This is a genomic window from Comamonas sp. JNW, assembly GCF_003105075.1.
GTDB lineage: Bacteria > Pseudomonadota > Gammaproteobacteria > Burkholderiales > Burkholderiaceae_C > Comamonas > Comamonas squillarum.
In genome coordinates this window covers 1-56,303 of the sequence record NZ_QETI01000013.1, presented here as the reverse complement: position 1 = coordinate 56,303, position 56,303 = coordinate 1, and the positions used below count along the sequence as shown (strand labels likewise).

General features: G+C 64.8%; 50 protein-coding genes and 3 tRNA genes (1 of these 53 running past the window's edge). 22 read left to right on the top strand and 31 right to left on the bottom strand.

Annotated elements, in window-relative coordinates; genetic code table 11:
* From DCO45_RS17615 to DCO45_RS17595, 5 genes are all read right to left on the bottom strand, one after another.
* A protein-coding gene (locus DCO45_RS17615; RefSeq protein WP_116927046.1) for an ABC transporter substrate-binding protein crosses the window boundary here: on the bottom strand, positions 1-821 show its 5' portion. It extends 670 nt beyond the left edge of the window; 821 of the gene's 1,491 nt are visible here — the first part of the coding sequence; it begins with the start codon at positions 819-821; its stop codon lies beyond the left edge, outside the window.
* Positions 822-916: 95 nt separating this feature from the next.
* Positions 917-1,768, bottom strand: a complete 852-nt coding sequence (locus DCO45_RS17610; protein WP_116927045.1) for an ATP-binding cassette domain-containing protein — start codon at positions 1,766-1,768, stop codon at positions 917-919.
* Positions 1,765-2,790 carry an ABC transporter ATP-binding protein gene (locus DCO45_RS17605; RefSeq protein ID WP_116927044.1) on the bottom strand — a complete coding sequence of 342 codons (1,026 nt, stop codon included), beginning with the start codon at positions 2,788-2,790 and terminating at the stop codon, positions 1,765-1,767. The genes DCO45_RS17610 and DCO45_RS17605 overlap by 4 nt, the downstream gene beginning before the upstream one ends.
* Positions 2,791-2,799: 9 nt before the next feature.
* Complete coding sequence (locus DCO45_RS17600; RefSeq protein WP_116927043.1) at positions 2,800-3,711, bottom strand: ABC transporter permease; 912 nt, start codon at positions 3,709-3,711, stop codon at positions 2,800-2,802.
* A 7-nt stretch (positions 3,712-3,718) separates the two neighbouring features.
* Entirely contained in the window at positions 3,719-4,681 is a 963-nt protein-coding gene (locus tag DCO45_RS17595; RefSeq protein ID WP_116927042.1) for an ABC transporter permease, read from the bottom strand.
* Positions 4,682-4,881: 200 nt separating this feature from the next.
* Between DCO45_RS17595 and DCO45_RS17590 the strand changes: the two genes are divergently transcribed.
* Positions 4,882-5,139, top strand: a complete 258-nt coding sequence (locus tag DCO45_RS17590; RefSeq protein WP_021025013.1) for a YfhL family 4Fe-4S dicluster ferredoxin — start codon at positions 4,882-4,884, stop codon at positions 5,137-5,139.
* Between the two features lie 41 nt (positions 5,140-5,180).
* On the opposite strand, the gene pth is transcribed toward DCO45_RS17590, so the two are convergent.
* The 7 genes from pth to DCO45_RS17555 form a co-directional block, all read right to left on the bottom strand.
* Entirely contained in the window at positions 5,181-5,789 is a 609-nt protein-coding gene (pth, locus tag DCO45_RS17585) for an aminoacyl-tRNA hydrolase (protein WP_116927041.1), read from the bottom strand.
* Positions 5,790-5,893: 104 nt separating this feature from the next.
* Complete coding sequence (locus DCO45_RS17580; RefSeq protein WP_116927040.1) at positions 5,894-6,484, bottom strand: 50S ribosomal protein L25/general stress protein Ctc; 591 nt, start codon at positions 6,482-6,484, stop codon at positions 5,894-5,896.
* Between the two features lie 129 nt (positions 6,485-6,613).
* Positions 6,614-7,579 carry a ribose-phosphate pyrophosphokinase gene (locus DCO45_RS17575; protein ID WP_021025016.1) on the bottom strand — a complete coding sequence of 322 codons (966 nt, stop codon included), beginning with the start codon at positions 7,577-7,579 and terminating at the stop codon, positions 6,614-6,616.
* 56 nt (positions 7,580-7,635) lie between these two features.
* Positions 7,636-7,712: transfer RNA gene (locus tag DCO45_RS17570), tRNA-Gln, on the bottom strand.
* Positions 7,713-7,752: 40 nt separating this feature from the next.
* Positions 7,753-8,610 carry a 4-(cytidine 5'-diphospho)-2-C-methyl-D-erythritol kinase gene (ispE, locus tag DCO45_RS17565; RefSeq protein WP_116927039.1) on the bottom strand — a complete coding sequence of 286 codons (858 nt, stop codon included), beginning with the start codon at positions 8,608-8,610 and terminating at the stop codon, positions 7,753-7,755.
* 19 nt (positions 8,611-8,629) lie between these two features.
* Entirely contained in the window at positions 8,630-9,139 is a 510-nt protein-coding gene (locus DCO45_RS17560) for an outer membrane lipoprotein LolB (protein WP_116927038.1), read from the bottom strand.
* Positions 9,136-10,911 (bottom strand): tetratricopeptide repeat protein, encoded by a 1,776-nt coding sequence (locus DCO45_RS17555; RefSeq protein ID WP_116927037.1) that lies wholly within the window; start codon positions 10,909-10,911, stop codon positions 9,136-9,138. The genes DCO45_RS17560 and DCO45_RS17555 overlap by 4 nt, the downstream gene beginning before the upstream one ends.
* Before the next feature lie 45 nt (positions 10,912-10,956).
* On the opposite strand from DCO45_RS17555, the gene mutM reads away from it, so the two are divergent.
* The 3 genes from mutM to DCO45_RS17540 all read left to right on the top strand — a co-directional run bounded on the left by mutM (position 10,957) and on the right by DCO45_RS17540 (position 13,221).
* Positions 10,957-11,769 carry a bifunctional DNA-formamidopyrimidine glycosylase/DNA-(apurinic or apyrimidinic site) lyase gene (gene mutM, locus DCO45_RS17550; protein ID WP_116927036.1) on the top strand — a complete coding sequence of 271 codons (813 nt, stop codon included), beginning with the start codon at positions 10,957-10,959 and terminating at the stop codon, positions 11,767-11,769.
* Between the two features lie 67 nt (positions 11,770-11,836).
* Positions 11,837-12,877 carry an A/G-specific adenine glycosylase gene (gene mutY, locus DCO45_RS17545; protein ID WP_116927035.1) on the top strand — a complete coding sequence of 347 codons (1,041 nt, stop codon included), beginning with the start codon at positions 11,837-11,839 and terminating at the stop codon, positions 12,875-12,877.
* Positions 12,878-12,984: 107 nt separating this feature from the next.
* Positions 12,985-13,221: a DUF2789 domain-containing protein gene (locus DCO45_RS17540; protein WP_116927034.1), complete on the top strand. Its 237-nt coding sequence runs from the start codon at positions 12,985-12,987 to the stop codon at positions 13,219-13,221.
* Positions 13,222-13,233: 12 nt separating this feature from the next.
* On the opposite strand, the gene rapZ is transcribed toward DCO45_RS17540, so the two are convergent.
* The 3 genes from rapZ to DCO45_RS17525 are packed head-to-tail and all read right to left on the bottom strand — an operon-like array spanning position 13,234 to position 16,674.
* Positions 13,234-14,127, bottom strand: a complete 894-nt coding sequence (rapZ, locus tag DCO45_RS17535) for an RNase adapter RapZ (RefSeq protein ID WP_116927033.1) — start codon at positions 14,125-14,127, stop codon at positions 13,234-13,236.
* Complete coding sequence (gene recN / locus DCO45_RS17530; protein WP_116927032.1) at positions 14,117-15,775, bottom strand: DNA repair protein RecN; 1,659 nt, start codon at positions 15,773-15,775, stop codon at positions 14,117-14,119. Before recN ends, rapZ begins: the two co-directional genes overlap by 11 nt.
* Entirely contained in the window at positions 15,772-16,674 is a 903-nt protein-coding gene (locus tag DCO45_RS17525; RefSeq protein WP_116927031.1) for an NAD kinase, read from the bottom strand. The genes recN and DCO45_RS17525 overlap by 4 nt, the downstream gene beginning before the upstream one ends.
* A 300-nt stretch (positions 16,675-16,974) precedes the next feature.
* On the opposite strand from DCO45_RS17525, the gene hrcA reads away from it, so the two are divergent.
* The 3 genes from hrcA (at position 16,975) to DCO45_RS17510 (ending at position 18,819) form a co-directional block, all read left to right on the top strand.
* On the top strand, positions 16,975-17,976 hold the full coding sequence (gene hrcA / locus DCO45_RS17520) for a heat-inducible transcriptional repressor HrcA (protein ID WP_116927030.1): 1,002 nt from the start codon (positions 16,975-16,977) through the stop codon (positions 17,974-17,976).
* 52 nt (positions 17,977-18,028) lie between these two features.
* Positions 18,029-18,105 (top strand) — tRNA-Ile (locus DCO45_RS17515).
* A 231-nt stretch (positions 18,106-18,336) separates the two neighbouring features.
* Positions 18,337-18,819, top strand: a complete 483-nt coding sequence (locus DCO45_RS17510; protein ID WP_116927106.1) for a GreA/GreB family elongation factor — start codon at positions 18,337-18,339, stop codon at positions 18,817-18,819.
* On the opposite strand, the gene DCO45_RS17505 is transcribed toward DCO45_RS17510, so the two are convergent.
* The gene (locus DCO45_RS17505; RefSeq protein ID WP_133248194.1) at positions 18,816-19,613 is read right to left on the bottom strand and encodes a hypothetical protein; all 798 of its coding nucleotides are present in this window, start codon (positions 19,611-19,613) and stop codon (positions 18,816-18,818) included. The genes DCO45_RS17510 and DCO45_RS17505 overlap by 4 nt on opposite strands.
* A gap of 650 nt (positions 19,614-20,263) precedes the next feature.
* Between DCO45_RS17505 and DCO45_RS17500 the strand changes: the two genes are divergently transcribed.
* Complete coding sequence (locus DCO45_RS17500) at positions 20,264-21,307, top strand: NAD(P)-dependent alcohol dehydrogenase (RefSeq protein WP_116927028.1); 1,044 nt, start codon at positions 20,264-20,266, stop codon at positions 21,305-21,307.
* A gap of 138 nt (positions 21,308-21,445) precedes the next feature.
* Entirely contained in the window at positions 21,446-22,333 is an 888-nt protein-coding gene (gene ygiD, locus DCO45_RS17495; protein WP_116927027.1) for a 4,5-DOPA dioxygenase extradiol, read from the top strand.
* Here ygiD and DCO45_RS17490 read toward each other — a convergent pair whose 3' ends face one another.
* On the bottom strand, positions 22,334-23,824 hold the full coding sequence (locus DCO45_RS17490) for a PLP-dependent aminotransferase family protein (RefSeq protein WP_116927026.1): 1,491 nt from the start codon (positions 23,822-23,824) through the stop codon (positions 22,334-22,336).
* A gap of 125 nt (positions 23,825-23,949) precedes the next feature.
* Between DCO45_RS17490 and DCO45_RS17485 the strand changes: the two genes are divergently transcribed.
* A complete protein-coding gene (locus DCO45_RS17485; RefSeq protein WP_116927025.1) occupies positions 23,950-24,843 on the top strand; it encodes a dihydrodipicolinate synthase family protein in 894 nt (297 codons plus the stop codon).
* 13 nt (positions 24,844-24,856) lie between these two features.
* Here DCO45_RS17485 and DCO45_RS17480 read toward each other — a convergent pair whose 3' ends face one another.
* Complete coding sequence (locus DCO45_RS17480; RefSeq protein ID WP_243419405.1) at positions 24,857-25,825, bottom strand: LysR family transcriptional regulator; 969 nt, start codon at positions 25,823-25,825, stop codon at positions 24,857-24,859.
* A gap of 272 nt (positions 25,826-26,097) precedes the next feature.
* On the opposite strand from DCO45_RS17480, the gene DCO45_RS17475 reads away from it, so the two are divergent.
* From DCO45_RS17475 to aldA, 4 genes are read left to right on the top strand one after another with little or no spacing between them, the layout of a single operon-like run.
* Positions 26,098-27,396 carry an MFS transporter gene (locus DCO45_RS17475; RefSeq protein ID WP_116927023.1) on the top strand — a complete coding sequence of 433 codons (1,299 nt, stop codon included), beginning with the start codon at positions 26,098-26,100 and terminating at the stop codon, positions 27,394-27,396.
* A 24-nt stretch (positions 27,397-27,420) separates the two neighbouring features.
* Entirely contained in the window at positions 27,421-28,608 is a 1,188-nt protein-coding gene (rhmD, locus tag DCO45_RS17470) for an L-rhamnonate dehydratase (RefSeq protein ID WP_116927022.1), read from the top strand.
* A 59-nt stretch (positions 28,609-28,667) separates the two neighbouring features.
* Positions 28,668-29,468 carry an HpcH/HpaI aldolase/citrate lyase family protein gene (locus tag DCO45_RS17465; RefSeq protein ID WP_116927021.1) on the top strand — a complete coding sequence of 267 codons (801 nt, stop codon included), beginning with the start codon at positions 28,668-28,670 and terminating at the stop codon, positions 29,466-29,468.
* Positions 29,469-29,478: 10 nt separating this feature from the next.
* Complete coding sequence (gene aldA, locus DCO45_RS17460; RefSeq protein WP_116927020.1) at positions 29,479-30,912, top strand: aldehyde dehydrogenase; 1,434 nt, start codon at positions 29,479-29,481, stop codon at positions 30,910-30,912.
* A 111-nt stretch (positions 30,913-31,023) separates the two neighbouring features.
* Here the strand turns inward: aldA and DCO45_RS17455 are convergent, their stop codons facing one another.
* On the bottom strand, positions 31,024-31,611 hold the full coding sequence (locus DCO45_RS17455; RefSeq protein ID WP_165841222.1) for a TetR/AcrR family transcriptional regulator: 588 nt from the start codon (positions 31,609-31,611) through the stop codon (positions 31,024-31,026).
* An 88-nt stretch (positions 31,612-31,699) separates the two neighbouring features.
* On the opposite strand from DCO45_RS17455, the gene DCO45_RS17450 reads away from it, so the two are divergent.
* The gene (locus tag DCO45_RS17450; protein ID WP_116927018.1) at positions 31,700-32,983 is read left to right on the top strand and encodes an MFS transporter; all 1,284 of its coding nucleotides are present in this window, start codon (positions 31,700-31,702) and stop codon (positions 32,981-32,983) included.
* A gap of 25 nt (positions 32,984-33,008) precedes the next feature.
* On the opposite strand, the gene DCO45_RS17445 is transcribed toward DCO45_RS17450, so the two are convergent.
* From DCO45_RS17445 to DCO45_RS17435, 3 genes are read right to left on the bottom strand one after another with little or no spacing between them, the layout of a single operon-like run.
* Positions 33,009-34,022, bottom strand: coding sequence for a tripartite tricarboxylate transporter substrate binding protein (locus DCO45_RS17445; RefSeq protein WP_116927017.1), 1,014 nt, complete (start codon positions 34,020-34,022; stop codon positions 33,009-33,011).
* Positions 34,019-35,035, bottom strand: coding sequence for an NADPH:quinone oxidoreductase family protein (locus tag DCO45_RS17440; RefSeq protein ID WP_116927016.1), 1,017 nt, complete (start codon positions 35,033-35,035; stop codon positions 34,019-34,021). Before DCO45_RS17440 ends, DCO45_RS17445 begins: the two co-directional genes overlap by 4 nt.
* Positions 35,036-35,049: 14 nt before the next feature.
* Positions 35,050-36,234, bottom strand: a complete 1,185-nt coding sequence (locus DCO45_RS17435) for a CoA transferase (protein WP_116927015.1) — start codon at positions 36,232-36,234, stop codon at positions 35,050-35,052.
* A 150-nt stretch (positions 36,235-36,384) separates the two neighbouring features.
* Here DCO45_RS17435 and DCO45_RS17430 point away from each other — a divergent pair, with 150 nt between their 5' ends.
* Positions 36,385-37,308: a LysR family transcriptional regulator gene (locus DCO45_RS17430; protein WP_116927014.1), complete on the top strand. Its 924-nt coding sequence runs from the start codon at positions 36,385-36,387 to the stop codon at positions 37,306-37,308.
* 34 nt (positions 37,309-37,342) lie between these two features.
* Here the strand turns inward: DCO45_RS17430 and DCO45_RS17425 are convergent, their stop codons facing one another.
* Both DCO45_RS17425 and DCO45_RS17420 read right to left on the bottom strand, forming a co-directional pair.
* A complete protein-coding gene (locus DCO45_RS17425) occupies positions 37,343-37,648 on the bottom strand; it encodes a hypothetical protein (protein ID WP_133248193.1) in 306 nt (101 codons plus the stop codon).
* Positions 37,649-37,807: 159 nt separating this feature from the next.
* Positions 37,808-40,264: an IPTL-CTERM sorting domain-containing protein gene (locus DCO45_RS17420; protein ID WP_165841221.1), complete on the bottom strand. Its 2,457-nt coding sequence runs from the start codon at positions 40,262-40,264 to the stop codon at positions 37,808-37,810.
* A 373-nt stretch (positions 40,265-40,637) separates the two neighbouring features.
* Here DCO45_RS17420 and DCO45_RS17415 point away from each other — a divergent pair, with 373 nt between their 5' ends.
* The 3 genes from DCO45_RS17415 (at position 40,638) to DCO45_RS17405 (ending at position 44,808) form a co-directional block, all read left to right on the top strand.
* The gene (locus DCO45_RS17415; RefSeq protein WP_116927011.1) at positions 40,638-41,153 is read left to right on the top strand and encodes a sigma-70 family RNA polymerase sigma factor; all 516 of its coding nucleotides are present in this window, start codon (positions 40,638-40,640) and stop codon (positions 41,151-41,153) included.
* Complete coding sequence (locus DCO45_RS17410) at positions 41,150-42,124, top strand: FecR domain-containing protein (RefSeq protein ID WP_116927010.1); 975 nt, start codon at positions 41,150-41,152, stop codon at positions 42,122-42,124. Before DCO45_RS17415 ends, DCO45_RS17410 begins: the two co-directional genes overlap by 4 nt.
* Positions 42,125-42,240: 116 nt before the next feature.
* Positions 42,241-44,808, top strand: a complete 2,568-nt coding sequence (locus DCO45_RS17405) for a TonB-dependent receptor (protein ID WP_243419404.1) — start codon at positions 42,241-42,243, stop codon at positions 44,806-44,808.
* Between the two features lie 62 nt (positions 44,809-44,870).
* On the opposite strand, the gene DCO45_RS17400 is transcribed toward DCO45_RS17405, so the two are convergent.
* From DCO45_RS17400 to DCO45_RS17380, 5 genes are all read right to left on the bottom strand, one after another.
* Positions 44,871-44,958: transfer RNA gene (locus DCO45_RS17400), tRNA-Ser, on the bottom strand.
* Positions 44,959-45,026: 68 nt separating this feature from the next.
* The gene (locus DCO45_RS17395) at positions 45,027-46,685 is read right to left on the bottom strand and encodes a Na/Pi cotransporter family protein (protein ID WP_116927008.1); all 1,659 of its coding nucleotides are present in this window, start codon (positions 46,683-46,685) and stop codon (positions 45,027-45,029) included.
* A gap of 203 nt (positions 46,686-46,888) precedes the next feature.
* Complete coding sequence (lspA, locus tag DCO45_RS17390) at positions 46,889-47,407, bottom strand: signal peptidase II (RefSeq protein ID WP_116927007.1); 519 nt, start codon at positions 47,405-47,407, stop codon at positions 46,889-46,891.
* Positions 47,407-50,262, bottom strand: a complete 2,856-nt coding sequence (gene ileS / locus DCO45_RS17385) for an isoleucine--tRNA ligase (RefSeq protein ID WP_116927006.1) — start codon at positions 50,260-50,262, stop codon at positions 47,407-47,409. The genes lspA and ileS overlap by 1 nt, the downstream gene beginning before the upstream one ends.
* Positions 50,263-50,411: 149 nt before the next feature.
* Positions 50,412-51,452 carry a bifunctional riboflavin kinase/FAD synthetase gene (locus DCO45_RS17380; RefSeq protein WP_116927005.1) on the bottom strand — a complete coding sequence of 347 codons (1,041 nt, stop codon included), beginning with the start codon at positions 51,450-51,452 and terminating at the stop codon, positions 50,412-50,414.
* Positions 51,453-51,654: 202 nt separating this feature from the next.
* On the opposite strand from DCO45_RS17380, the gene DCO45_RS17375 reads away from it, so the two are divergent.
* On the top strand, positions 51,655-52,212 hold the full coding sequence (locus DCO45_RS17375; RefSeq protein WP_027010515.1) for an HNH endonuclease: 558 nt from the start codon (positions 51,655-51,657) through the stop codon (positions 52,210-52,212).
* An 84-nt stretch (positions 52,213-52,296) separates the two neighbouring features.
* Here the strand turns inward: DCO45_RS17375 and DCO45_RS17370 are convergent, their stop codons facing one another.
* Complete coding sequence (locus tag DCO45_RS17370) at positions 52,297-53,616, bottom strand: methyltransferase (RefSeq protein WP_116927004.1); 1,320 nt, start codon at positions 53,614-53,616, stop codon at positions 52,297-52,299.
* A gap of 120 nt (positions 53,617-53,736) precedes the next feature.
* On the opposite strand from DCO45_RS17370, the gene purN reads away from it, so the two are divergent.
* Positions 53,737-54,318, top strand: a complete 582-nt coding sequence (gene purN / locus DCO45_RS17365) for a phosphoribosylglycinamide formyltransferase (protein ID WP_116927003.1) — start codon at positions 53,737-53,739, stop codon at positions 54,316-54,318.
* 16 nt (positions 54,319-54,334) lie between these two features.
* Here purN and DCO45_RS17360 read toward each other — a convergent pair whose 3' ends face one another.
* Positions 54,335-54,580, bottom strand: coding sequence for a DUF1653 domain-containing protein (locus tag DCO45_RS17360; RefSeq protein WP_116927002.1), 246 nt, complete (start codon positions 54,578-54,580; stop codon positions 54,335-54,337).
* Between the two features lie 125 nt (positions 54,581-54,705).
* Here DCO45_RS17360 and DCO45_RS17355 point away from each other — a divergent pair.
* Positions 54,706-56,303 (top strand): M48 family metallopeptidase (locus DCO45_RS17355; protein ID WP_116927001.1); only part of this gene is annotated, 1,598 nt, incomplete at its 3' end.

Sequence of the window (56,303 nt, the reverse complement as noted above, 5' to 3'; positions counted from 1 at the left end):
TCATTGATGGCGACGATGGTCTTGGCGCGTGAGCCGGAGATGACCACCTGGTAGCGCGGGTTGGTCTTGAACTGGTCGATGCCACGGGCCGAGACGCGCGGGAAGATGTCCACATCACCAGCCAGCAGCGCAGCGACTTGCGCAGCCGCATCCGAGATGAAGCGGAAGGTGGCGCGGCGGATGCGGATGCTGCCGGGGTTGCGGTACTGCGGCCAGGCCTCCAGGGTGATGGAGGCGCCCTTGCTCCAGTTGCCCAGCTTGTAGGGGCCGGTGCCGATGGGCTTGGTGGCGTTACTGTCGGCGCTCTTGGGCTCGACGATGATCGATGTGGCCTGGCCCAGCACAAACAGCAGGTCCGGGTCGATCTCCTTGTTCAGGATCACCACCGTGTGCTCGTCCACCACCTGGGCCGTCAGGTTGGCGAAGGTGCGCTTGTCCTTGTTGGTACTTTTCTCGCCGGCTGCGCGGTCAAAGGAGAACTTGACGCTGTTGGCGTTGAAGGGCTCGCCGTTGTGAAAAGTCACCCCCTTGCGCAGCTTGAAGGTGTAGCTCTTGAGATCGGGCGAGACTTCCCAGCTCTCGGCGAGCAGCGGCGAGACACTGCCGTCCGAGTTGATCTTGGTCAGCGTCTCATACAGGTTGTAGTGCGTGATCTCGGCAATCGACGAGGCGGCGCCGGCGGTTGGGTCCAGCCCTGGCGGCTCCAGCGTCATGCCCAGCACAACGGTGTCTTTCTTGGCCTGTGCCTGGGCGATGCCAGGCAGCCACAGTGGCAGCGGTGCCAGAGTGCCTGCGGCAAGCAGGTGTCTACGGTTCAGCATCCGGGTACTCCTTGGATAGGGTTTTATTCAATTTATGGGGGAAAGCTGCGGAGTGGCGACGCCCTTGCGGAGCGCGCCGAGAAGCTCAAGCACGGTTATACAGGACTTGCGCCAATCCCTGCTGGCATGCGGTGTCGGCGTGGCCGCACCTGGGGCACGGCCTGCACCAGTTTTTGCGTATAGGGATGCTGGGCATGCTGGAACAGTTGGCTGGGCGCGCCGCGCTCGACGATCTCGCCCTGGTAGAGCACCACCACGGCGTCGCAGAGGTGGTTGATGACAGCCAAGTCGTGGCTGATGAGCAGGTAGGTGATGCCGTGCTCGCGTTGCAGGTCCTGCATCAGATTGAGCACCTGGGCCTGCACCGACACGTCCAGCGCGCTGACGGGCTCGTCGGCAATGATCAGCCGGGGCTTGGTGATCAGTGCGCGGGCGATGGCAATGCGCTGGCGCTGGCCGCCGGAGAACTCATGCGGGTACTTGTCCACATCCTGCGCGCGCAGGCCCACCTGCTGCAGCACCTGGCTGGCGCGCTCGCGCTGCTCGGCGCGCGAGGCGGTCTTTTGCGCCTGCAGCGGCTCGCTGACGATGCGCTCGACCGTCTGGCGCGGGTCGAGTGAGCCATAGGGGTCCTGGAACACCATCTGGAAATCCTTGCGCGCGCGCTGCAGTGCGGCCGCCTCCATGCGGTGCAGGTCCTGGCCCTCGAGCAGCACCTGGCCGGCGGTGGGCTGGTCGAGCGCCATCACCAGGCGCGCCAAGGTGGACTTGCCCGAGCCCGACTCGCCAACGATGCCCAGGCTCTGGCCGGCATGCAGCTCAAAGCTCACACCCTTGAGAGCCTGCACCGTGGGGGGCGCGGAAAACAGCTTTTCGCGGGGCAGGGTGTAGGTGCGCACCAGGTCGCGCACTTGCAGCAAGGGGGTGTCGTGGGGGGCTGCCGTCATGCGGGGGTCTCGTCAGGGGTCTGGGTGGCGATGGCGTAGGCCTCGGGCCGCAGGCAGTGCACCTGGTGCATCTCCTGCGGATGGTTCGATGGCAGCGCCACGCTGGGCGGCTTTTGCGCAAAGCACCTCGGCTGGGTAAAGCTGCAGCGCCCGGCAAAGGTGCAGCCGGCGGGCAGGTCGACCAGCTCGGGCACCGAGCCGGCAATGGTGTGCAGGCGCTGGGGCTGGCCCTGGATGCGCGGCTGCATGCTGGGGCGCGCGGCCAGCAGGCCTCGGGTGTAGGGGTGGGCCATGTGCTCGAACACGGCCTCGGTGCTGCCCGATTCGACAACCGTGCCGCCATACATCACGACCATCTTGTCGACATTCTGCGAGATCACGCCCAGGTCGTGCGAGATCAGCAGCAAGGCCATCTGGCGCTCCTGCACCAGCCCATTGATCAGGTCCAGGATCTGCTGCTGGATGGTGACGTCCAGCGCCGTCGTGGGCTCATCGGCGATCAGCAGATCGGGGCCGCAGGCCAGCGCCATTGCAATCGTGATGCGCTGGCGCTGCCCGCCCGAGAACTGGTGCGGATAGGCATCAAAGCGCTGCGCCGGTTGGGCGATGCCGACGCGGTCGAGCAGCGCAATCGCCTCTTCACGGGCCTGGCGCGCGCTCCAGCCCTTGTGCAGGCGCAGCGGTTCGCTGATCTGGCGGCCAATGGTGTGCACCGGGTTGAGCGCCGTCATCGGCTCCTGGAAGATCATCGCAATGCGGTTGCCGCGCACGCTGCGCCACCAGTGGTCGGGCTGCTGCACCAGGCTTTGGCCGTCGAGCTGGGCGCTGCCGTTGACCTGGGCCGATTCGGGCAGCAGGCCCATCAAGGCCATGGCCGTGATGGACTTGCCGCAGCCCGACTCGCCAATCAGGCCCAGGGCCTGGCCGCGCTCGATCTGGAAGCTGACATCGCGCACGGCGCGGGCGGGGCCTCGGTGGGTTTGCAGCACGATTTCCAGGTGCTGTACATCGATCAGTGCCATGGCGACTCCTTAGCGCTTGCGGGCCAGACGCGGATCGAGCAGGTCGCGCAGACCGTCGCCCAGCAGGTTGAGGCCCAGCACCGACAACGCAATCGCCACGCCCGGGAAAACGGCCAAGAGCGGCGCCTGGAACATCAAGGTCTGCGCCTCGCTCAGCATGCGGCCCCAGGACGGCTGCGGCGGCTGCGTGCCCAGGCCCAGGTAGGACAGTGCGGCCTCAGCCAGGATCGCAATCGCAAAGCGGATGGTGCTCTGCACGATCAAGGTGGCCGAGATATTGGGCAGCACATGCTGCCAGGTAATGGCCCAGGCACCCTTGCCGCAGGCGCGGGCGGCGGTGACATATTCGCGCCCCCAGATGGTGTTGGCCGAGCCGCGCGCGATGCGGGCGAACATCGGGATGTTGTAGATGCCGATGGCCACAATGGCATTGATGATGCCCGGGCCGAACACAGCGGTCAGCATGATGGCCGAGAGGATGGCGGGGAAGGCCAGCGAGAAATCGGCCAGGCGCATGATGGCCTCTTCGACCCAGCCGCGTTTGGCAGCGGCCAGCAGGCCCAGCGCCGTGCCCACCACCACGCCGATGCCCACGGCAATGACGCCCACCAAAATGGAGGCGCGCGCGCCCAGCAGCAGCTGCGAGGCGACATCGCGCCCATAGGCATCGGTGCCCAGCCAGTGGGCGAGCGACGGCCCTTGCAGCTTGGCCTCCATGTTCATCTCGAAGGCCGAGTGCGGCGTCCAGACATAGGACAGGCCAGCGGCGAGCAAGAGCAGGGCCGTGAGCACCAGTCCAATCATGAAGCTGGGGTTGCGCAGGGCGCGGCGCCACAGTGCGTTGCGGGATGCCGTGTGGCCAGGCGCTGCGCTGGCAGCGGGCGTGGGCAAGGTAGGGGCGACGGAGGTAGGCGGTTGCATGGCGTGCTCAGATATCGCTGGCTTTGGTGCGGGGGTCGATCCAGGCATAGAGCAGGTCCACCACGAAATTGACGATCACCACCATGGCGGCCAGCAGCATCACGCAGTTGCGCACCACCATCAGGTCCCGGTTGGCAATGGCCTGAAAGATCAGCCGGCCCATGCCGGGCAGGTAGAACACGTTCTCGACCACGATCGTGCCGGCCATCAGTTCGGCAAACTGCAGGCCCATGACGGTGACCACCGGAACCAGCGCATTGCGCAGCACATGGCCGTAGAGCGCTGCGCGTTGCGACAGGCCCTTGGCCCGGGCGGTGCGCACAAAGTCCTCACGCAGCACCTCCAGCACCGACGAGCGCGTGATGCGCGCCAGGATGGCCGCCTGCACCACGGCCAGCGACAAGGCCGGCAGCATCAGCGACTTGAGCGCGGCCCAGGGCGAGCCGCCCGAGGCCTCGCTCCAGCCCGGAAAGCCGCCGGCCGAGAACCATTTGAGGTGCACCGAAAACAGCAGGATCAGCAAGATGGCGAACCAGAAATTGGGGATGGCAATGCCCAGCTGAGCCATGCCCATGACGCTGACATCACCGAGCTTGTTGTGGCGGCTGGCGGCATAGATGCCGGCGGCCAGCGCCACCACGGTGGTGATGGCCATCGCCATCAAGGCCAGCGGCAAGGTGAGCGCCATGCGCTCGGCAATCAGTTCGATGACAGGGGTGCCGTAGCTGTAGCTGTTGCCCAGGTCCAGGTGCACAAGGCCCCAGATCCAGTGCACATAGCGCTCCCAGGCGGGCTGGTTGAGCCCGAGCTGCTCGGCCAGTTCAGCGACTGCTTCGGGCGCGGCATCGGGCCCCATCAACATCTGGGCGGCGTTGCCCGGCAGGATCTCCAGAACGAGGAAGACGACAATCGAGGTGCCCAACAAGGTGAGCAGCAAGGTGAGTGTGCGCTTGAGAATGAAAAGACCCATGGGTAGCCGTCGTGGTTAGGAAAGGCGCGCAGACCTGCTGGTGCTTGTTGTATTTTTTCGCAGCGGCAAGCATAACGCGAACAATTCCGACACACCATACATGCTTACTCGCAGTGCCACGAGTATGGCTAAGGAGGTCGCGGGATAATGTCGCTCATGTCACACTTCTTCCCCCGTGCTGGAATCTTGGAGACGCATCCATGGCCTTGATGATTACCGATGAGTGCATCAACTGCGATGTGTGTGAGCCCGAGTGCCCCAACGATGCCATCTCGATGGGGGAGGACTACTACGAGATCGATCCGCACCGCTGCACCGAATGCGTGGGCCATTTCGATGAGCCCCAGTGCGTGCAGATCTGCCCGGTCGCCTGCATTCCGGTGCACCCCGATTTTCAGGAAGACAAGCCCACCTTGATGCAGCGCTATGTGCGCCTGCAGGCCGACAAGGGCCTGTGACTGCGGGGTGATCGGGGGGATGGGCGTGTAGCCCGGTGCGCTCAGAGGGCCTCTGGGCGTGGCGGCTTGGGCCGCTGGGGCTTGGTGGTGTGGATCTTGAGCGTGGCCTTTTCCATGTCGCCGGCCAGCAGCTCAGGCGAGGCCTGCAGCGCATGGATGATGCTGTCCTCGATCAGCTTGCGCTGGTCGGGCGCTGGCTTGCGCAGCACCCAGTTGGGCACCTCCTGCTTGTCACCGGGGTGGCCAATGCCGATGCGCAGGCGCCAGTAATCGGACGAGCCCAGCTGGGCATGGATATCGCGCAGGCCATTGTGGCCGCCGTGGCCACCGCCGCGCTTGAGCTTGACCTGGCCGGGCGGCAGATCGAGCTCATCGTGCACCACCAGAATCTCTTCGGGCTGGATCTTGAAAAAGCGTGCGAGCGCGCCGACCGACTTGCCCGACAGGTTCATGAAGGTCTGCGGCTCGAGCAGCCAGACCGACTCACCCTGCACCGAAGTACGTGCGACCAGGCCATAGTAATTGCGGTCAGGCACCAGCTGCAGGCGCAAATCCCGGGCCAGCGCATCAATCCACCAGAAGCCGGCGTTGTGGCGCGTGCCTTCGTATTCAGGGCCGGGGTTGCCGAGGCCAACAAACAGCTTGATCATGGGCGGATGGAGTGAAGTAGGGGAAGAATGAAAAAAGGCTGCATTGACCAGCAATGCAGCCTCTGGCTTGCAGACGCCAGAGGCGTCAGCAGCTTGCTGTGCGATTAAGCAGCAGGCGCTTCGCCTTCTGCAGGTTCAGCAGCAGCAGGAGCAGCCACGGACACCAGCGCAGGGTTGGTTTGTGCAGCCAGCTTCACGCCCTTGGGCAGAGCGATGTCCTTCAGGTGGACGGTCGAACCCTTTTCCAGCTTGCTCAGGTCCACCGCGATGAATTCGGGCAGGTCCTTGGGCATGCAGATCACTTGGATTTCGGTCACAACTGGGGTCACCAGGCACTTGTCGATCTTCACTGCTGGGGACTCTTCAGCACCGCTGAAGTGGACGGGCACCTTCATGGTCAGCGCGGTGTTGGCATCGACGCGTTGGAAGTCGATGTGCAGCACCAGCTGCTTGTAGGGGTGGTATTGCACGTCGCGCAGCAGCACTTGGCTCTTGGCGCCGTCCAGGTCCAGTTCCAGCACGGATGCGTGGAAAGCTTCCTTCTTGAGGGCGTACCACAGGCTGTTGTGGTCCACTTCGATCAACTGAGGCTCAGCAGCGGCACCGTAGATGATGCCAGGCGTACGGCCAGAATTACGCAGGCGGCGGCTCGCACCCGTACCTTGCTTAGCGCGCGCAAAAGCGACAACGTTCATTTTATTACTCCAATGTGGGATGAACCGCGACCAGTTCACCCGGTTAAAAAGGCCGCTACAAATTGCAGCGGCCAGCGAAAACTATCTATTTTAGCAGAAAGCAGAAAAAGGGCCTTGCGGGCCCTTTGATCAGTCGGCTTCCTGGAACAGGCTCATCACCGATTCGCCGGTGGCGATGCGGTGGATGGTCTCACCGATCAGCGGTGCCACCGACAACTGGCGAATCTTGCTGCAGTTGCGCGCTTCGGCCGACAGCGGGATGGTGTTGGTCACCACGACTTCGTCCAGCGCCGCACCGTTGCCGATACGTTCGATGGCCGGGCCCGAGAAAATGGGGTGCGTGCAGTAAGCGTAGACCTTCTTGGCGCCACGTTCCTTGAGCACTTCCGCCGCCTTCACCAAGGTGCCTGCGGTGTCGATCATGTCGTCCATGATCACGCAGTTGCGGCCGTCGATGTCACCGATCACATGCATGACTTCGGAGACATTGGCCTTGGGGCGGCGCTTGTCGATGATGGCCAGATCGCAATGGAGTTGCTTGGCCAGCGCGCGTGCACGCACCACACCACCAACGTCCGGCGACACAACGATCAGGTCTTCGTAATTCTTCTGGCGCAGATCACCCAGCAGCACAGGCGATGCATAGATGTTGTCCACCGGAATATCGAAGAAGCCCTGGATCTGGTCGGCGTGCAGGTCCATCGTCAGCACGCGGCTCACGCCAGCGGCTTGCAGCATGTTGGCCACGACCTTGGCCGTGATGGGCACGCGGGTCGAGCGAACACGGCGGTCCTGGCGGGCGTAGCCGAAATAGGGGATCACCGCGCAGATGTGCTCAGCCGATGCTCGCTTCAAGGCGTCGACCATCACAAGCAGTTCCATCAGATGGTCGTTGGTGGGCGCACAGGTGGGTTGCACCACGAACACATCACGGGTACGCACGTTTTGCTTGATCTCAACGGTGACTTCACCGTCAGAGAAGCGGCCTACATCGGCGTTACCCAGTGAGGTATGGAGGTGTTGTGCAATTTCAGAGGCAAGTTCGCGGTTGGCGTTGCCAGTGAAAACCATGAAGTCTGGATGATGGTCTTGCATAGCGTCCCAGTGGGTATGGGTTAGCTGTGTGCGTTGCTTGTACGCGGTAAGAAATATGGCAGGGGAAGAAGGATTCGAACCTTCGCATGCCGGAATCAAAATCCGGTGCCTTAACCAGCTTGGCGACTCCCCTACAAGAATTGGTGCTAAGCATCACCAATCCTTTGAAACTTTCAGTCTTGGGTCCAGCCTCTGAGAGGATGTTCCATCAGACTTGTGCAATCTTTCACTGTCCAGTCTTGTGAAAAACTGCTCTGGCAGCTATTAGCTTGCATTTTCTTCACTGCGAAAACTGCGCTACCTGAGCCCGTCATTCTAGCATGTAATCCTTGTGATTTCAAAAAGTCAGAAACTTTTTTTATCGAAGGGCACAGGCTTTCTGCGACCGGCTGCAAGTCGTTCCGACCGAAGTCAAAGTTCTCTGCAGCGAAGCTCGTCATTGTAGCAGCTTCTGAATCGCGTTTTAGGTTCGGACTTGAAAAAATAAGTTTCGTATCCAGACCCTCTTGCGGCTTCACAACTACCAGCGCGGTGTCTGCTAGTTGCTGCTCGTTTTCGAGTGGACGTATTATGTCACCGATTCCTTCGACCCAAGCCGATTTTCCAAAAATAAAAAACGGAACATCGGCGCCCAGCGTCAAGCCGATGCGCTGCAGTTCGCTGCGCGAGAGCTTCAAATCCCAGAGCTGGTTCAGCGCCAGCAAGGTGCTGGCAGCATCCGATGATCCGCCACCCATGCCCGCCTGGGCCGGCAGGTTTTTATGCACGCCAATGTGTACGCCCTGGCTGCAGCCGGTGGCCTGCTGCAAGGCCCGCGCGGCGCGGGTGATCAGGTCATCGGCGGGCAGGGGGGTGTTCAGGTCTTCGCGGCTGATCTGGCCGCCGCTGCGCAGCTCCAGGTGCAGCGTGTCGGCCCAGTCGATCAGCATGAAGACCGACTGCAGCAGGTGGTAGCCATCCGCGCGTCTGCCGGTGATGTGCAGGAACAGGTTGAGCTTGGCAGGCGCAGGAACGTCGTACAGCGTACGCATGGATCGTCTCACAAAAAAATCATGGCGCGTCGAGCACGATGCGCAGGTTGGCTTCGGGTAGCGGGTCGAGGCGGCGGGCCAGAATCTTGCCTTCGCTGCGCGCTTCCAGATCGGCCTGCCAGCCCGCGGCCACCGTGGGCTGGCCCTGCAGCCAGTCAAACAGCGCGGCAATCGGCAAGCTGGTGCCCAGCAAGGTCTGCGTCAACTCATCGAGCGAGCTGGCCTGGCGGGTTTGCGTGCCTTGCTGTGCGCTCGCCTGGCCGGGTGACCATTGCACGCGCGCAACGATATTGCCCAGCGGGTTGAGCAGCACCAGCTCGCCCGAGTCGGGGCTGCCCGACAGCTCAAAGCTGCCGCTGGTGGTTTGCGGAGGGCTGTCCAGCACCTGCACCGACATGCGGCCTGACCAGTAGGTCTTGCCCGGGGCCGCTTCGAGCTGGCGCGCAGCCGTGCTGCAGGCCGAGAGGAGGGGCAGCAGGCCGGCGCCGATGGTGGCCAGGCAGAGCTGCCTGCGCTGCACACCTATCATGGCTTGATTCCCAGGCGCTCAAAGGTCTTCTTGACCATGTCGTTATTGGGTGCGGTCTTCAGAACCGTGCGCAGCAGCTCTTCGGCGGGCCGGGTCTTGCCCTGTTTCCACCAGACTTCGGCCAGGTGGGCGCCAATCTCGGCATCGGGTTGCTTGGTGTAGGCCTGCTCCAGCAGCTCGGCGGCGCGCTCGAGGTTGCCCAGCTTGAACTCCACCCAGCCGAGGCTGTCGGTGATGAAGGGGTCACCGGGCGACATGCTCAGCGCTTTCTCGATCAGGCTTTTGGCCTCATCGAGCTTGAGGCCGCGGTCGGCCAGCGAGTAGCCCAGCGCGTTGTAGGCATGGTGAAAATCGGGCTGCAGCTCGATCAGCCGGCGCAGCTGGGTCTCGGCCAGTTCCATGTTGTTCATGCGTTCAGCCAGCATGGCCTGCTCATACAGTGCATCGGGGTCTTGCGGCTGCAGCGCAACCAGGCGCCCTTGCAGCTCCAGCGCTTTCGCATAGTTCTTGGCCGTCTTTTGCAGCTGCACCTGCGCGGCCAGCTTGGCGCGCGCCTCGCCGGCATTGCCCTCGGGCAGTTGCTCCAGCAGGGCCGCTGCGGCGTCGTAGTTGCCTTGCTGCATCTGGATGGAGGCCTTGCGCAAGGTGGCCAGCGCGATATTGCCGGCCTTGGCGATCTCATCGGCCCAGCGGTCGGCCTCGGCCCATTTCTGCTGGGCCTCGGCCATCTGCTCGCGCAGCATCAGGCTTTGGATGCGCACTTCGCGCTGCAGCACGGCCGAGGGGAATTTGTCGATCAAGGTGTCGAGCTTGAGCAGCGAGACATCGGCCTCGGTGTACTGCTTGAGCTGGGCCTCCAGCGCGGCCTTCAGCATCCAGGCGTCGGCAGATTCGGGGCTCAGGCGCGTGGCATTGTCCAGCTGGGCCTTGGCCTCGGTAAAGCGCTCGGCGTTCATCAGGCTGCGTGCATAGGCCAGGTGGGCCTCGCCGCTCTTGGACTTGTCCAAAAAATCCACCACCAGCGCCTCAGCCCCGGGCACGCCGGCGTTGACCAGGTCTGCGGCCAGCTTGGCTGCGCTTTCATTGTCGGGATTGAGTTGCAGCGACCGGCGGGCGGACGCGAGCGCCTGGCTCTTCTGGTCGGCGGCCAGCTCCATACGGCCAATGGCAGCCCAGGATTCGGGGCCGGTGGCGGGGTTTTCCAGCTCGGGGGTCAGCGCTTCGCGCACAATGCGGGCGGCCAGCTCCTGGTCGCTCAGGCGCCGGTAGATGCTGGGGATGGCGCGGATCCAGTCGAGTTTTTCATCGGGCTTGGCCAGCGCGATCTCTTGCTTGAGCAGCGGGCCGGTTTCCTCGCCCTGGTTGGTCGAGAGCATCACCTGCAGCATGTAGCGGCTGGCCGCGCGCGATTGCGGAAAGGCGCTTTTCCAGGCCTGGGCCACTTGGGTGGCACGGGTGGCCGAGCGCGACAGCAGCGCCAGCTGCGCGCTGCGCTGGTAGACCTTCTCATCGCCCGAGCGGCGCGCGGCGTCGAGCAGCAACTCCACGCTGGTGGCCGCATCGCCGCGGTAGGCATACATTTCGCCCAGAAGCAGCTCGTAAAAAAGCTCCGCATCCAGCTCCACTCTGGCATCATCGGCCCGCTCGGCCGCCGCCAGAGACAGCTGACGCTGGGCTGCACCTTGCTGCGGTGCTTTGGCAGGCGCTGCAAAGGCGGGTGTCATCAGGCCAGCGGCCAGAAAATAAGCCAGTAAACGAAGTTTTTGCGTCATCGGCCCATAATAAACGATGCCCAAGGGCCTTGCAGAAGGAAGAAAGTGCCAGAGTTACCAGAAGTGGAAGTCACGCGACGGGGATTGGTTGCGCCGCTGCAAGGCGCGCGCATTGCCTCCGTGCGCATGGGAAAACCTTTGCGCTGGCCGCTGGGCATCGATACCGCCGCCTTGGCCGGGCGCACCATCACCGAGGTGCAGCGCCGGGGCAAATACATTGTGCTGGTGCTGGACCAGGGCGTGGTGCTGATCCACCTTGGCATGTCCGGCAGCCTGCAGGTCAGCCCCATGGATGCGCCAGCGGGCCCGCATGACCATTTTGACTTGCTCACCGACCAGCACCTGCTGCGCCTGCATGACCCGCGCCGTTTTGGGGCGGTGGTCTGGTCGCCCGATGCCGACTCCGGCATGGCCGCCAAGCTGTTGTCCAATCTGGGCGTGGAGCCCTTGGGCGCCGGCTTCAGCGTGGAGCACCTCTGGGCCGGGCTGCAAAAGTCGCGCACGCCGATCAAGCAGCTGCTGCTGGGCGGCCAGGTGGTCGTGGGCGTGGGCAATATCTACGCCAGCGAGGTGCTGTTCCTGGCCGGCATCTCGCCGACCAAACCGGCCAACCAGACCACGCGGCCCCAGGCGAAACGCCTGCGTGCGGCGATTGTGGAGGTGCTGACCCGCTCCATTGCGCTGGGTGGCAGCACCTTGCGCGATTTTGTCCAGGTCAATGGCTATGCCGGTGCCTTCCAGGCGCAGGCCAGCGTCTATGGCCGGGCCGGAGAGCCCTGCCCGCAATGCGGCCAGCCGGTGCAGCTCATCAAGCAAGGGCAGCGCAGCACCTATTACTGCAAGCGCTGCCAGAAATAAACGCGGGCCTGGCGGGCCGCCCCAGAGCGGCCAGGCCCACCGATAACTACTCCCCCCGAGAACAGCGATTGTGAGTCGATTTTCCGAACAGATCGTGGCCTGGCAGACAGTCCACGGAAGACACCATCTGCCGTGGCAGAACACCCAGGATGCCTACCGCGTCTGGCTGTCCGAGATCATGCTGCAGCAAACCCAGGTCAGCACCGTGCTGGGCTACTACGAGCGCTTTTTGCAGCGCTGCCCCACCGTGGCCGATCTGGCTGCGGCCAGCGATGAAGAGGTGATGGCCTTGTGGAGTGGCCTGGGCTACTACAGCCGCGCGCGCAACCTGCACCGCTGTGCCCAGGAGGTGATGGAACGCTTTGGCGGCGCGTTCCCGCACACCGTCGAAGAACTCTCGTCCTTGCCCGGCATTGGCCGTTCGACCGCCGGCGCGATCGCCTCGTTCTGCTTTGCGCAGCGCGCCGCCATACTTGATGCCAACGTCAAACGGGTGCTCACCCGCGTGCTGGGCTTTGAGGACGACCTGGCCAGCAGCGCCGCCGAGAAAAAGCTCTGGGCGCTGGCCGAAGAGCTGCTGCCCACCACCGACCTGGCGCGCAATATGCCGCGCTACACCCAGGGCATGATGGACATGGGCGCCACCATCTGCACCGCCAAAAAGCCCAGCTGCCTGCTGTGCCCGGTGCACGGCGATTGCGTGGCCCACCGCCAGGGCCAGCCCGAGCGCTATCCGGTCAAGACCAAGAAACTCAAGCGCAGCGCCGCCAGCTGGTGGCTGCTGTGCTGGCAGCGGCCCGACGGTGCCATCTGGCTGGAAAAGCGCCCCGCGCCCGGCATCTGGGCCGGCCTGTTCTGCCTGCCGGTCTACGACAGTGAAGAGGCGCTGCTTGCGCAGTCGGCACAGCACGGTGATACCTCGGAGGCGGTGCATGCCCAGCCATTCCTGCATGTGCTCACCCACAAGGATCTGCACCTGCACCCGGTGCGGGTGCCCGTTTCGGGCGATGGTGTGCCCACGCCTTCGGGCCAGTGGTGCCTGCCTGCGCAGTGGCCCGATCTGGGGCTGCCCGCGCCGATTCGCAGCCTGCTGCAGCGCGGGTTTTGAGGCGGGCTCGGCTACCGGCACTGGCGTCCTTTACCGGGCTTGTCCTGCAAAGGGCGCCGCTGCACGGCGCTTAGACTGCAGCCATCTTCTTGCTTTGAAAGTACGCCATGGAGCCCACAGTTCACCCCTTCTCGTCGCTCTTCCAGCAACTGGGCCTGCCCGATGATGATGCGTCGATCCGCCAGTTCATAGAATCCCACCGCCCGCTGCCCGACAAGGTGCTGCTGGCAGATGCCGCATTCTGGTCGCCCGCGCAAGCGCGCTTCTTGCGTGAAAGCATTACCGCCGATGCCGATTGGGCGAACGTGGTCGACCAGCTCAGCGTCGCCTTGCGCGCCGAGTAATCAGCGCGGGCATCAGCTTTTTTTGGCGCTCAGCTCGCGGTGGCGCTGCAAGGTGGTCCAGCGGCCTTGAAAGTGCTGGGCCAGTGCATTGACCAGGTAGACCGAGCGGTGCTGGCCGCCGGTGCAGCCCACCGACACCGTGGCATAGCTGCGGTGATTCTTCACCAGCTCGGGCAACCAGTTGTCCAGAAAACGGATGATGTCGTTTTGCATCTGCAGCACTTTGGGCTGCTGCGCCAGGAAGTGGGCGACCGGTGCTTCCAGCCCGGTGTGCGGGCGCAACTCGGGCTCGTAGTAGGGGTTGGGCAGCATGCGCACATCGAACATGTAGTCGCTGTCGATGGGGATGCCGTGCTTGAAGCCAAAGGACTGGAACAGCAGGGTCAGGCTCGATTGCGGCGCCTGGATCCACTCCTTGATAGAGGCCTGCAGCTGGGAGCCGCGCAGGTTGCTGGTGTCGATCACATGGGCCTGCTCGCGCAGGTCGGCCAGCAGCGCGCGTTCTTCATCAATCATCTGCGCCAGCGCGCGGGGGCCTTGCTGCAGTTTTTCGTTGGTCAGCGGGTGGCGCCTGCGGGTTTCCGAAAAACGGCGCATCAGCGTGTCGCGCTGCGCATCCATGTAGATAAGTCGCACCTGGGCCCCGGCGTCGCGCAGCCGCTCGAGCTGCTCGGGCACCAGGTACAGGCCCTTGGCGCTGCGTGCATCCATCGCAATGGCCACGCGGCTGCCGTGCTGCCAGTGCTCCAGTGATACGAGTGCCTGCAGCAGTTCAGGCGGAAAGTTATCCACACAGTAGTAGCCCACGTCTTCGAGCGCATGCAGCGCCACGGATTTGCCCGAGCCGGCCATGCCGGTGATGACCACCACTTCCAGTGGCTGCGGGGCGGATGTCTTATCGGTCATTCATTCCTCCGGCAATCATCTCTTGGGCGTGGGCGCGGCTCGTGGCCGAGAGGTTTTCGCCGCCCAGCATGCGGGCAATTTCATTGACCCGCTCGTCATCGGCCACGGTACAGATATGGCTCGTGGTGCCGCTTTTGCTGCGCTGCTTGGCCACTAGCAGGTGGTGGTCGCCGCGTGCGGCCACCTGGGCCAGGTGGGTGACGGCCAGCACCTGGCGGTCCCGCCCCAGTGCCCGCATCACGCGGCCCACCGCATCGGCCACCGCGCCACCAATGCCCGAGTCGATCTCGTCAAAGATCAGGGTGGGCGCCTGGCCGAGCTGGCTGGTCGATATTGCAATGGCCAGCGAGATGCGCGAGAGCTCGCCGCCCGAGGCCACCTTGGCGATTGGCTTGGGGTCGGTGCCCGGGTGGCCAGCGACCAGCAGTTCCACATCGTCGATACCATCGCTGCGCGGCTCACGTGCGGGGCTGACCTGCGCGACAAAACGGCCGCCGGCCATGCCCAGGTCCTGCATCGCAGCGGTGATCGCTTTGGACAAGCGTTTGGCCGCCTGCTGGCGCGCCTGGCTGAGCGTCGTGGCGACCTTTTGGTAGGCCTCCTGCGCCTGCTGGGCGTTCTTGGCCAGCTGCACCATATCGGAGGAGGCTTCGAGCGCCAGCAGCTCGGCATGCCAGCCCTGCAGCAGTGCGGGTAGGTCTTCGGGCGCACGCTTGTAGCGCCGTGCCAGCGATATCCAGCTGCCCAGGCGCTGGTCCAGCTGCTCGAGCTTGTCCGGGTCCAGCTCGGCATGGCGCAGGTAGCCGTTGAGCGAGCGCACCACATCCTCGAGCTGGGCCAGGCACGATTCCAGCGACTCGGCCATCGCGGAGAAACCGGGCTCCACATGGGCCTGGGCCTGCAGCGCATGCAGGCTGCGGTTGACATGGGTGAGCGCGCCGCCGTCTTCGCCTTCCAGGCTGGCAATCGCGTTGTTGGCCGCATCCATCAAGGCCTGGGCATTGGACAGGCGCCCATGCTGGGTGTTAAGCTCTTCCCATTCCTGCGGGCCGGGCGCGAGCTTGTCGATTTCGGCGATCTGCCAGAGCAGGCGTTCGCGCTCGCGCTGGTGGGTTTCTTCCATGCTGCGCGCTTGCTGCAAGGCCTTGTCGGCACTGCGCCAGAGCGCATAGGCGCGCTGCGTGGGAGTGCTGTCGGTACCGGCGTAGGCGTCCAGCAGCTGGCGCACCGACTCGGGCTGGGTCAGCCCCTGCCAGGCATGCTGGCCATGGATATCGACCAAGTCGCCCGCAATGCTGCGCAGCTGCGTGGCGGTGGCGGGCACGCCATTGATCCAGAACTTGCTCTTGCCCTGCGCGTCGATCACGCGGCGCAGCAGCAGCGTTTCTTCGCCGGGCATGTCGTTGTCGGCCAGAAAGCCTTCGAGCGTGGCGGGCGTATCGAACTCGGCCATCAGCTCGGCGCGGCTGGCGCCCTGGCGCACAAAACCGGTGTCGGCACGGTGTCCCAGCACCAGCTGCAAAGCATCGATCAGGATCGATTTGCCGGCACCCGTCTCGCCGGTCAGTGCCGTGAAGCCGGGCTGGAAATCCACCTCCAGCTGCTCGACGATGACGAAATCACGCAAGCCAATGCGTCTGAGGCTCATGGCGTAATGCCCCCTTCGTTCCAGCCCAGCTTTTTGCGCAGAGTGGCGTAGTAGTTCCAGCCCCGGGGGTGCAGAAAGCGCGCCTTGTGCGGCGCGCTGCGCACCAAAATCTTGTCACCACGCAGGATGGAGGCGAGCGACTGCATGTCGAAATTGGCGGCCACATCGCGCCCGCCAATCACCTCGATCGAAATCTCCTGCGAGTCAGGAATCACACTGGGCCGGTTGGACAGCATATGCGGCGCAATCGGCGCCATCACCCAGCAGGGCACCGTCGGGTGCACGATGGGCCCGCCGACCGACAACGCATAGGCCGTCGAGCCCGTCGGCGTTGCAATGATCAAACCGTCTGCGCGCTGGTTGGCCACCAGCTGGCCATCGACCTCGACCCGCAGCTCGACCATGCCCGAAGTGCCGCCCCGGTTGACCACCACATCGTTGAAGGCCAGCGCCTCGAAGACGCATTGGCCTTCGCGCATCACGCGGGCATGGATCATCGAGCGCACTTCTTCTTCGTACTCGCCGGCCAGAATCGCCGAGAGCGGTCCCATGAAGGTCTGCAGCGGGACATCGGTCACAAAGCCCAGGCGCCCCTGGTTGATGCCGACCAGGGGCGTGTTGTACTGGGCCAGCTCGCGTCCCACGCCCAGCATGGTGCCGTCACCGCCAAGCACAATGACCAGGTCGCAGCGCTCACCGATCTCCTGCATGCTGAGTGTCGGGTAGTGTTCCATGCCGGTGAAGGCGGCGGTTTCCTTCTCCAGGAATGCAGTGCCGCCCTGGGCCTCGATATAGCAGGCGATCTGGCTGAAAGCCGCATAGGACTGCTGGCGCACCTCGGCAGTGGGCGGCGCATGGTGTTTGCCGATCAGGGCAATATGTTGGAAGCGAGACTGCATACGCAAATTACATCACCAAAGTGGCGTAATCTTTTTGAATTTCTTGAGCAGCCCCAGTTGGCGGCTGCCGCCTGCCCTGCAAAGGCGGGCTGCGCCGGTGGCCGGGACTGGGCCTGGAGCTGGCCGGGCGCCTGCAGGCAGGCACGCGGGGCAGCTACGGCTTCATTGTTGCATGGGCGCCATAAGTCGGGTGCGTGGTAGCCATCTCTGGCGTCCGGCTGCTGGCTGGAATCCTCTGGGTATCCCTGGTTCTGGCCCGAACGCGGCTGCTGGCGCCAAGGACACGGATAAAATGCGCCCATGCTCGATGACCGCGCTCGGCTGCTGCTCAAAACCTTGGTGGAACGCTATATAGCGGATGGCCACCCAGTGGGCTCGCGCGCGCTCACGCAGGCGCCCGGGCTGGACTTTTCGCCGGCCACCATCCGCAATGTGATGGCCGACCTCGAAGGCCTGGGCCTGATTGCCAGTCCCTACACCTCGGCCGGCCGCATCCCCACGGCCAAGGGCTACCGCCTGTTTGTCGACACCATGCTGACCGTAGACCCGGACCAGGTGGTGTCGGCCGAGATTGCGCCCGAGCAGCCGCAAAAGGTCATCACCAGCGCTGCTGGCGTGCTCTCGGAGCTGTCGCAGTACGTGGGCGTGGTGCAGGCGCCGCGCAAAAGCTCGTCGTTCCGCCATATCGAGTTCTTGCGCCTGTCGGAAAAGCGCATCCTGCTGATCCTGGTCTCGCCCGAGGGCGATGTGCAGAACCGGGTGATCTTCACTGAGTCGGACTACTCGCAAAGCCAGCTGATTGAGACGGCCAACTACCTCAACGCCCATTACGCCGGTTTGGCTATGGAGCAGGTGCGCCAGCTGCTGCGCAAGGAAGTGGACAGCCTGCGCGACGAGATCGCCGCACTGATGCTGGCGGCCGTGAATGTGGATGAAGGCGCCCAAGAAGCGCCGCATGAACTGGTGATTGCTGGCGAGCGCAACCTGCTGGCCGTTAGCGATTTCAGCAACGACATGACCAACCTGCGCCGGGCCTTTGACCTGTTCGAGCAAAAGACCCAGATCCTGCACCTGCTGGAGAACTCCAACCGCGCAGAAGGTGTGCAAATCTACATCGGTGGCGAGAGCCAGCTGCTGTCCGTCGAGGAGCTGTCGGTCGTCAGCACGCCGTACCAGGTCAACGGCAAGGTGGTCGGCACCCTGGGCGTCATCGGCCCCAAACGCATGCCCTACGAGAAGATGATCCAGATCGTTGGAATCACCTCCAAGCTCGTATCCAACGCACTGAGCCATCCGAAATAGACGCTAGAATGCAAAGCTTCACTCGCCAGGGCTTCTGGCAGGTGGTGGTACCGGGGCGTTAGCTCAGTTGGTTAGAGCAGAGGACTCATAATCCTTTGGTCGCGGGTTCAAGTCCCTCACGCCCTACCAGATTCATTGGCTGCACAGCTATCATTTTTGATGCTGTGTGGCTTTTTTATTGTCGGTGGTGCGCGCGGCGTTTGGTGTATTGCCGAATGTACCCATGACAAGAAGGTCATTCTGGGCAGCAGCAGCTGCACCCTCTGTCCAGCGGCTCCACACAGCCCCTGAGTCTGGCAATGACCAACCCATGCCGGTTCATAATCATCCCCCCAACTTGTTCAAGAGGCCTCTTTCATGGTGGATAAATCCTTGCTGCAGCAGCTGGTGCTGGAGCGGCTGGCCGATGACCTGCAGCAGGTCGAGCAGGCGGTGAGTGCGGCGCATGAAGCGGCGACCCACGAGGAAAATATTGCCGAGAACAAGTACGACACCTTGGGCCTGGAGGCGGCCTACCTGGCGACGGGCCAGGCGCGGCGCGCTGAGGCCATCCACCAGGCGCTGGTCCATTGGCGGCTTTTTTGCCCGCAGCCCTATAGCGCCAGCAGGGGCATACAGCTGGGCGCGCTGGTTTGCCTGCTGGATGCGGACGAGAGACAGCAGCAGATCTTTCTCGGCCCTGAAGGGGGCAACATGAAGCTGGTCATCGGCGCTGAATCCATCCAGGTGATCAGCAGCCAAGCGCCGTTGGGCCAGGCGCTGCTGGGCAAGGCTGAGGGAGATGAGGTGACGCTGGAGGTGGCGCAGGCCAGGCAGCAGTTGGAGGTGCTATGGGTTCGTTAAGCTGGCTGAACCCTGCGCCGCGTTTGCACCAGCACCATGGCCACCGCCACCAAGCTGGACAGCAGCACCGCTGCCCAGGCGCCCAGTGCGGGCACAGGTTCGGGCGTGCCGGGGTTGGCGGTCGGGGCCGCGGTCACCGCAAAGCTTTGCTGCTCTTGAGGGGCTGCGAAATAGGCGCCATTGCCTGCCTGGTTGGCATTGACCACGCAGGTGCCCACGCTGAGAAAGCTTACCGTGTTGCCCGTGACCGAACAAATCGCAGCCGCTGAGGGATCGATGGAGAAAACAACCGGCTCGCCCGATTCACCGCCGGTGGCTGCAATATCGTAGCTGCCTCCCACAGGGGCAGGACTGGGCGGGGTGGAGCTGAAGGTGATGGACTGGGGCGTGGCGCCATCCGAGGAGCCGTTCAGGGTGATGGACTGGGTGCCAAGATTGTCGACTTCAAAGCGGAAGGCATCTGTGACAGGGCCCGCAGCAGCCGGCGCAGTGAACGTAAAGCTGATCGTACAAGGCGTGAATTGCGGATAGGGGCCTGCAGCGCAGCTGCTGTCCACGACCGTGAAGGCGGAGTTTGCAGGCGGCGTGACGCTGCTGACATTCAGTATGAACGGCGTGGGTCCCTGGTACTCCACCGTGACGCTCTGCGCTGCCGATACGCTGCCCGCCGCCGTGTTGCTGAAGTTGATGCTGCCTGGCGTGAACAGCAGGCCCTGTGCCTGCGCGGCCTGCAAGCCCAGCGCGGCAGCCACAGCGATCAGTGATTTAGTAATCCATGAAATGAATATTCTCATACCAACTCCAGATGATTGGAGTGGATGTTAGCACTTGCATACTTTTTATGTCATCGGGTATAGCCGGATGGCGTCAGCAGCACCGGGCGACAGGAAAGCGCTGCACAAGGAGGCGCTTGACAGCGCATCCGCTGAGCAATAAACGAGACAGGGGAGAGGATCGCCATGCCGCGAGGGCATATGCCTGCTTCCGGAGCACAGACCTGGCAAGGTCCATTGGAAGGACTTGGGCGGAGCGCGTCGCAAAGACGGCGAGAGCGCTTCAACGTGAAAAAAATGCCTGGCTACATGGAGAACCGCTGGCTAGCAAAAACGACCACTGGAGTGAAAACCCAGTAGGTCGCCCCACGATGAAACAAGGAACGGCGGCAATCGCTGAACCTTGGGTGCATCATATTCGCAAATGAGAATTATTCTCAAATAACCCTGTGCTTAAAAGGGCAATGCGTATTTTGAGGCCCGTCAAGACGCTCTGGGGTCGCCGACCACGCATAGGCATATCTGCTATATGGAGGGCGTAAGATGGATTTGCCTGCACGCTGTCATCATTGCGGTTGCCTCTGGCAACCGCAGCCTTGAGCGTGTGCCAGCTTGGTCGTCAAGTCTGTGCAGTCGCGGTGACCTCCACGAACGGAATAGGACCTTCAATCATGACCGTCAAAGCCTATGGCGCCCACGCGGGTGACCAACCCCTGCAAGCCCTGAACATCGAGCGCCGCACGCCGGGCGCCCAGGACGTGCAGATCCGCATTGCCTATTGCGGCGTCTGCCACTCGGACATCCACCAGGTGCGCTCCGAATGGGCGGGCACGCTCTACCCCTGTGTGCCCGGGCATGAGATTGTCGGCGAGGTCGCGGCAGTCGGCTCCGATGTGAGCGATTTCAAGCCCGGGGACCTGGTAGGCGTGGGCTGCATTGTGGACAGCTGCCAGCACTGCATGGACTGCGGCATGGGGCTGGAGAACTACTGCAACCACATGGTGGGCACCTACAACGGGCCCACGGCCGATGCGCCGGGCCATACCTTGGGTGGTTATGCGCAAAGCATCGTCGTGCACCAGCGCTATGTGCTGCGCGTCAGCCACCCACCGGCCCAGCTGGCTGCTGTTGCGCCGCTGCTGTGCGCAGGCATCACCACCTATTCGCCACTGCGCCACTGGCGCGTGGGGCCAGGCCACAAGGTCGGGGTGGTGGGCATTGGCGGGCTGGGCCATATGGGCATCAAGCTGGCCCACGCGATGGGCGCGCATGTGGTGGCCTTCACCACGTCCGAATCCAAGCGCGATGCGGCCAAGGCGTTGGGCGCTGCCGAGGTCGTGGTCTCACGCCATGCCGATGAGATGGCCGCGCATGCGCAAAGCCTGGACTTCATCCTGAACACCGTTGCGGCCCCGCATGACCTGGACCCCTTCTTCAACCTGCTCAAGCGCGATGGCACGATGACCCTGGTGGGCGCGCCTTCTACCCCGCATCCCTCGCCCGGTGTGTTTGGCCTGATCATGAAGCGGCGCAGCCTCGCCGGTTCGCTGATCGGCGGTATCCCCGAGACGCAGGAGATGCTCGATTTCTGCGCCGAGCACGGCATTGTGGCGGACATCGAGCTGATCCAGGCCGAGCAGATCAACGAGGCCTATGAGCGCATGCTGCGCGGCGATGTGGCCTACCGTTTTGTGATCGACAACGCCAGCATCTGATGTGTTGACCGCCTGATGCTCCAAAGCCAATGCAGTGCATGCCCTGGGCAAGCACTGCATTTTTCTTTGGGGGCTGCGGCGGAACTTGTGCCCCTCTGCCGCCTCAGACTGCGGCCCTTTGTTTTTCCTCCACGCCCCATGTTGTCACGTCGCTCCCTGGTCCTGTCCGGCAGTCTGTCTGCGGTGATGGCCGCTCTTTTGCCGATGGGCCAAGCCCTGGCCCGCAGCCCGCAGCCGCCGCGCAAAATGCCGGTGCTGTTCATCGGCCATGGCAGCCCGATGAATGCCATCAGCGCCAACCCCTTTACCCAGCACCTGCAACGCTGGGGTGCCAGCCTGCCCCGGCCCAGCGCCATCCTGGTGGTGTCGGCCCATTGGCTCACGCGCGGCAGCACCGGCGTGACGGTCAACGACAAGCCCGCCACCATCCACGATTTCTCCGGCTTTCCGGCCGAGCTGCATGCAATGCAGTACCCGGCCGCTGGCCACCCAGCGCTCGCGGCCAAGGCGGCCGCGCTGGTGCGCAGCGGCCAGGCGCAGCTGACGGACCAGTGGGGGCTGGACCACGGCACCTGGACCGTCTTGCACCACCTCTACCCCCAGGCCGATGTGCCGGTGTTCCAGGTCTCGATCGACTACAACCAGCCTGCCCCCTACCACTATGCCGTGGGCAAGGAGCTGGCAGCCTTGCGCGAGCAGGGCGTGCTGGTCATCGGCAGCGGCAATATCGTGCACAACCTGCGCGCAACGGTGCGCGGCGCGCCCGAAGGGCTGATGGCCGCCCGCGACTGGGCCCAGCAGTTTGACGAAGCGGCCAAGCAGGCCTTGCTGGCGGGCAACCACGAGGCCCTGGTGGCCTACCAGCAGCTGCATGCCTCGGCCAGGATGGCCGTGCCTACGCCCGACCACTACTGGCCCTTGCTCTATGCCCTGGGCGCTGCCCATGGCAGTGGCCCGGCGCGCCAGGTGTTTGAGGGCTTTCAGTCCGGCACCATCAGCATGCGCTGCCTGCAGTGGGATGCCTGATCAGCGCAGGCTCCTGAGCGCCTGGGCAAGCTGCTCCACGCCCCGCTCAATCTCGGGCAGATCCAGCAGCGCATAGCCCATCACCACACCGGCTACGGCGTGCGTTGCCTGCGCGCTGCTGGACTGCAGGTACAGCGGGCTGATCGGGTAGACGCGCACGCCGCGCTGCGCTGCCGCCTGCACCAACTGCGCCTCGCAGCTGGCGGGCAGCGCGGGAAACCACACGGCCAGGTGCAGGCCGCTGGCCGCGCCCTGGATGCGCACTTGCGTGCCCAGATGCCGCTCCAGCGCCTGCAGCAAGGCCTGCTGGCGTGCCTGCTGCTTGCGGCGCATGCGCCGCACATGGCGGGCATAGCTGCCGTCGTCGATCAGTTGGGCCAGCGCCCGCTGCGGGCCGGTGGCGCTGTGGCGGTCGGTCAGCAGCTTGGCCTGCGCAAACAGGCCTGCGAGCGCTGGGGGCAGCACCATATAGCCCAGTCGCAGCTGGGGCGACAAGGTCTTGGAGAAGGTGCCGACATGGATCACGCAGTCCGCGCGGTCGAGCGACCACAGACTGGGCTCGGGCCGCACGGTATAGCGGTAGTCGCTGTCGTAGTCGTCCTCGATCAGCCAGCAACGCTGCGCACGCGCCCAATCGAGCAGGGCATGGCGGCGGGCAATCGGCAAAAAGCCGCCCAGTGGAAACTGGTGGCCAGGCGTGGCATAGGCCAGCTTGGCAGGCGCCTGTGCGGTCAGCGCGGCGAGCTGCGCAGTCTGCAGGCCATCGTCATCCACATCGGCGCAGACCAGCTGCGCGCCATACGCCGCAAACACCTGGTGCGCCATGCGGTAGCCGGGGTTCTCGACCACCACGCGGTCGCCAGGGTTGAGCAGCAGGCGGGCACAGAGATCGAGCGCGTGCTGCGAGCCGTTGACGACCAGGATCTGCTCCGTGCTGCAGCGTATGTCCCGGGTCTGATGCAGGTGTTTTTGCAGCGCCTGGCGCAGCTCGGGCGCGCCCAGCGGGGTCGCGTATTCGAGCCGCTGGCTGCGCTGGCCCTCGGCCCGGCGCAAGGCCTTGAGCCATTGCAGGGTCGGGAAATCGCTGCCCGCCAGCGGCCCGTAGACAAAGTCGATCACCCCGGCCGGATCGGGCGCGGACGGGCGCAGGGGCATGGCCTGCAGGCGCTGGGCAAAGGCGGACAGGCGATCGCTGTCGGGCATCTGGCGATGGGGCTCGGTAGCGTCGTCAGCCCGGCCCTGAGTGCGGATGCGGTCAGCAGCGCCCGCCGCCACGCGCGTCGCGGCCCCGGGCCGGGTGTCGACAAAGCCATCCGAGGCCAGTTGCTCATAGACCAGGCTCACGGTGCCTCGTGACAGGCCCCGCTCAGCGGCCAGCACCCGCGTCGAGGGCAGGGCGGTGCCGGCCGCGTAGCTGCCATCACCGATGCGCGCGCGGAGGTCGCGGTACAGGCTGCGGCTGCCGGGACGGGTGGACGAGGGTGCTGGCATGGTGAGAAACTGGACCAGTGATTTTGTTGAAAACTGGCTATTTTTAACCAGAAGCGGCCGCCGCACAATCCGGGCTTGGCCGCAACCCAGCTCGGGCGCGGCATCTGTTTTGACTGGGAAAAAGAATGTTCAAAGGTTTGAGTGCGTTTCCGCTGACCCCGATGGATGAGAGCGGCATCGATATGCCGGCATTTGCGCAACTGGTGCAGCGCCTGGTGGCAGCCGGTGTCGATTCCATCGGCGCGCTGGGCTCCACCGGCAGCTATGCCTATCTCTCGCGTGCCGAGCGGGCCCAGGTGGCGGCGCTGGCGGTGGAGCAGGCCCAGGGCGTGCCGGTGGTCGTGGGCATTGGCGCACTGCGCACGCGCGATGTGCTGGCCTTGGCCGACGACGCACAAAAGGCCGGTGCCAGTGGCCTGCTGCTGGCCCCGGTCTCCTACCAAAAGCTGTCTGACGACGAGGTCTATGGTCTCTACCAGGCCGTCTCGCGTGCGGTGTCGGTGCCCATTGTTGTGTACGACAACCCCGGCGCCACGCGCTTTGAGTTCAGCGATGCGCTGCATGGCCGCATTGCGCAGCTGCCCCATATCGGCTCGATCAAGATCCCCGGCGTGCCGGCCGATGCGGCCGAGGCCAAGGCGCGTGTGCAGCGCCTGCGCGCTGTCGTGCCCGCCCATGTCAGCATTGGCGTCAGTGGCGATGCCTTGGGTGCCAAGGGCCTGGTGGCCGGTTGCGATGCCTGGTACTCGGTCATCGGTGGCCTTTGGCCTCAGACCACCTTGGCGATCACGCGCGCTGCGCTGGCTGGCGATACGGCGCAGGCGCTGGAGCTGTCCCACCGCCTGGCGCCGCTGTGGTCCTGGTTCCAGCAAAAGGGCGGCAGCCTGCGCTCGGTTGCCACCGCAGCCGAGCTGATGGGCCTGGCTCGCTCACCCTGCCTGCCGCTGCCGTTGCACACCTTGCAGGGGGCGGATCGCGCGGCATTCGCAGCGCTGTTGCAAACGCTGGATCTGGCCTGAACTCCAGCAGCGTTCAAGCCGCCAGGCGCCTGGCCTGCGCGCGCAGCAGATCCATAAAGCTCTGCTGCTCCTGCGAGGCCTCCTGGTCCTTGCGCGTCAGCATGCCAAACGGGGCCATCGGTATATCGATCTGCACTGGCAAGGTCTTGACCAGGCCCATGCGCAGATAGTCCTTCAAGGCCGAGTCCGACAGCAGCATCACCGCGTCCGTCAGCTGCACCAACTGCTGCATCGAGTAGACGGAGCTGCACTCGGTGACATCGGCCGGCACCGGCAGCTCCAGGCTGTGCAGCAGCTGGTCCAGCGCGATGCGTGCCGGAGTGCTGGCCGGCTGCAAGATCCAGGGCCAGTCGCGCACCAGCTCCTCCCAGCTCAGCTTGCGGCGCCGCGCCAGCACATGGCCGCTGCGCACCACCACCAGCAAGCGCTCGTTGCCCAGCGCCTCAAAGTCATAGGCCTCGCTGTCGCCGGCAATGCGGCGGCGGGCAATGGCCAGGTCAATGCGGCGCTGGTCCAGCAGGCGCAGCACCTGGTCGCTGGTATCGCCCATGATGCGCAGGCGCAGCTGCGGGCTCTGCGCTTTCATTTGGGCCACGGCCGTCATCACCAGGTCGGGCGCTGCCCCCATGATGGTGCCGATCGCCAGGTAGCCATAGCCGCCTTGGCGGCGCACCGCCAGGTCTTCGGCGCAGCGGTCCAGGCTGTTGAGCGAGGCCTCGGCAAAGCGCACCAGCTGCAGGCCCAGCGCGGTAGGGCGCATGCCGCGCGGCAGGCGCTCAAATAGCTGGCAGCCAAACATGTCTTCGATCTCGCGCAGCATGCGCGTGGCAGCGGGCTGCGACATCGCCAGGCTGATCGATGCGCGGTGCAGATTGAGGCTCGATCCCAGCGCCACCAGCATGTGCAGGTGCTTGTAGCGCAGGCGGTTGAGCAGGCTGCGCTGCAGCGGTGGCGCGGCCGTTAAAGCAGGTTTTACAGACATAAATAAAAAGTATCGGATATGACTGAAATTTGATTTGTTAGGCATCAATCATGCGCGTACATTCAGCTCCACACAAGAACGAATGACCTTTCAGGAGACAAACATGAACGCCTTCGCGCACACTTTTTTCAGACCCCCCGCCTCACGACGGCGCTAGCGCAAGCCGCGCCCCATCGGCGCTGGCTTGCCAGCGCCGCCTTCTCCTTTCTCGCTCCCGCAGCGCCCGCCATTTGGCCGGCGTTCAGGCCGCGCATTGTCTTTAAGGATTTGTCGTGAAAAAACTCCCCGCTCCCTTGCTCGCCAAGATTTCCTGGCGCCTGCTGCCCTTCTTGCTGCTGATGTACATCATGGCCTTTCTGGACCGGGCCAATGTGGGCTTTGCCAAGGTGGCCTTCCAGGCCGATACCGGCATCAGCGACGCCGCCTTCGCGTTTGGCGCTGGCGTGTTCTTTGTCGGTTATGCCCTCTTGGAAGTGCCCAGCAATCTGATCATGCACCGCATCGGCGCGCGCATCTGGATGTGCCGCATCATGGTCACCTGGGGCCTGGTGTCGGCCGCGATGATGTTTGCCCATAACGAGACCACCTTCTATGTGCTGCGCTTCCTGCTGGGCGTGGCCGAGGCGGGCTTCTTCCCCGGCGTCATCCTGTACCTCACCTACTGGTTCCCGGCCGCGCACCGGGCGCAGGCCATGGGCTTTTTCTACTTCGGCGCGCCGCTGGCCTTTATCTTTGGCAGCCCCTTGTCGGGCCTGCTGCTGGAGCTCGATGGCATGGGTGGCTGGCATGGCTGGCAATGGCTGTTTGCGGTCGAAGGCCTGATGGCCGTGGCCGTCGGTATCTGGTCGTATTTCTACCTCACCAACCGCCCGGCCGATGCCCAGTGGCTGACGGCCGACGAGCGCCGCCAGGTGCAGGACATCATCGACAGCGAAGAGCGCGCCAAGGGCGGTCACCAGCACAGCCTGCTCGCTGCCATGTGCCAGCCGCGCGTGCTGTACCTGGCCCTCGTGTATCTGCTGATCCAGGCCAGCGTCTACGGCGTGGTGTTCTACCTGCCCAGCCAGGTGGCAGGCCTCTTGGGCACCAAGGTGGGTCTGCAAGTCGGCCTGGTCTCGGCCATCCCCTGGCTCTGCGCACTGTTGGCCGCCTGGTGGGTGCCCGGCTTTGCCCAGCGCAGCCAAAAGCCCCGCAGTGTGGCCAGCATGACCTTGCTCGTCGCCGCCATCGGCATGGCCGCATCGGTGAGTTTTTCCAGCCCGCTGCTGGGTGTTGCCGCGCTGTGCTTTGCGGCGGCCGGCTTTATCGCGGTGCAGCCGGTGTTCTGGACCTTTCCAGCCAACACGCTGGCAGGTGCTGCCGCAGCGGGCGGCATTGCGCTGATCAATTCGCTGGGTGCGGTTGGCGGCTTTGTCGCCCCCATCGTCAAGAACTGGGCCGAAGGCCATTTCCACTCACCCGCCGCAGGCCTGTACCTGCTGGCAGGCACAACGGTACTGGCAGCGTTGCTGGTGCTGGGCATCCGGGCCCGCATGGCGCCCGCTGCGCTGCAGCCCCGGGCCGCTGCCTAAATTGCATAAGGAGCAAACACCACCATGAGCCAGATCCCCACCATCAAGCAAGTGCGCGCCTATACCCTCAAAGGGGGCGGTGCCGACTACCACGACCAGGCCGATGGCCACTGGATCGACGACCACATCGCCACGCCAATGGCCAAGTACCCCGAGTACCGCCAGAGCCGCCGCAGCTTTGGCATCAATGTGCTGGGCACCCTGGTGGTCGAGATCGAGGACAGCGCAGGCAATGTCGGCTTTGCCGTCACCACCGGCGGCGAGCCCGCAGCCTATATCGTCGAGAAGCACCTGGCACGCTTTCTGGAAGGCTCCAAGGTCACCGACATCGAGCGCATCTGGGACCAGATGTACTGGTCCACCCTGTACTACGGCCGCAAGGGCATTGTCATCAACACCATCTCCGGCGTGGACCTGGCGCTGTGGGATTTGCTGGGCAAGGTGCGCGGCGAGCCGGTGCACCAGCTGCTGGGCGGCGCGGTGCGCGATGAGCTGCAGTTCTACGCCACCGGCGCGCGCCCCGATCTGGCGCAGAAGATGGGCTTTATCGGCGGCAAGATGCCCCTGCACCATGGCCCGGCCGAAGGCGAGGAAGGCCTGCGCCGCAACCTGGAGGAGCTGGCCACGATGCGCGAGCGCGTGGGCCCCGATTTCTGGCTGATGCTGGACTGCTGGATGAGCCTGGACTTGAACTACGCCACCCGCCTGGCCCAGGGTGCCCAGGCCCACGGCCTGAAATGGATTGAAGAGGCACTGCCGCCCGATGACTACTGGGGCTATGCGGCCCTCAAGAAGAACGTGCCCACCGGCATGCTGGTGACCACCGGCGAGCATGAGGCCACACGCTGGGGCTTTCGCCAGCTGCTGGAGATGGGTTGCTGCGACATCATCCAGCCCGATGTCGGCTGGTGCGGTGGCATTACCGAGCTCTTGAAGATCTCGGCACTGGCGGATGCCCACCAGGCGCTGGTGATTCCGCATGGCTCCAGCGTCTACAGCTACCACTTTGTGGCCACGCGCCACAACAGCCCCTTTGCCGAGTTTTTGATGATGGCGCCCAAGGCCGACGAGGTTGTGCCGATGTTCCACCCGCAGCTGCTGGGCGAGCCGGTGCCTGTGCAAGGCCGCATGCGCCTGTCGGCACTGGACAAGCCCGGCTTTGGTGTGGAGCTGAACCCGGCTTGCGAACTGCACCGTCCCTACACGCATTGATTACCGATTGATCACACACCGGTGGGCCAACGCTGATTGCCCACCCAGGAGACCTATCCATGGATTTGCCATTGAACCCTTTCAAGGCCGCGCTGCGCCGCAGCGAGCCGCTCTACGGTATCTGGGCCGGTTTTGCCACGCCCTATGCGGCCGAGATCATCGCCACCACCGGCTACGATTGGATGCTGGTGGATGGCGAGCATGCGCCCAACACCGTGCCGACGCTGCTGGCGCAGCTGCAGGCGGTGGCACCCTATGCCACGCACCCGGTGGTGCGGGCGGTGCATGGCGATGCGGTGCTGATCAAGCAGCTGCTGGACGCTGGCGTGCAGACCCTGATGGTGCCGATGGTCGAGACGGCTGAGCAGGCCCGCGCGCTGGTGCAGGCGATGCGCTACCCGCCGCATGGTATCCGGGGTGTGGGTGGGGGCCTGACCCGCGCCACGCGCTGGGATGCGGTGCCCGACTACATCCGCACTGCGCATGAGCAGCTCTGCCTCATCGTGCAGATCGAGTCGCGCCTGGGCGTGGAGAATGCGGCGGAGATTGCGGCCGTCGATGGCGTCGATGCCGTCTTCATCGGCCCGGCAGACCTGTCCACCGGCATGGGCCATGCGGGCGATGCCAGCCAGCCCGAGGTGCAGGACTGCATACGCCGCACCATCGAGACCACCCTGGCCCATGGCAAGGCCTGCGGCATTCTGGCGCCGCGCGAAGAAGATGCGCGCCGCTACACCGACTGGGGCTGCCGCTTTGTGGCCGTCGCCATCGATATCAGCCTGATGCGCCAGGCCGCCGTGGCCAACCTGGCACGCTACCGCGCGCCCACCCAGCCCGCCATTGTCTCTACCACCTACTGAGGACGACCCCATGCCAACCACCCCTGTTTTGCGCAATTACATTGCCGGTGCGTTCAGCGACAGCGCCGAGCTGCACGAGGTGCGCAACCCCGCCACGGGCGCGCTGCTGGCGCAGTCGCCGCTGTCAGCCCAAGCCGATGTGGACCGCGCCATTGCAGCGGCACGCGGCGCGCAAAAAGCCTGGGCGCGCCGCCCGGCGATCGAGCGCGCGCAGTTCCTGCGCCGCATTGCCGCTCGCCTGCGCGAGAACGTGGCGCGCATTGCGCGCACCATCACCGAGGAGCAGGGCAAGGTGCTGGGCCTGGCCGAGGTGGAGGTGAACTTCACCGCCGACTACCTGGACTACATGGCCGAATGGGCGCGCCGCATTGAGGGCGAAGTCATCAGCAGCGACCGGGTCAACGAGCAGATCTTTCTGCTGCGCAAGCCGATGGGCGTGGTGGCGGGCATCCTGCCCTGGAACTTCCCCTTCTTCCTGATCGCGCGCAAGATGGCGCCGGCGCTGCTCACCGGCAACACCATCGTCATCAAGCCCAGTGAAGAGACCCCCATCAACTGCCATGCCTTTACCGAGCTGCTGGCCCAGTGCGAGCTGCCCGCTGGCGTGTTCAACGTGGTCTATGGCCAGGGCGGCACCGGTGGTGCGCTGTCGGCCCATGCGGGCGTGGACATGATCAGCTTTACCGGCAGCGTGGGCACCGGCGAGCGCATTGCTGCCGCCGCTGCGCCCCATATCACCAAGCTCAACCTGGAGCTGGGTGGCAAGGCCCCTGCCATTGTGCTGGCCGATGCCGACCTGGACCTGGCCGTCAAGGCCATCCGCGATTCGCGCATCATCAACACTGGCCAGGTCTGCAACTGTGCCGAGCGCGTCTATGTGCAGCGCCAGGTGGCCGATGAATTTACCGCACGCATTGCCCAGGCGATGGCCGCGACCCGCTATGGCGACCCGATTGCGCAGACCGATGTGGAGATGGGACCGCTGATCAACCAGAAGGGCCTGGACAGCGTTGATGCGAAGGTGCGCCGTGCGCTGGCCGATGGTGCGCAGCTGGTCACTGGCGGGCAGGTCGCCGATCTGGGTGCCGGCTTTCACTACCAGCCCACGGTGCTGGCGGGCTGCCGCGCCGACATGGAGATCATGCGCAAGGAAATTTTTGGCCCGGTGCTGCCGATCCAAGTGGTTGAGGACCTGGACGAGGCGATTGCGCTGGCCAACGACTGCGAATATGGCCTCACGTCCTCGCTCTACACCCGCGACCTGTCCAAAGCCATGCAGGCGATGCGCGAGATCGACTTTGGCGAGACCTACATCAACCGCGAGAACTTTGAGGCGATGCAAGGCTTCCATGCCGGCGTGCGCAAGTCGGGCGTGGGCGGCGCCGATGGCAAGCATGGCCTCTACGAGTACACCCATAGCCATGTGGTGTACCTGCAGTCCTGATGGGGCTCTGCCGCTGAGGTGATGCAGCCTCCGCGATCCGCCTTAAAAGAAGGCCGCCAACCCAGGTGACCCGGGTTGGCGGCCTTTTGTTGTTGGCGTTGCGGCGATCGATCAGCGCTTGGCGCTCAGCCCTTCGACCACCGCGCGCACCTGCTGCAGTACCTCATCGGCCAGCGCTTGATCGGCCTTGACAACGCCGCGCGAGATGGCCATCGCGCCCACCAGTGCGGCGACCAGCGTGCTGGCCAGCGCCTGGCGTTGCTGCGGGTCACTGCTGGCCGGCAAGGCGGCCTCGATGCCGGCGCGCAGCTCGGTAAAGCCATCGCGAAAGCTGCGGCTCACCGCCTCGCTCTGGCGCCCGGCATCGCAGGCGGTGGAGACCAGCGGGCAGCCCCGGGTCATGTCATCGCGCACTTTGGGGTTCAGGTAGCTGTCCAGGTAGGTGGCCATCGCGTGGTCGCTCCGCTCGCTGGCCTGCTTGACCCGGCCAAAGCCTTGCCCAAAACCATGCGCCAGCGCTTGGGCTGCCAGGTCCTGCTTGTCGCTGAAATGCTTGTACAGGGCGCCCTGCGTCAGGCCCGCCTGTTGGCATATATCGGCCACGCCGGTGCCGTCGATGCCGCGTTCCTTGAACAGGGCAGCGGCGGCATCGAGCAGTGCCTGGCGGTTCTGTTGCGCTTGTTCCTTGGTGACTTTCATCGCAAATACCCTGCTTGAAGCTGTGCTTGACAGTTTTTGATTGTGATCGCTATCATTGTAACTCCTCCGTCGATAACCTCCAAATAACATGCTCGCTTCCCGACTCGCCGTGCTGCTCCAGCGCCATGGCGTCCATTACGCCTGGGTGATTGCCGCCATCACCTTTTTGGCCATGCTGGTCACCTCGGCGGCGTTGGGCCTACCGGGGGTGCTGATGCAGCCGCTGGCCGTCGAGTTTGGCTGGAGCGTGCGTGACCTGTCCTCGGTGTTTGCGACCCGCTTTGCACTGTATGGCCTGCTCGGGCCCTTTGCCGCGGTCATTTTGCTGCGCTATGGCGTATCGCGCGTGGTGGCGCTGGCCGCAGCGGTGATTGCCGGCGCCTTGCTGCTGGGCCTCATCATGCGCAACCTGGGCCAGGCCTTTGTGCTGTGGGGCATTGTGCTGGGCATGGGCACGGGCCTGACGGCCATGGTGTTGGGCGCGACGGTGGCCAACCGCTGGTTTGTGCAGCGCAAGGGCCTGGTCATGGGCTTGCTGGCGGGTAGCAGTGCCACCGGCCAGCTGCTGTTCTTGCCCGCCGCTGCCTGGCTGATTGCGCAGTACGGCTGGCGCTGGGCGCTGCTGCCAGTCGTCGCGGCATCGGCCGTGGTGCTGGTGCTGGTGCTGCTGTTCATGCGCGACAGCCCGGCGCAAATGCAGCTGAGCGCCTATGGCGCAGACCCCGCTGCCGCGCCCGTGGCCCCCGCGCCCCGCGCCAGCTGGAGCCTGCCGTTCAGCACCTTGGTTGCAGCTTCCAAAGTGCCGGCGTTCTGGATACTGGCGGGCACCTTCTTCATCTGCGGGCTCAGCACCAATGGGCTGATCCAGACCCACTTTGTCTCGCTCTGCGGTGACTATGGCCTGGGCCCGGTGCCAGCCGCCTCGGTGCTGGCGATGATGGGCATTTTTGACCTGGTGGGCACGACCTTGTCGGGCTATCTGTCGGACCGCTATGACAGCCGCAAGCTGCTGTTCTGGTACTACGGGCTGCGCGGGCTGTCGCTGTTCTGGCTGCCGTACTCCGAGTTCACGATCGCCGGCCTGTCGCTGTTTGCGGTGTTCTATGGCCTGGACTGGATTGCGACGGTGCCGCCCACCGTCAAGCTGGTGGCCAGCGAGTTTGGCCCCGAGCGCGCAGCCCTGGTGTTTGGCTGGGTGTTTGCCGCCCACCAGCTGGGTGCGGCCGTCGCTGCCTACGGTGCAGGTCTGGCACGCTCGGTGCTGTCGTCGTACTCGCCCGCGTTGTTTGTCGCAGGCGCCGCTTGCCTGGTGGCGGCAGCGGCGGTGTTGTGGGTGCGCAAGCCGGTGGTGGCCTTGCGCGCCGTGGGCTGACCGCTCCAGCGCAGGGCGCCTTGGCTCAATCGGCCCTTGCGCCCGAGCGTTTCACAATCTCGGCCCATTTCTTTTCTTCGCTGCGCATATAGGCCAAGAACTCCTGCGGGCTCGAGCCCACCGGCTCGGCGCCCATCCGCTGGTACTGCGCGGCCACTTCGGGCTTGCGCAAGGCCTGCTGCGCGGCCTGGGCCAGTTTGCCCACGATCTCGGGCGGCGTGTTCTTCGGGGCCCAGAGGCCATACCAGGTGCTGGTGGCGTAGTCGGCAATGCCCGATTCCTGCATGGTCGGGATCTGCGGCAGCGAGCTCGAGCGCTTGGCGGTGGTCACGGCCAGCGCCTTGAGCTTGCCCGAAGTGATAAAGGGCATGGCCGAGGGCATGGAGTCAAACATCAGCTGGATCTGGCCGCCCATCAAATCGGTGAGCGCCGGCGAGCTGCCTTTGTAGGGCACATGCTGCATCGCGATGCCGGTCTTGAGCTTGAACAGCTCGCCCGACAGGTGCTGCGACGAGGCATTGCCGGCCGAGCCAAAATTGATGCTGGCCTTGCTCTTTTTCAGGTAGGCCACCAGCTCCTGCACGTTCGACACCGGCAGCTCGCTGTTGACCACCAGCACCAGCGGCACATCGACGATCTGCGTGATCGGTGCGAAGTCGTTGAACGAGTCATACGGCACCTTGTCGTAGACCGAGGGGTTGATCACCTGCAGCGAGGCGTTCGCCAGCAAGGTGTAGCCATCGGGCTGGGCCTTGGCGACCTGGGCTGCGCCCACCATGCCGCTGGCGCCGGGCTTGTTGTCGACAAAGATGGTCTGCTTGAGGCTCTCGCCCATCGAGATGGCGACGAGGCGCCCGACCAGATCGGTGGGGCCGCCGGGCGGGTAGGGGATCACCAGCTTGATGGTTGAGGCCGGGTAATCGGCCGCCGATGCCGCGTGGGCGGCGGGCAAGCCGCTGCCCAGCAGGGCCAGCCCTAAGCCGGTATGCAGCAGCGATTGCAGGGCCTGGCGGCGCTGCGCGGAGTGGCGTTGTGTCATGTCTTGTCTCCTTGTATTTGTAGGGCGACCTTGCCCAGCACCTCGCGGCTGTGCAGCGCGTCCAGCGCCTCGCACAGCTCGTCCATGGCATAGACCCGCGAGATGTCGGTATGGATGGCGTCGCGCTGGGCCATCTCCAACAGCGCGGCCATCATGGCCTGCATGGCTGCGGCATGGCGCTGGCGCTCGTTGGCGGGCGTCCAGCCGATGTACTGGCCATAGAAGAAGCCGTGGATCGTCAGGTTCTTGACCAGTGCGATATTCATCGGCACCTTGGGGATCGTGCCGCTGGCAAAGCCGATGATGACGATGCGCCCGTTCTGCGCCGTGCAGCGCAGTGCCTGCAGCAGCAGGTCACCGCCTACCGGGTCAAACACCAGGCTCGCGCCTTTGCCGCCGGTCACCGCCTTGACCTGCTCGATCAAGTGCTGCGGATCGACCGCATGCTGCGCGCCATGGCGCAAGGCGGCCTGGCGTTTGTCTTCGCTGCTGGCGCAGGCAATCACCTGCACACCGGGTACCTGGGCGGCCAGCTCCACGGCGGCCGCGCCCACGCCCGAGCCCGCGCCCAGCACCAGCAGGCTGTCGCCCGCCCGCAGCGCCGCGCGCCAGTGCAAGGCCGTGTACGCCGTGCCGTAGGAGATCGGCAGCGCCAGCGCGCGCAGTGGATCGAGCGCCGCCGGCACCGCATACACGGTGCTGGCCTGCACCTTGGCCTGCTGCGCATAGGCGCCCCAGTCGCAGATAAACACGACCTGGTCGCCCACCTTTACATGGGCCACGGCGCTGCCGCATTGCAGCACCTGGCCCACGCCCTCGGTGCCCGGCACAAAGGGCAGCGGCGGGGTCTTTTGGTACTTGCCCTCGATCAAGAGGCCGGTGGCGTGGCTGACGGTGGCATGGTGCACGTCGATCAGCACTTCGTCAGGAGCCAAGGCGGTGGGGGGGGCGGTGGTCTGGACGGCGGTCACATCGCGGGGCAGGCCGAAGCTGCGGCAGACAATGGCTTTCATGGCTGCAGCTCCTTTCACAGGCCCACGACCTGGCGGGCCGCCAGCGCGTCGATCTCATCTTGCGCCAGTCCCAGGCTGCGCAGAATCTGCTGGCTGTCGGCACCAATGCGCGGCGCGGGCAGCGGTGCATCGGGCCTGGCCGGCCAGGGGGTGGCTGCCATCAACACCTCGCCAAAATCGGGCTGCTGCACGGTCTTGAACGTGGCCAGGTGCCGGGCCTGCGGGTGCTGCACCACATCGGCCGCGCTATGCACCACCGCATGCAGCACGCTGTGCTGGTTGAACAGCGCGCGCAGCTCGGCCAGCGGGCGGCTGGCGACAGCGCAGGCCAGGTCGGCATGCAGCACCGCCTTGTGCTGCAGGCGCAGCGCATTGCTGGCAAAGCGCGGGTCGCTGTCCCAGCCGGCCAGCTCCAGCGCCTTGCCAATGCGCAGGAACTGCTCGTTGTTCAGCGCCAGAATCGTCAGGCGGCCATCGGCCGCATCAAAGATGCCATTGGGCGCGCTGACGGCGGCCTTGACGGTCTGGCCGCCCAGCACTTCTTCCGACAGCGCGGTTGATTGCAGCGCGCAGCAGACATTGAACAGGTTCAGCTCCACATGCTGGCCCTTGCCGGTCTTCAGGCGCTGCAGCAGCGCCGCCGTGCAGGCCTGCGCGGCATAAACGCCAGTGGCAATGTCGGCCAGCAAAAAGCCGATGCGCTGCGGCGCGCCCTGCGCATCGCGGTTGCTGTTCATCAGCCCGGTGTCGGCCTGCATCACCGAGTCAGTCGCCGGGTTGTCGGCAAAGGGGCCGTGCGCGCCATAGCCGCTGATCGACACATAGACCGGCTCCAGGCCCAGCGCCTGGAGCGCGGCAAAGTCCAGCCCCAGGCGCTCCACCACCTGCGGGCGAAAGTTCTGCACCACCACATCGGCGCTGCGCGCCAGCTGCAGGATCAGCGCCTTGCCCTCGGGGTGCTTGGCATCGACTGCCAGGCTGTGCTTGCCGGCGTTGTAGGTGCTGGACAAGGTGCTGTGGCCATTGCGGGCTACGCCCACATGGCGGCCCCAGTCGCCCTGGGCGGGCTCGACCTTGATGACCTCGGCCCCCTGGTGGGCCAGCAGCTGGGCGCAGTAGGGGCCGGCCACGCCCTGGCTCAAATCCAGGACCTTGAAACCGGCGAGCGGGGTAAACCCCAGTGTTGACTCTGGCGTCACGTATTGTCTCCTTGCATGGCCCGGGCTATGCGACAGCAGCCCGGACGTTTGTTGTGAGACCCATGGTAGAAACAGGAGGCCGCTTTGGGAACTGCCAAAGCACAGCCATCAGTGGTGATTCAGAATCAACAATCAAAAGGGAGGCCGGCCATGGACCTGAACCTGGTGCGTTTGTTTGTGGCGATTGCCGAGTCGCGCAACCTGAGCGATGCGGCCCAGCGCTCGGGCGTGACGCGCTCGAATGTGTCGCGCCGGCTGGCGCTGCTGGAGCGGCAGTTTGGCGCGCAGCTGCTGCGCCGTACCACGCGGCATATGGAGCTGACCCAGGCTGGCCGCATCCTGCATGGCCAGTGCCTGCAGGCGCTCAATGCGCTGCAAAGCGCCCAGCTGCAGATCGACCAGATCCACCAGACCATCAGTGGCGAGATCCGCGTGCGCATCCCCACCGGCCTGGGACATTTCCACCTCAAGCCGCTGATCCTGGACTTTTGCCAGGCGCACCCCGATCTGCTGCTGCGTCTCGTTATCAACGACCAGATCCATGACCTGGTGGCCTCCAAGGTGGACCTGGCGATCCACATCACCTCGGCGCCGCTGGAAGACCATGTGGCCACGCGCGTCTGCGGCATCGAGTGGGGGCTGTTTGCCACCCCGGCGTATCTGCGGGCCCTGGGCCTGGCGCTGCAAACCCCGCAGGACATCAAGCACGCCCGGCTGCTGGCGCCCCTCAATATCCACCACCGGCTGGAGTTTTGGCGGCACAGCGATGGCCTGCATGAACAGGTGCAGAGCACGCCGTCGATCCAGTCGGGCGACTACCAGTTCCTGTTCAACGCCGCGATGGCAGACCTGGGCGTGGTGCTGCTGCCCTACTATGCTGTGCGGGATGCCATCGCCCAAGGCAGCCTGGTGCAGGTGCTGGGCGGCTTTGGCGTCAAAGGCGTGGGCGATGCGCTCTACATCGTGCGTGCACCCAACCGCCAGCCATCGGCAGCGACCTTGGCGCTGATTGAGCTGCTGGTCTCATCGATCCGGCAGATGGCGCCTGGCTGGCGCCTGGGCACGGTGGCTTAAATCCGTTGAACTGCCCATTGCTTGGGGCGGACCACTACACGCCAGCGGCCAGGCTGTAGACCGTCAAGCCGCCGTCTTCGCGGTCACGCATCAGCAGGCCAGCCTGGGCCATTTCCTTGGCAACGCAGTAGATCGTCGCTGCGGGCAGTGGAGCCCCACTTTGCGCCAGGTGCAAGGAGATGTCTGCGCATTTGACCTTGGAGCGGCCCAGCTGGACGATGGCCTCCAGCACCCGCAGCCGCGCGGGCGTGGGCCGTATGCGCACAAGGCGGCTGCGCTTGAACCAGTGGGCAGCGGGCAGGGCGGGCGCTGCCTTGCGGAGTGCGTGGTCATTATTCATCTGCGCATGCTGGCATGGAAACATGGAGCCGGTTTGTCGGACTATGGCAGTTTGTGTCAATGCCGGTAGGCCGCCGGGCCACTGCCGGTCGCAGCACAAGTCGGACACCCAGGGGCGCTGCGCCTGCGCCCCCTGGGTCTGGCTCCAGCGATCAAGCGCTTAGCCGATGCGCTGGCCGCGTGAGCGCATGCGCCAGGCGCCGATGACTGCGGTCAAGAGCGTCAGCAGTACGACGCTCCATTGCTGCAGGCTGGGGACGGATTTGACGCCGGCAGGCACTTCGGCGGCCGTCGTGGTGACGGTGGCGCTGGCCGTGCAGGGCTGTGCGGTGCCGCCGGTGCATTGGGCGGCAGGCTCGGCACTGCGCAGGCTAGCCTGGTTGGTCAGGCTGCTGCTGCCCGGCGCCGTGGCTGCAACCTGGGCTTGGAGCACATAGGTCAAGCTGGCGCCTACCGGCAGGCTGGTAATGGTCTCATTGAGCGGGCCGCTGCCCGCTGCAGCTGGGCAGGCCACGCCGCTGGCCGTGCAGGTCCAGGCGCCCAGCACCACGTTGGCAGGGGCTGGGTCGGCCAGCACTGCTTGGGTGATGGCTACCGGGCCGGCATTGCTGGCGGTGATGGTGTAGACCAGGCTGTCACCGGGCCGCACCGCGTTGGTGGCATTGACGGTCTTGCTCAGGCCCAGGATGGGCAGATCGGAGGCCGCCACGGTGCTCTGCGCCTGGCAGGGTGCAGCGGTCGGCGCGCTGGCAGGGGCGCACTGGGCTGTTGGCTCGCCCACCGCCAAGGAGGCGGTATTGACCAGGCTGGCGGGGGGCTGCGCGCTGACGGTGGTGCTCAGCTGGATCACCACACTGTCACCGGCGGCGAGTGAGGCGACAGTCACATCCACTGCGCCGGTGCCGCTGGCGGGCACGCAGGGCGCAGCGCCGCTGTTGCTACAGGTCCAGCTGGCATTTTCCAGGCCGGCAGGCAAGGGGTCGGTGATATGGGCCTGGGTGACGGGCACCTGGCCGGCGTTGTGCGCGGTGATGGTGTAGTTCATCGGCTGGCCGGCATAGACCGTGCCGGTCGCCTGTGCCGTCTTGCTCAGTTGCAGCAAGGGGTTGGGCCACAGATCGACCGTCACCGAGGCATTGCAGGGCTTGGCCTGGGTCTGGGCCGTGGCCGGGTTGTAGCACAGCCATTCGGCATTGCTGGCCGCCACGCTGGCGGTGTTGCTGACCTGGTCCATGCGGGTGGCGATGCTGTCCACTGTGGCGACCACGGTGTAGACCAGGCTGGCATTGGCGCGCATGCTGGCGATGGTCTGGCTCAGCACCCCGCCCGCGGCGAGGCTGCCACTGGCTTGAGGGCAGACTGCGAGACTGCCGACGGGCGACTGGCAGCTCCAGGTGGCTGAGGCAAAGCCGGCGGGCAAGCTGTCAGACAGGGCAACGCCCGTCAGCTCGGCCGCGCCTTCGTTCTTGACGGTCACCGTGTAGGTGGCGGTTTGCCCGGCATAGAGCGGGCCGGTCGCGTCCACGGTCTTGGTCACGCTGAGCAGCGGGCTGGTGGCCACCGATGCCGATGCGCTGCAAGGCGTGGGAAAGCCATCGCGGGCAGCGCAGCTGAGGGTGCTGGTGGCAGGCGGCTCGATGGTGGCCGTGTTGGTGATGACCGTGGCACCTGCGGGCAGCGGGTTGCTGAAGCGCGTATTGACGCGGAACACCAGGGCGCTGCCAGCGGGCAGGGTTGGCAAGACGGTATCGAGCGGAAAGCCGCCCGTGGCGGGCACCGGGCAGACGGCTGCGCTGCCGGCGGGGCGGCTGCAGCTCCAGGTGCTGCCGGCCGTTTGCAGGCCATCGGGCAGGGTATCACGCAGGCGCGTGCCGCTGGCGTCGCGCGTGCTGGCATTGGTGACCGTGATGTTGTAGAACACGGGGGCGTTGGCGCTGGCCAGACCGGTGTAGGCACTGCCATCGTTGTTGACCGCTTGCTTGGCCACCGACAGCGGCGGCGAGCACGAGGCCGTGCCACTCGACTGCACCAGCAGGCCCGAGGGGTCGCCCTGGTTGCCGACGACGACATAGATCGTATTGGCGCCGGTTCTAAAACCATGGTTGAGCACCACCGGTACATTGCCGCCGGCACCAAAGCCGCCAACGCCTAAACTGCTGCCGTTGTTGGTGTAATCAAATACTGCATCATTGACCAGAATGCGCTTGACCTGGTTATCCACATACAGGCTCAGGCTCAGATTGAAACTGTCGGGGTCAACGGACGGGTCCAGGCTGAATTGGTATTGGTAGACGTAATAGCTTCTGCCGTATTGCACGCCGATCCATTGGGCATTGCCAAACGGCGACTGCACCCAGGCGCCATTGCCGGCGCCGGGGCGGTCTACCGGGCCTTGGGCATAGCTCAAGGCGGCAGCGGCGGCCGGCGTGGTGATATCGCCCAAGGCTGAGGCAATGGACCAATGCGCATCGAGGCTGCCCAGCGCCAGCTTGGGGCTGTTGATGCTGTAGCCATTGCTGCCGTCAATGCCGGTATTGAAGATGGCCGGGTCCGTGCTGCATGAAATAACAGGCGCAGTTTGGGCCTGGCCCACCAGGGGATGCAGAAGTGCTGCCACCGCACATCCCAGGCCCACATAATGGGCCATCGCTATTCTGAAGCCTTTCATTGCATTCCTTTGTAAATAAGTTTATTCAATCCTGTTATGCATGGTAGTAGGATGAACAAGCGGCAGGAATGCGGCAATGTCAAACATCTTCAGGCTGGAGATTGTTTGACAATCTTTACGAATGCGGGCGATGCAGTTGATGCAGTGCAATGCTTGAGGTGCATCAAGGCAGCTGGTGGCTAAAGGGGGTGATGCGGGGGAGGCCGGTCGGTGCAGGGCGCTCGCCGCAGACCGTCGCACAAGGGTCTCAGACCTTTGTGAAAAAAGAATCATTATCAATTATGATCTTGCGGTTGTTTGTGTTTCCTCAACGGCCCCGCCCATGCCACAGCACCCGCTCCATCCTGAGGTGGAGACTATTTTTCGCCAGCACCACGCATGGCTGCGTGGGCGCCTGATGCTGCGCGCATCCAGCCACAGCGAGGCGGAAGATGTGGCATCGGAGACCTTTTTGCAGTTGACCGAAAAGGGCACTTCTACAGAAGGCGAGCAGCTGGATATCCGGCACCCGCGCGCTTTTTTGTCGACGGTGGCCAAACGCATCCTCATCAAGCTCTGGCAGCGCCAGGATCTGGAGGTGGCCTACCAGGACACGCTGCGCCATATGCCCGAGGCGGTGGCGCTGTCGCCCGAGACGCATGCCATGCTGGTCGAAGCCATCTGCCAGATCGACCGGGCGCTGGCCGCGCTGCCGCTGCCGGTCAAGACGGTGTTTCTGCTGTCGCGGCTGGAAGGCATGCGCTACCCGCAGATTGCAGCGCACATGGGCATCTCGCAGGCCACCGTCGAGCGCCATATGCGGCGCGCGCTGCTGCAGTGCCTCAGCTGCGCGCCATGAGTGGTGCATCCCTGCCCAGCGCCGCGTTGTGCGCCGCCGTGGATTGGCTGGTGCGCCATGAGGCGGAAACGATGAGCGCGGCCGACCACCAGGCTTTTGCGCACTGGCTGCAGCAGGATGCGCAGCACCAGGCGGCCTGGGCGCGCGTGGGCTCGGCGCTGGCCGAGCCGCTGACGGCGTTGCGCAGCCTGCAGGCCCATACCGACGGCCTGCATGCCCAGGCCGCCATGCAGGCGCTGTTCCAGACCCGCCGCCGCCGCGTGCTGCGCGGCGCGTTAGCGCTGGGCGGTATCGGTGTGGCCACCGCGCTGGTCGCAGACCGGCTGACGCCGCTGGGCCAGTTGATGGCCGATTGGCACACCGGCACCGGCGAGCGGCGCGAGTTCACGCTGGCTGATGGCACCACCGTGCTGCTCGATGCCCGCTCTGCGGTGGATGTGCGCGATGCCGCGGGCAGGCCCGCGCTGCAGCTGCGCACCGGGGCCTTGATCGCCACACGGCGCTATGCCGGAGCCGCTCCATTGCAGATCCACACCCGCGATGGGATGGCGCTCTTCGACGCCGGCCGCATGATGGCCCGGGTACATGCGGAGCGCACGGACATGGTGGCGCTGGAGCAGCGCCTGACGCTGCAGCCCCGCGAGGCGGCGCAGACCTTGCTGCATGCAGGGCAAGGCGCGCGCTTCAGCGCCCGGCAGCTCCAGCCCCTGGCGGGCAACGCGGTGCAGCGCGCGGCATGGCAGCAAGGCATGCTCGCCGTCGATGACTGGCCGCTGGCCGATGTGGCCCAGGCGCTGCAGGCCTATTTTTCTGGCTATATCCGCGTGGCCCCTTCGGTGGCGGATCTGCGTGTGTTTGGCATCTTCAGGCTGGAGGTGGAGGAGCTGCTGGGCACGCTGGGCCAGATGCTGCCGCTGCAGATCCAGCGTTGGGGGCCGTTGATCACGATTGGCGCGCAAGGTGGGCGCTGAAGGCAAAACCCCCTCTGTTGCGCGACCACATGCGCGCGACCCTATGCAAATAGATGAGGGGTTTTTCGGTTTCGGCGCACTGGTTAAGTAGTACCCAACGAAAAGGAACTTCTGCCGTGACCACTTCCCGCCTCCAGCGCCGCCATGCCGGTGCTCCATCGACCGTGCGCAGCTGTGCTGAACGCTCGCCCCTCCATGTGCTGGCCTTGGCTGCCTTGCTGACCTCTGCGCTGGCCCCTGCCGCCAGCCGGGCTGCCGATGCGCCCCCAGCCGCTGCCGTGCAGCTCGACATTCCTGCGGGCAGCCTGGCCGATACCCTGACCCGCATTGGCCAGCAGACCGGGCGCAGCATCGTTGCCGACCCCGCTGTGCTGCAAGGCCAGCGCAGTGCCGCGATCCAGGGCCACTGGACGGCAGAGCAGGCGGTGCGCAAGGCGCTGGAGGGATCGGCGCTGCAGGTGCAGACCTTGAACGGTGGCGCGCTGCAGATCCGTAAGCCAACAACTCCGCAGCAACCGGTGGCAGAGGCCGCGCCCGCAGCAGCCGCTGCCACGCCTGCCGAGGCAGCGGCGGCACCTGCGTCACCTGCAGATGCCAGCCACCAGCTGCCCACCGTGGTGGTGACTGACCAGCGTTCCGACAGCTCATTGATGCAGCCCACCCGCCAGGTCACGGTGATCGAGGGTGAGGAGCTCGATGACCTGCGCGCCACCTCGGTCAATCTGAACAGCCTGCTGGCCAAGAGCGTGCCGGGCATGTCCGATTCGAGCCGCAATATGAGCGATTTCGGCATGACCTTGCGCGGCCGAAATGTGTTGGTGCTGGTCGATGGCATTCCGCTCAATACCAACCGCGACACGGCGCGCAATCTGGTCAATGTGGAGATGAGCCGCATCGAGCGGGTGGAGGTGCTGCGCGGCAGCAATGCGATCTACGGCAGTGGTGCAACAGGTGGCGTGATCTCGGTCACCACCCGCCCGGTCGGCGGCCAGCCGGTGGCGCGCACGACGCTGGGTTTTGACAGCGCGCTCTCGCGCCTGAGCGGCGACGGCCTGGGCGGCCAGGTGCAGCACTACCTGTCGGGCGCGGGTGAGGTGGTCGACTATGAGGTCGATATCTCGGCCCGCCGCATGGGTGGCGCTTTTGATGGACATGGCGACCGCATTGCGCCCGATGCCAGCCAGGGCGATCTGTTCGATTCAAACACCTACAGCCTGGGCGGCAAGATCGGCTTTCGCATCGATGGCAACCAGCGCATCCAGCTGGCGGCCAGCCATTTGCGTGCGCACCAGAAGACCGACTACGCCAACGACCCCAGCGTCAACCAGGCGCCGCTGGGTTCGTTGGCGGCCCGCGCGATCCGGGGCCTGAAGCTGGCCGAGCAGAACCAGGTCGAGAACAGCCTGCTGAGCGCCAGTTACGAACACAAAGACCTGGGCGGCAGCCTGCTGAGCGCGATGGTCTACGGCCGTGACAATTTCGTGCGCTTTGCGCCCTTTGATGCGCGCAGCAACAGCAACCGGGGCAACTTTGTCGACCAGGTGATGCAGAACAACAAGGTGTTTGGCGGGCGCCTGACCATCACCACGCCGATTGGCGACGACAAGCGCACCAAGCTGGTCTGGGGCGCAGACTACATCCAGGAGCGCAGCAATATGCCGCTGGACACCTTTGATGCCGCCACCTACGACGCGAGCGGCGGCCTGGTGTTCCAGCCCACCGGGCAGCGCATCTACATGCCCTGGGTCACCGTCAAAAGCGCGGGCGCCTTTGGCCAGCTGCAGCACAGGTTCAACGACCAGTGGTCGGCCGAAGGCGGCTTGCGCTATGAGAAATCGCAGGCCAGCTTTGCAGATTTTCAGCCGCTGTCGCAGTCGCGCCTGCCCAACCCGGCCACCGTGGCCGGTGGCAAGGTCTCGTATGACGCGGTGCTCTACAACCTGGGCCTGGCCTTCAAGCCCTGGAAGGACCATGAGTTCTACACCTCGTTCAGCCAGGGCTTTGACCTGCCCGATGTGGGCCTGCAGCTGCGCAATGCCGGTGCCAAGTTCGACATCAATGCGTCCGATCTGGAGCCGGTCAAGACCGACAACTATGAAATCGGCTGGCGCGGCACGTTCGGCAACACCATGGCGACCCTGGCGCTGTTCCAGTCACGCTCGGACCTGGGCGCTGTCCAATCTTTCAACAACGGCCTGCACCTGACCCGCACGCGCGAGCGCATCCGCGGCGTGGAGCTGACCGCCGACCACTATGCCGACCACTGGTCCACCGGAGGCACCATCACCTGGATGCAGGGGCGCGAGACGCCGCCCGGCGCCAGCAGCGACCAGCCGATGACGGGCTACCGCATCCCGCCGCTCAAGATCACTGGCTATCTGCAGTACAACCCCAGCAGCCGCTGGAGCCTGCGCAGCCAGTTCAACTGGTTTGGCGCACGCGACTACCGCCTGGCCGATGGCAAGACCCAGTTTGCCCGCGCGGATGTGAAAAGCTACTACAGCGTCGATGTCGTCGGCCGCTACCAGTTCGACAACAAGAACCAGGTCACTATCGGTGTGCAGAACCTGTTCAACCGCTACTACCTGCCGCTTTACAGCCAGCTGATGCGCAGCGGCAAGAACGACAGCCGCCTGCCAGCGGCGGGGGCGACCTTGACGGCGAGCTATACGCATAACTGGTGATCTTGGGGCGTGGCAGAAGCCGCCAACGAAAAAGCACCCTCGGTGGGGTGCTTTTGCTGTTCTGGCGGAAGCTCAGGGATTCGAACCCTGGAACCCTTTCGGGTTGCCGGTTTTCAAGACCGGTGCAATCGACCACTCTGCCAAACTTCCTGGAGGCTGCTGGGCGGAGTGGTCGCCTCGCAGCATCAGGGATTGTATGCGAATTCCGGCCCGCCGCCTCAGTGGCGGGCGGGCTCCGGGTCGTCCTTGAGGCGGCTGTGGGCCAGCGCGCCAGCGGCTTCCAGGATCGGGTAGGCGACCGAGCACAGCAGCGAGTTGATGCGCTTGAGGTCGCTGATCAGGTCGATGTGCAGCGAGCTGGTCTCGATGCTGGGCACGGTGTTGTGCGACAGGCGCTCCAGGTGCGAGGCGGAATAGGCGAGCTCCAGGTCGCGGAAGCGCGCTTTTTCTTCGAGCAGCTTTTGCGCATCGCGCACATTGCCCGAGAGGAACACGCTCATCGCCAGGCGCAGGTTGTCCAGCAGGTGGGCGTGCAGCTCGTTGATCTCTTCCATGCCCTGCTTGCTGAACTGGCGGCGCTTCTTGATCTTCTTGTTTTCGACGTCGGTCAGCACGCGCTCGATGATGTCGCCGATCTGCTCCATGTTGATCGTGAAGTTGATCACTTCGGTCCAGCGCTGGCTCTCGCGTTCGTCCAGTTCGGCGCGCGAGATCTTGGTCATGTAGTACTTGATGGCCGAGTACAGCTCATCGACCGTGTCATCGAGCTTGCGCAGGTCTTGCGACAGCTGCTGGTTGTCGGTCTGTACGACGTTGTGCAGGCCGATCAGCATGGATTCGACCACATCGGCCTGGTGCAGCGCTTCACGCGCGGCGCAGGAGATGGCCAGCGACGGGGTGGACAGGGCCGATGCGTCGAGGTGGCGTGGGCGCTGGGGGCCCTTGTTGGCTTCTTCCTTGGGCAGCAGCTTGCGCATCCAATCGCCGATCACGCCGGTAAACCAGATAAAGCCCAGGGTGTTGAGGATGTTGAAGGCCAGGTGGAACAGCACCGCCGAGCGGCCCGCATCATTGATGTAGGGCATCGCATAGGTAGACCACAGACCGACGAAGGGCGCGACGATGGCCACGCCCATGATCTTGAAGACCAGGTTGCCAATGGTGACCTGGCGCACTTCGATGCTGGATTTGGCCGTTTGCAGCACGGCCAGCACACCGCTGCCCAGGTTGGCACCCAGCACCAGGCCCAGGGCCATATCGCCGGTGATGGCGCCCGACGCGGCCATGGCCGCGATCAGCAGCACGATGGCGAGGCTCGAGTAGGCGATGACAGCCAGGATCGCGCCCAGCAGCAGCTCCATGAAGAAGTCGCTCTTGACGCTGACCAGCAGGGTGCGCACGGCCTCGGACGCAAGCAGCGGCTCGGTGGCCTCGACGATCAGGCGCAGCGCCAGCAGCATCAGGCCCAGGCCGATAAAGACGCGGCCCACCCGTCCGGGCGTGGAATCCTGCTTGGAGATGAACAGCACGACGCCCGAGAAAATCAGCAGCGGCGAGAGCCAGGACAGGTCGGTGGAGAACAGCACCGCCATCAAGGCGGTGCCCACGTCGGCGCCGCGCATGACCGACAAGGCGGCGGTGAGCGGTATCAGGCCCTGGCCGACGAAGGACGCGGTCATCAGGGAGGTGGCACTGCTGGACTGGACGAGGGCCGTGACCCCGATGCCCGAGAGCATCGCGGTAAAACGGTTGCTCATACTGCGCGCCAGCAGGTTGCGGAGGTTGGCGCCAAAGACGCGCAGCACCCCTGTGCGCACCATATGAGAGCCCCACACCAGCAGCGCAATGGCGGCAAGAAGATTGAGCAAGTGTTTCATAAGGCGAACCGGACACTATACCCCTGATAAGCGCGCTGCGCTGTAGGGCGAATGCCAATGTGTCTCTTTTTATGCAGGCCAGGCGGTGATGGGCGCCTGGCAGCGGCTGTTGCGGAGGCGGGTAGGCCCCCGATAAAAAACACCGCCGTCGCATGGCGAGGGCGGTGCCTGGGTATTGACTATAGATGCGGCGGAAAGCCTGATCAGCCCTTTTCGCCCCGGCGCATGCGCAGCAGCTCGTCCAGAATCAGCAAGAAGGCGCCCAGGCAAATGGCCGAATCGGCCAGGTTGAAGGCTGGGAAATGGCTGCCCATCCAGTGGAAGTCCAGCATGTCAACCACATAGCCGTGGCGCATGCGGTCGACCACATTGCCGATGGCTCCGCCCATGATGCAACTGAGCGCCAGGCAAAACAGGGCCTTGTGGCTGTGGCGGTAGAGCTGCCAGACGATGACGGCCGTCACCACCACCCCAATGCCGGTGAACAGCCAGCGCTGCCAGCCGCCGGCGCTGGCCAGGAACGAGAAGGCCGCGCCAGGGTTGTGCGCCCGCACGATGTTGAAAAAGCCAGTGATCGTGGTGTAGTCGCCCAGCTGGTAGTGGGCCAGGATCCATTCCTTGCTCCACTGGTCCAGCCAGAAAATCACCGCAGCAATCACCAGCCACAGCACAAACCGGCCTTTGCCTGCACTGCCCACAGCAGGGGTGGCGGCGGCGTTCATCAGGCCATCAGGCGGGTTTCACCCGCGCCATGGAGGTTGCTGTCGCAGCGGCCGCACAGGGTGGGGTGGGCCGGGTTCTGGCCCACATCGTCGCGGTAGTGCCAGCAGCGCTCGCACTTGGCCTTGTCCGATGGGTTGACGGCCACGCTCAGCGCATCACCGGCGGCCACCGTGGCGGCCGACGTGATCAGCACAAACTTCAGGTCGTCGGCCAGGGTCTGCAGCAGCGCCAGGTCTTCGGGCTGGGCGCTGATGGCCACTTCGGCCTGCAGCGATGCGCCCACCTTGCCATCGGCACGCAGGGTTTCGATGTCCTTGTTGACCACATCGCGGATCTCGCGGATGCGCGCCCACTTGGCCAGCAGGGCTTCGTCGCCTGCGGGCAGGTCGCAGAAGGTCTCCAGGAAGATGGTCTCGCTGCTGCCGACGATTTTCCAGGCCTCTTCGGCGGTGAAGGACAGGAAGGGCGCCATCCAGCGCAGCATGGCCTGGGTGATCTGGTGCAGCGCGGTCTGGGCCGAGCGGCGCGCCAGGCTGCCTTCGGCGCTGGTGTAGAGGCGGTCCTTGAGGACATCCAAATAGAAGCCGCCCAGGTCCTCGGAGCAGAACAGCTGCAGCTTGGCCACCACCGGGTGGAACTCATAGACCTTGTAGTGTGCCAGCAGCTCGGCCTGGAACTGCGCCGAGCGGGCCAGCGCCCAGCGATCGATCTCCAGCATGTCCTCGTAGGCCACCGCATCCTTGGCGGCGTCGAAGTCGCTGATGTTGGCCATCAGGAAGCGCAAGGTGTTGCGGATGCGGCGGTAGGCATCGACCACGCGGGCGAGGATCTTGTCGTCGATACCCAGGTCACCCGAGTAGTCGGTCGAGGCCACCCACAGGCGGATGATCTCGGCGCCCATCTTGTTGCTCACATCCTGCGGTGCCACGGTGTTGCCGACCGACTTGGACATCTTCTTGCCCTGGCCGTCAACAGTGAAACCGTGGGTGAGCAGGCCCTTGTAGGGCGCGCGGCCAAAGATGGCCGAGGCCAGCAGCAAGGAGCTGTGGAACCAGCCGCGGTGCTGGTCATGGCCTTCCAGGTACAGGTCGGCCTCGGGGCCGCTGTCATGGTGGTGCTCGGCGTGGGTGCCGCGCAGCACATGCCAGAAGGTCGAGCCCGAGTCGAACCAGACTTCGAGGATGTCGGTGCTCTTGGTGTAGAGCTTGGCCTCGTTAGCGCCCAGGATCTCTTCACCGGTCACGCGGCTCCAGGCCTCGATGCCGCCCTTGGCAACGATTTCGACGGCCTGGTCGAGGATCTCCATCGTGCGCGGGTGCAGCGCGCCGGTGTCCACATGCAGGAAGAAGGGGATGGGCACACCCCAGCTGCGCTGGCGCGAGATGCACCAGTCGGGGCGCCCGGCGATCATCGCGCGCAGGCGTTCCTGGCCGTTTTCCGGGTAGAAGCTGGTGTGCTCGATGGCGTCCAGCGCGATCTGGCGCAAGGTCTGTGCGGGCTTTTGGGCCGGGTCGGTGAACACGCCTTCGCCTTCGTCCATGCGGATGAACCACTGGGCGGCGGCGCGGTAGATCACCGGCGTCTTGTGGCGCCAGCAATGCGGGTAGCTGTGGGTGATGGTCTTGGTGTCCATCAGGCGGCCGGCAACCTTGAGCGCGTCCAGGATGACGGGCACAGCCTTCCAGATGTGCTGGCCACCGAACAGCGGCAGCTCGGGCTCATAGACACCATTGCCCTGCACTGGGTTGAGGATGTCCTTGTAGTCCATGCCGTTGTTCACGCAGGAGTTGAAGTCATCCAGGCCGTAGGCGGGCGCCGAGTGCACGATACCGGTACCGTCGTCGGCCGTGGCATAGTCGGCCAGGTAGACGGGCGAGATGCGGTCATAGCCCTTGTCCACATGGGCCAGCGGGTGCTTGAAGGGCATGTGGTCCAGCGTCTTGCCGGGGGCCGATGCGATCACGTGGCCTTCGATGCCCCAGCGCTCCATGCACTTGTCGACCAGCGCGCTGGCCAGGATCAGCAGGCCGCGCTCGGTATCGACCAGGCTGTATTCCAGATCGGGGTTGACGTTCAGGGCCTGGTTGGCCGGGATGGTCCAGGCCGTGGTCGTCCAGATGACGATGAAGGCCTCCTTGTCCAGCTTGGCCAGGCCAAAGGCGGCTGCCAGCCGGGCCGGGTCGGCCGCCGGGAACATCACATCCAGCGTCTGGCTTTGCTTGTCGGCGTATTCGATCTCGAACTCGGCCAGCGACGAGGCGCAGTCAAAGCACCAGTAGACGGGCTTGAGGCCCCGGTAGACAAAGCCCCGCTCCATGACCTTCTTGAGTGCGCGCAGCTCGCCCGCCTCATTGGCATAGTTCATGGTCTTGTAGGGGTGGTCCCAGTCGCCCAGCACGCCCAGGCGCTTGAAATCCGCCATCTGCTGGCCGATCTGCTCGGTCGCAAACGCGCGGCTCTTGGCCTGCATCTCGTCACGGGGCAGATTGCGGCCATGGAGCTTTTCGATCGCGTTCTCGATCGGCAGGCCGTGGCAGTCCCAGCCTGGCGCGTACAGCGCGTCATAGCCTTCCAGTTGGCGGCTCTTGACGATCATGTCCTTCAGGATCTTGTTGACGGCGTGGCCGATGTGGATCTTGCCGTTGGCGTAGGGCGGGCCGTCGTGCAGGATGAACTTGGGCGCACCGCTGCGCGCATCCCGCAGGCGCTTGTAGATGCCTTGGTCCTCCCAGTCCTTGACCCAGCCGGGCTCGCGCTTGGGCAGATCGCCGCGCATCGGAAACGGGGTGTCGGGCATGTTCAAGGTGGCGCGGTACGCAGAGGCCTTTTCTGCGGGGGACGATTTGTCGGACATAAATACCTTCAAAGCAAAACATGGTCCTGATCCGGGCGGGGTGATCATGCCGGTCAGTGGAAAAATGTATAGCGCAGAAGCGTTGTCTGACGTGCACGTGGTGCAGGCGAGTGCGGACTTCTGCGCGGCACGGCGCAGTCAAGTCAGCGTCAAATTCGGTCGCGCGTGGTCTGGCGACGGGTTTCGGCGTGGCTCGCCGTATGGAAGAAGGCACGGGCATCCGCGCAGTCCTTGGCAATCCCTGTGGTCAGGGCGTCCAGACTGTCGTATTTAAGCTCGTCGTGCAGTTTGTGTAGAAGTTCCACTCGGATGATTTTACCGTATGCCCCGTCTCCACCCAGTTCCGCGGGCCATTGCAGGCAATGCGTCTCCAGCAGCACGCGGCCGCCGTTGACATCGTTGGGGTCTAGCGAGGGGCGCACGCCCAGGTTGGCGACGCCGGGCAGCGGCTGGGCCGACAGGCCGTGCACCAGCACCACAAAGATACCGCTGGCAGCGGGTTTCCAATGGTCAAAGCGCAGGTTCAAGGTGCGAAAACCGTCGCCCGCGCCCGCGCGGCTTTCGGCTAGCTGCCGGCCCAGCTTGCGGCCATGCACCACATGGCCCGATATCGCATAGGGGTAGCCCAGCAGCTTGGCCGCCGCCGTCATCTCGCCCTGGCCCAGCGCCTGGCGCACTGCCGTGCTGGACACGCGCAGGCCATCGGACTCGTAGCTGTTCATGCGCGCCACATCAAAGCCCTGTTTGCGGCCGGCCTCGACCAGCATCGCGTAGTCGCCCGCGCGCTGGTGGCCAAAGCGGAAATCATCGCCCACCAGCAGGTAGCCGGTGCCCAGCCCCTTGAGCAGCACATCGCCGATAAAGGCCTGCGGGGCCTGCGCAGCCAGCCGCGCATTGAAGGGCAGCACAATCGCCTGGTCAATGCCGCATTGGGCGAGCTGGTCGAGCTTATCGCGCAAGGTGGAGATGCGGGCGGGCGCCAGGTCGGGCTTGTTCAGCACTTGGGCAAAGTAGTCGCGCGGGTGGGGCTCGAAGGTGAGCGCGCAGCTGGCCAGACCCCGGCGCTGCGCTTCGCTGCGCAGCAGCGCCAGCATGGCCTGGTGGCCCCGGTGCACCCCATCAAAATTGCCAATGGTCAGGGCGCAGTGCCGGGTGACCTCGGGGTGGTCAAGTCCTCTGAAGATTTTCATCTTTGCTTTGTTTTTTGTAGCGGCTTACGCTTTCGAGCCGCGCGCTGGTGTGCAATTTCACAATAAAAGTGTATATTGACCATTATGACTTGGTGCCCGGGTCTGCGTGCAGCATGTGCGTGGGTCGCGGCATTTTTCGTGGCCAGGCGCCGCGCGGGTCAACGGTATTTCGGTTCAATTCCCAATGCGCAGGAGGCCCATTGTGAAGGTGTTGAAGTTATCGGCAAGTGGCGTTCCGCAATCCTGGATCACGTTGCAGGAGGCGGTGACGCACTACGCAGCAGGTGATGTGCGCTGGGAGGCGGGCTCGAGTGTGGCCTGCTTCCGCGGCGGGCATAACGCCATCACCGGCCTGCAGTCACGCATCGAGGTGGCCAGCATCATCGGCACCCGTGGCAAGCCTGGTATCGACCCCTTTGCGATGCGCATGACGCTCACCAACAGCAAGCTGTTTGGCCGTGACCGCCATATCTGCGCTTACTGCGGCGAGCATTTTGACGAAGAACACCTGACCCGTGAACACGTCATTCCGGTGTCCCAAAAGGGGCCCGATACCTGGATGAATGTGGTGACGGCCTGCGCCTCCTGCAACCACCACAAGGCCGGCCGCACGCCCGAGCAGGCGCATATGCCGCTGCTCTATGCGCCCTACACCCCCAGCCTCTGGGAAGACTTCATCCTGCGCAACCGCCGCATCCTGACCGACCAGATGGAGTTCTTGATGGCCCATGTGCCCAAGAGCTCACGTCTGACGGCTTGAGTGCTGTCTTCGCCACCCCCAGCAAAAAGGCCTTGTCGCAAGACAAGGCCTTTTCCTTTGGCGGACTCTCAGAGCGGTGGGCTATCAGGCCTCCTTGGGCTTGTAGGCGGTGACCACAAAGCCGTCGACGGCCTGGCCCGCTTCCATGCGCAGCTCCACATCGCGCGTGTCGACACGGTCAAAGCCGGCAGCCTTGGCCAGGCGCACGGTGCTGCTCAAGGTGTGGGTGTAACGGCCAAAGGGCTGCAGCTGGCTGTCCGGGCCGGTGACATCACCGTGCTCACACGAAAAGATCAGCACGCCGCCGGGGGTCAGCACGCGGTAGGCATCGGCCAGGGTTTGCTGCAGGTCGCCGACATAGATCAGCACATCCAGCGCGGTGATGGCCTCGAAGGTGTTGGCCGGGGTGGCCGCCAGCGCTTCGAGCAGGTTGACCTGGTGGAACTTGTAGTAGACCTTGTGCTTGGCCGCTTGCTCGAGCATCTTGGCCGACATGTCCACACCCAGAATGTAGCCGTCGATCGCGCCCAGCGTCGCACCCAGCAGGCCGGTGCCGCAGCCCAGGTCCAGCAGGTTGAAGCGGCGGTCCGGGAAGATCTGCAACAGCTGGTCGGCCACCTGCTTGGGCAGGCTATAGGCCAGATGGCGCACCATATGCATGTCATAGACCGAGGCCATGCCATCGAACATGTGGGTGGTCAGCTCGACCGGCACATGCGCGGGCACCTGGCCCTGGGCCAACTGGTGGTAGTACTGGTAGATCTTGTCATCGGGCTGCAGCGCCAGCAGTGCCGTGGTATCGGGCAGGGCGTCCTGCATGGTGCCACGCGCTTGCAGCATCTGCACCCGGCCGATACGGGCCAGGTGGTCTTTCGGATCTTCGTCGATCAGCGGGCCAAACACGGCCAGCGCATCGTCGTACTGGCGCACGGTGCCCAGGTCAACCGCCAGATGGCGGCGCAAGGTGCGGTCACCAGGAATCAGCTGCAGTGCGCGTCGCAGGTGGCGGATGGCCATCTCGGTATTGCCAATGCGATGTGCAATGTCGACGACGCCGGCAATCACCTGGGCATTGTTGGGCTCCAGCGCAATGACCTTCTCTGCCGCTGCCATGGCCTCGTGCTCGCGGTTATGGCGTGCATACAGCAGCGCTTGCTCCAGCAGGCCAGGCGCCCAGTCGGGAGCCAAGGTCACACTGCGCTGCATTGCATCAAAGGCACCTTGGAGGTTGCCCGATTTCTCTGCCATCAAACTGGCGAGCACAAAAAGGCGTGCATCGCGTGGCGCACGCTGGCGTGCGTCGTTAAGGGTTTGGGCTGCACCCGTGAGGTTGCCCACAGAAATCTGGTGGCGGGCGGTTTCGAGGAATTTGCGAATCGGATCGACAGGTGCTTTTGCGCTCATGGAGTAACTGCGGGCGAGCCCGTAAACGTGGCTGTGAATTCAGTAAAGCCTTTGATTATCCGCCATTTGAGGCCGCGGCGTGTTTCGGGACGTTCGCCGCCCTGCGATAATGCCGCCTCCATGAAAAACATCGTCATCCTGATCTCCGGCAGCGGCTCCAATATGGCAGCCATCGTGCGAACCGCGCAGCAAGAGCGCTGGCAGGAGACCCTGGGGGCGAGGGTGGCGGCGGTGGTCAGCAACAAGGCGCAGGCCGGCGGCCTGCAGTTTGCCCAGCAGCAGGGCATTGCCACTGCCGTGGTAGACCACCAGGCCTATGACAGCCGCGAGAGCTTTGACGCAGCGCTGATGCAGTGCATCGATGCCCATGCCCCTTCGCTGGTGGTACTGGCCGGTTTCATGCGCATTCTGACCCCCGGTTTTGTTGCGCATTACAGCGGCCGGCTCATCAACATCCACCCCTCGCTGCTACCAGCCTTTGCCGGGCTGCACACCCACCAGCGCGCGATCGATGCGGGTTGCAAGTTTGCCGGCTGCTCGGTGCACCAGGTGACCGCCGATCTGGATGCCGGCCCCATCCTGGAGCAGGGCCTGGTGCCCGTGCTGCCGGGCGACACGGCCGAGCTGCTGGCCGCGCGCGTGCTGGTGCAAGAGCACCAGATCTACCCCAAGGCGGTGCGCGCGCTGTTGCAGGCGCGCTGAGCGCTGCGCAACGCGGTCACACCTGGTCAGGCGTCTCGGTCTGTGGCGTATAAGCCGCAAACCGGGGCTGGCGCTGGCCGCCTAGTTCGACCTCTTCGCTGAACATGGCCGCTGGCCGCACCCACCAGCCGTAATCGCCATACAGCGCCTGGTAGACCACCAGCCACTCGCGTGTCTCGCTGTGCCGGGCCAGCTGCCAGACCTGGTAGAGCCGGCCTTTGTAGTGGCGGTAGAGTCCGGGCGAAATAGCTGGTGCTGGCATCGGGTGCTGTTCCATAATCTGAAAAAATAACCAAGCCTAGCAGATGCGCCCGCCTGCACATGCCGACATGGCCCGTGCGCGCCAGGTACCAGCGCTGCGCGGCCAGAACCTGTTCGGAGGGTGGGGTGGAGCAGATAGATTTTGTGCAGCGGGTCGATGCCTATACGCGCGCCGCTGCATCAGAGCCGGCGGTCTTCCGCCGCCATGTCTTTGGCATGCTGCTGCTAGCGGGGCTGTGGATCTGGGGCGGTCTGCTGCTGGGCCTGGTCTTGCTGGCCTGGTCAGTGCTGTCCTTTGTCTACCTTGGATTCCATGGATTGCAGATCTTTGGGCTGTTTGCCGGCTTGGCACTGCTGCTGAGCGTATTGCGGTTGACGCGCTCCGACTGGGTCGCGCCCGAGGGCATCGCCGTGCCCGCTGCTGAATGCCCGCGCCTCTTTGAGGCGCTCGAGCGCGTGCGCCAGAAGGTGCGCGGCCCCCGTATCTCCCAGCTGGTGATCACCGAAGACTATGGCCTGCGCATTGCGCAGCAGATGCGGCTGGGCGGCTTGCTGCCGGCGCGCTACCACCTGCTGCTGGGCCTGCCGCTGGCGATGGCGATTGACCGGCCGCGCCTGGTGGCCCTGATTGCGCAGGAATACAGCCATCTGCGCCGCCGCCAGGGCTGGCTGCAGGCTGCGGTCTACCGCGCCCGCCGCCGCCTGCAGGGGCTGCATGAGCGCCTCGCCGATGCGCGCCAGATGACGCACCTGGGCTGGGCCAATGAGCGCTTCATGCGCTGGTATTTGCCGCGCTGGTGGGCGGCCAGCTTTGTGGTGGCGCGGCAGGACGAGGCCGTTGCCGACCGCATGGCGGCCCGCTGGGTCAGCAAGCCGCTGATGGGCGAGGCGCTGTCCGAGGTGGCGGTGCGCGGGCGCTGGTTCCGCGAGCAGTTCTGGACCATGCACTGGCTGCGCGCGCGCGAGCTGGCCTCGCCGATCGGGCCCTTCAGCCTGATGGCCGGGGTGATGAACCACAGCATGGATGTCAACTGGGTCTACCAGGGCTGGAAGCAGGAATACCATGCGCCCGCCAGCTACCAGGACACGCCCCCCAGCCTGCGCGAGCGCCTGCGGGGCCTGGATGTGCCCCCGGGCCTCACTCCCATGTCCAGCAGCAACTGCCTGGCCTGGCTGGGCAAGCGCTCGGAGCGCTGGATCGAGCTGCTCGACCAGCGCTGGTGTGTGCGCCATGGCCATGACTGGGTGGCCTACCGCCAGATCCTGAGCGCCTCGGCCGCACGCGTGGCCGCGCTGATGCCGCGCGAGCCTTACCTGGATGCCGACCAGCTGGTGGAGCTGGGCTGGCAGCTGCAAAGCACCGCCTTGCAGCACCAGGATGCCCCCTTGCCGATCTACCAGCGCGCGCTGGAGCTGGGGCCGGGCAATGCCCGGGCGCTGGCCGCCTGCGCCAGCCTGCACATGGGCATGGACTGGGAGGCGCAGCTGCAGTACCTGGCGCAGGCTTTTGCGCAGCTGCCGGCCATGGGTGCGGCCTGGTGCCAGCTGGCTTCGGGCGTGCTCGATGTGCTGGAAGACGAGGACTTTGACGAGGCCTCGGTACGCCAGCTGCGCAGCGACTGGCGCGCACGCGAGGCGCTGGCCCGCACGCAGCTGCAGGCGCTGCGCGATGAGCGCCTGGCGCAGGGCAGCCTGCTGGGCGCGCGCGCCTGCACCGCGCTGCC

Bases quoted from the DNA above. Each gene is read 5' to 3' on its own strand.
- DCO45_RS17505 (WP_133248194.1), bottom strand. From the start codon at position 19,613: ATGAGAATATTCATTTCATGGATTACTAAATCACTGATCGCTGTGGCT.
- DCO45_RS17590 (WP_021025013.1), top strand. From the start codon at position 4,882: ATGGCCTTGATGATTACCGATGAGTGCATCAACTGCGATGTGTGTGAG.
- DCO45_RS17595 (WP_116927042.1), bottom strand. From the start codon at position 4,681: ATGGGTCTTTTCATTCTCAAGCGCACACTCACCTTGCTGCTCACCTTG.
- DCO45_RS17575 (WP_021025016.1), bottom strand. From the start codon at position 7,579: ATGCAAGACCATCATCCAGACTTCATGGTTTTCACTGGCAACGCCAAC.
- DCO45_RS17605 (WP_116927044.1), bottom strand. From the start codon at position 2,790: ATGGCACTGATCGATGTACAGCACCTGGAAATCGTGCTGCAAACCCAC.
- DCO45_RS17450 (WP_116927018.1), top strand. From the start codon at position 31,700: ATGCTCGCTTCCCGACTCGCCGTGCTGCTCCAGCGCCATGGCGTCCAT.
- ileS (WP_116927006.1), bottom strand. From the start codon at position 50,262: ATGTCCGACAAATCGTCCCCCGCAGAAAAGGCCTCTGCGTACCGCGCC.
- aldA (WP_116927020.1), top strand. From the start codon at position 29,479: ATGCCAACCACCCCTGTTTTGCGCAATTACATTGCCGGTGCGTTCAGC.
- lspA (WP_116927007.1), bottom strand. From the start codon at position 47,407: ATGAACGCCGCCGCCACCCCTGCTGTGGGCAGTGCAGGCAAAGGCCGG.
- DCO45_RS17455 (WP_165841222.1), bottom strand. From the start codon at position 31,611: ATGAAAGTCACCAAGGAACAAGCGCAACAGAACCGCCAGGCACTGCTC.
- DCO45_RS17410 (WP_116927010.1), top strand. From the start codon at position 41,150: ATGAGTGGTGCATCCCTGCCCAGCGCCGCGTTGTGCGCCGCCGTGGAT.
- DCO45_RS17500 (WP_116927028.1), top strand. From the start codon at position 20,264: ATGACCGTCAAAGCCTATGGCGCCCACGCGGGTGACCAACCCCTGCAA.
- ispE (WP_116927039.1), bottom strand. From the start codon at position 8,610: ATGCGTACGCTGTACGACGTTCCTGCGCCTGCCAAGCTCAACCTGTTC.
- DCO45_RS17525 (WP_116927031.1), bottom strand. From the start codon at position 16,674: ATGCAGTCTCGCTTCCAACATATTGCCCTGATCGGCAAACACCATGCG.
- pth (WP_116927041.1), bottom strand. From the start codon at position 5,789: ATGATCAAGCTGTTTGTTGGCCTCGGCAACCCCGGCCCTGAATACGAA.
- DCO45_RS17555 (WP_116927037.1), bottom strand. From the start codon at position 10,911: ATGACGCAAAAACTTCGTTTACTGGCTTATTTTCTGGCCGCTGGCCTG.
- DCO45_RS17380 (WP_116927005.1), bottom strand. From the start codon at position 51,452: ATGAAAATCTTCAGAGGACTTGACCACCCCGAGGTCACCCGGCACTGC.
- ygiD (WP_116927027.1), top strand. From the start codon at position 21,446: ATGTTGTCACGTCGCTCCCTGGTCCTGTCCGGCAGTCTGTCTGCGGTG.
- DCO45_RS17600 (WP_116927043.1), bottom strand. From the start codon at position 3,711: ATGCAACCGCCTACCTCCGTCGCCCCTACCTTGCCCACGCCCGCTGCC.
- DCO45_RS17415 (WP_116927011.1), top strand. From the start codon at position 40,638: ATGCCACAGCACCCGCTCCATCCTGAGGTGGAGACTATTTTTCGCCAG.
- DCO45_RS17490 (WP_116927026.1), bottom strand. From the start codon at position 23,824: ATGCCAGCACCCTCGTCCACCCGTCCCGGCAGCCGCAGCCTGTACCGC.
- recN (WP_116927032.1), bottom strand. From the start codon at position 15,775: ATGAGCCTCAGACGCATTGGCTTGCGTGATTTCGTCATCGTCGAGCAG.
- DCO45_RS17540 (WP_116927034.1), top strand. From the start codon at position 12,985: ATGGAGCCCACAGTTCACCCCTTCTCGTCGCTCTTCCAGCAACTGGGC.
- DCO45_RS17465 (WP_116927021.1), top strand. From the start codon at position 28,668: ATGGATTTGCCATTGAACCCTTTCAAGGCCGCGCTGCGCCGCAGCGAG.
- DCO45_RS17430 (WP_116927014.1), top strand. From the start codon at position 36,385: ATGGACCTGAACCTGGTGCGTTTGTTTGTGGCGATTGCCGAGTCGCGC.
- purN (WP_116927003.1), top strand. From the start codon at position 53,737: ATGAAAAACATCGTCATCCTGATCTCCGGCAGCGGCTCCAATATGGCA.
- hrcA (WP_116927030.1), top strand. From the start codon at position 16,975: ATGCTCGATGACCGCGCTCGGCTGCTGCTCAAAACCTTGGTGGAACGC.
- DCO45_RS17445 (WP_116927017.1), bottom strand. From the start codon at position 34,022: ATGACACAACGCCACTCCGCGCAGCGCCGCCAGGCCCTGCAATCGCTG.
- rhmD (WP_116927022.1), top strand. From the start codon at position 27,421: ATGAGCCAGATCCCCACCATCAAGCAAGTGCGCGCCTATACCCTCAAA.
- DCO45_RS17480 (WP_243419405.1), bottom strand. From the start codon at position 25,825: ATGTCTGTAAAACCTGCTTTAACGGCCGCGCCACCGCTGCAGCGCAGC.
- DCO45_RS17610 (WP_116927045.1), bottom strand. From the start codon at position 1,768: ATGACGGCAGCCCCCCACGACACCCCCTTGCTGCAAGTGCGCGACCTG.
- DCO45_RS17395 (WP_116927008.1), bottom strand. From the start codon at position 46,685: ATGAAACACTTGCTCAATCTTCTTGCCGCCATTGCGCTGCTGGTGTGG.
- DCO45_RS17360 (WP_116927002.1), bottom strand. From the start codon at position 54,580: ATGCCAGCACCAGCTATTTCGCCCGGACTCTACCGCCACTACAAAGGC.
- DCO45_RS17485 (WP_116927025.1), top strand. From the start codon at position 23,950: ATGTTCAAAGGTTTGAGTGCGTTTCCGCTGACCCCGATGGATGAGAGC.
- DCO45_RS17560 (WP_116927038.1), bottom strand. From the start codon at position 9,139: ATGATAGGTGTGCAGCGCAGGCAGCTCTGCCTGGCCACCATCGGCGCC.
- DCO45_RS17580 (WP_116927040.1), bottom strand. From the start codon at position 6,484: ATGAACGTTGTCGCTTTTGCGCGCGCTAAGCAAGGTACGGGTGCGAGC.
- DCO45_RS17370 (WP_116927004.1), bottom strand. From the start codon at position 53,616: ATGAGCGCAAAAGCACCTGTCGATCCGATTCGCAAATTCCTCGAAACC.
- rapZ (WP_116927033.1), bottom strand. From the start codon at position 14,127: ATGACCGATAAGACATCCGCCCCGCAGCCACTGGAAGTGGTGGTCATC.
- DCO45_RS17425 (WP_133248193.1), bottom strand. From the start codon at position 37,648: ATGAATAATGACCACGCACTCCGCAAGGCAGCGCCCGCCCTGCCCGCT.
- DCO45_RS17440 (WP_116927016.1), bottom strand. From the start codon at position 35,035: ATGAAAGCCATTGTCTGCCGCAGCTTCGGCCTGCCCCGCGATGTGACC.